This is a genomic window from Mycobacterium sp. E2497, from assembly GCF_001668695.1.
Taxonomy (GTDB): Bacteria; Actinomycetota; Actinomycetes; order Mycobacteriales; family Mycobacteriaceae; genus Mycobacterium.
Window position 1 is genome coordinate 1 of record NZ_LZKD01000256.1, and the last position, 43,720, is coordinate 43,720.

A 43,720-nucleotide genomic window follows, 5' to 3' on the forward strand; every position below is an offset into this window, starting at 1 on the left:
ATGTACCCGATCAGGTTGCCCGCGTCGTCGGTCCACATGTCGTCGACGACGGGTCGCAGTTCGCGGGCGCACACCGCGCGGACGTCGGCTTCCTGGCCGCACGGCCCGTAGGCCCACAGCAGTTCCTGCAACAGGCCGTCGGTGGCGGTGTGCTCGCGCGTCGGCATGCGGTCCTTTCGGATTCGTGACTCGGTCCGAAGGGATCAGTACCCGCGTCAAGTGGCGGGCAATCGCGCTTACGCGTACGCGAGTTCCAGGCGTTCGAGGCGCCGCACCAGGAGACTGGGGAGCCACTTTCCGACGTCGGCGGCCGTGATGTTCGACGTCCGCGCGAGCAGCTCGCCCAGGACGATGTTCGCCTCCAGTCGCGCCAGCGCCGCTCCGACGCAGAAGTGGATGCCCTTGCCGAAGCTGATGTGTCCCTTCCCCGCGGGCCGATCGAGTCGAAACTCTTCCGGATCGTCGAAGTGCGCGGGATCCCTGTTCGCCGCTCCCCACAACAGAAGCAGGCGCGAACCCGACGGTAATGCGGCGCCGCATAGTTCGGTGTCGTTGACGACGTGCCGGTAGTGGCCCCGGAAAGGCGGTTCGTAGCGCAGCACCTCTTCCAGGAACGCCCCGAGCAAATCCGGCCGATCGCGCACCTGCCGCTGGACGTCCGGCCGCGTCGCCAAAACCCAAGCGGCAGAACCGATCAAGGAGGCGGTCGATTCACCCCCTGCACTGAACAAGGTGATCATGATCGCGAGCGCGGCCAAGTCGTCCAGTTCGCCGGAGGCGCACGCGACGGCGAGGTCTCCCAGCAGATTGTCCTGTGGGTGGCTTGCCGCGTTCCGGAACTGTTCGGTGACGTAGCCACTGAGCTCCATCACGGCCACCCCGGCGGCATCCAGCTGATCTCGGGTGACCAGCCCTTCGACCACCTGGGTGGCGGAGTAACCCCATTGGATGATCGTGTCGGTGTCGGCGTCGGGGACACCGATGATCCTCCCGACGATCATCATGGGTAGCCGATTGGCCATCGCGCTCATCCATTCGATGCGTCCGCCTCGCGCGTGGCGATCCCACAGGCGGGCAGCGGTGTCGGCGATGAATGGCTCGAAGGCGCGGATGCGCTTCGCCGCCAGCTGTGGGAGCAACATCTTTCGATGCGCCGAATGGACCGGTTCGTCAGCGGTCGCCAACGCTTGAGTGGGACCGCCGAGTTCTCCCATGGGGAAGGCGTCGACGCCGCCGCCGGGCTGATACATCATCGTCGCCGTCAGGTTGGACGAGAAGTCGGCACAACGTGCGACAACCTCGTTCACGGCTTCCCAACTGCTCACCGCGTAGAAGCCGGATTCGCCGATGCGATGGACGTGTCCGGCCCGGTGCATTTGTTCGTAGAGCAACTGCGGATCTTGGATGAACCGCTCGTCGAACAGCGCGAGCCCGAGGCCGCCGGCATTCGAATCCATTGCTCAACGCTGAGTTCCCACGACATCTGCCGTCAATGGACATGCCGAAAGTTGCAATCCGCAGGGCCATCCTGGCGCGTCCGCCGTCTCACCTGCGTTGAGCCAGCTGCGCCGATGCTGGAACATATGGCTGAGCTCGTCTCAGATGTGAGAACGCATGGACCCGACTACTCAGGGGAGGGAAACGCCCATGGCCGGCCATGACTGGGTCCTCGGTGGCGATCGTCGGGCCGCCGCGGCGGATCGTATCTACGCTGCCGCGACCGATCTCGTGCTACGCGAGGGGCTGGATGCGTTCGACATCGACTCCCTGGCGGCGCGGGTGCACTGCTCAAGAGCCACCATCTATCGCTACGCGGGCGGCAAGGCCCAGATCCGAGACGCGGTGCTGATCCGCCTGTCGGCCGGGATCATCGAGACGGTCCGGCGTGCCGTGGATGGGCTGAGCGGCCCCGACCGCGTCATCACCGCCGTCACCGTCGCGCTCGAACAGATCAGGACGGACCCGCTGCGGCGGCTGATGCTCAGTCCGGGCAGTTCCCCGGATCTTGGCGAGTTGCATTCGTCCCCGGTGCTCAGTCACCTCGCCGCCGAGCTCACGGGAATCGCCGACGACCCGGAGGCGGCGCAGTGGATCGTGCGCGTGGTGTTGTCCCTGGCTTACTGGCCGCTCGCGAACAGTCGCGTCGAACGAAGAGTCTTGGAGCGGTTCCTGGCTCCGGGCTTCACACGTGAGTGAACGGGCGGTGCCATTCGCTGACAGCCGTCATTGACGATCGTCAGCGAATGGCGGTACCGTCCGTCCATGGAGTCGTCGCACGCCCCAGCGGCGGCCGAGGCATCGGCCGTTGGCGCACGGGAGGCGCGCCGGCTGGAAACCCGGGCGCGCCTGTTCGACGCCGCGTTGACCGAATTCGCGCGGAGGGGGCTGGCCGCCGCCGACGTGAGCGCGATCGCCGCCGCGGCCGGCGTGGTGCGCGGAACGTTCTACTTCCACTTCCCCACCAAGGAGCACGTTCTCGCCGAGTTGGAGCGCAACGAGGAAACCCGGATCATCAGCGAACTCGGCGACGCCAAGGGTGATCTCGCATCGGTATTGTCGAAGCTCGTCGCTCACGTGCTGGCCGCCGAAAGTCGTTTGGGTGCAGCGGTTTTCCGCGACATGCTCGGTCTGCACTTCTCGTCGTCGCGTCCGGTCGAGGACGAGCTGGCGCAACACCCGCTCGCGGGATTTCTGGTGGGCGTGATCGCCCGGGCGCAATCCGCGGGGCAGGCCCGCACGGAGATTGACGCCACGGAACTCGCGGTGTTCTTCCTCACCGGGCTGTTCGCCCTGCTGGCCACCGGAACACCCGACCCGGCGCAGTTAAGCCGTTACGTGACAACGATTGTCAAGGGAATGGAGAAGCGATGAACGGTACGGGCATCGAGGGCTACCGGGAATTCTTGGCCCGACGTGACGGCGAGGCCGACCTGCTCAACAGACGGCTGGCCAATCGCGAGCAGTTCTTCGCTCAACTCGAGGCCAATCCGGTCCGGTCGGCCCACCCTGTCGATCAACAGACATTCCATCGCAACCTGCGCCGCCGTCGCCCGGAGGCCGGGCTGGACAGGAAAATGCTGTTCCTCTTGGCGACGGCCAAGCTGAATCAGGCGGAACGGTTCGGCGTCGGGCTTGGCGAAACCTATGGGCGCAACAGCGATCAGAACCTGCCGCCCGAAAACGTCTACCTCGAGCTCGAGGAGCATTACCACACCCGCCTACTCGCGTATGTGCTCGACATCTTCGATCTGACGTTCCAAGTGGTTCCCCCGCCTTTCGTGATGCGACAGTTCGTCAAAACCGGGGTCTTCATGCCCGCACGGTTGGGCTTCCTGTTCGTCGGGGCCGCAGAGATGGCGGGCTGCATCATGTTCGACGAATTGCGCCGCGCCGGCAGGGAACTGTTCGCCGACGAACCGGACGTCGCCGAGCGAATCGAACTGCTCTACAGCGACATCCTGACCGACGAGATCGGTCACGTGGGGTACTGCGCATCGCGTTGCACCGCTGCGGAACGGGCGATCATGCGCCGCATCTATCCGCTCATTGGGCGCCTGTTCGCCGGCCAAACGGCCGAAATCAGCTTGCTGATCGATCCGAAGGCGTTGCACGCCCGGCTCGACCGGCCTTTCAACGTCGAAGAACTCACGGCCGACCTGGACAACGAAACGTATCTGGTCACTCACCCATGACGGGCAACCGCGCCGTGATCCCGCTCCGTCGGGAGCCAGGAAACGAAGGATCCGCCGAAAAGTGAATGGTTCCCGCTCGCCGACTATGGCCGGGGACCGCCCGCGGGGCAGACTCGACGTCGGAGGGGCTGAACCGAGTCCTATAGGAACGAGCCCGAGGCCAGGCCGTGCCGCTCAAGAAGAGGGCGGTAGCGCGAGGCATCACCCTTTCAGCCCCTCCCAAATCGGTCGATCCGGTCTGGGTGCGCAGCCGAGCAGTGGTACAGCGCGCCGCCCCACTATTTAGGTCAGCCGTTCCCGTCCGGGTCGCCGATCGCCCGGCCGAAATCACTGATCCTCGTCAGGCCGTAGCGCGCCGCGGTCGCGGCGGTCACGACGACGCCGTTCTTGTTCTCGGCCGGCGCCGGCTGCAGAGCCACAAGGCCCGTTCCCTGCAACGCCCGGTCGAGCGCCGCGTGGGCTTGGTGCGGATCCGGGATCGGGCTCCCGCTGTCGTCCAGGTACGCGAGGAGGCTGCCCACGTACTCGGGGATGAGGCCGACTGTGCCGTCGCGGAGCAACGGAAAGTAGGTGTCGCGGTTGCCGATCTCGAGGCGCCGCTCGACCGGAAAGCCTGCGTCCGCCAGCGCGTGGGCGTAAAGCTCGGCCACGGTCACGCTCTCGGCGAAGTTGGCCGACCCGATGACGATCGCCGGTCGGTCCCTCCGCGGTGCGCGTGGCGGCAGGCCGTACCGCCTCTCGGTCAGGAATTCGGCCGCCGCCGCCGCCGGAGATGCCCCGCCCAGGACGCGGCCATTGAGGTCGGCGAGGCGCTCGGTCGTGAGTTCCGCGCTCACGGCATCGATGGTCGCGGCGAGGCCGTCGCCGTGCGCGACGCGCACCTCGTCGCGCAGGATCGGCGTCACGCTCTCGGCGGGCTGAGCGTGCAGGTCGTCCTCGAGCAGAACGAAGTCGCCGACGAGCAGGCGCGGATCGGTCGTGAAGAGCACGCCGACCTGAATCTCCCCCGTTGTGAGCGCGTCGACAGTGCGCGGCCCGCCGGCATCGGTGACACGAAATTCCTTGAAGGTAAGCCCGTACCGCGCGCGCAGCAGCGGCAGACAGAGCAGTTCGGTGGGGCACTCGGGACCGGAGCCGAACACCAACGTCTTGGCCAGGATCACGCCCGGCTCCGCGGTTCACGGGTCAAGCTTGTCGCTTTCGAAGACCAGGAAGCTCGCCCCCTGCGGGTCGCGCAGCAGGCTGAAGACACCCTTCGGCTGTTCGGTCGGCCCCGCGAGAACCGCACCGCCGGCGGCGATGGCGGCTGCGCCGGTCTCCGCGACGTCGGTCACGACGAAGTAGGGCAGCCAGCGCGAAGGTGCGCCGGCGTCCGCCGCCGTCAGACCGCGCAGCCCGCCGTTGTCCCGCGGTCCGACACGAATCACCCAGTAGGGCACCGGCATGCCGGCGAGGAACTCGATGCGCCAGTCGAACAGCCCCGAGTAGAAGGCGATCGCCGCATCGACATCCGGGGTGGCCAGCTCATTCCACGTCAGGTACCCGGGCTCGTTCACGCGGGTCGCGCCGAAGTACCGACCGGGCTCACAGAGGTGGATGACGGGCCCGTGCGGATCGCGCACGACCACCAACCTCCCTCGGTCTCCGAAATCCAGTGGCCCGGCGAGGATGCTGCCGCCCAACGCACGGGCACGGGCGGCCGCCGCGTCGACCTCGGCGACCGAGACGTGCGAGTTCCAGCGCGTCTCACCGCCGGCGGGGTCGCCCGCAGGCAGGGCATAGAGCCCGGCGACCTCCTCGCGTTCTCGGCAAAAGACCGTGTACGCGCGCCCGTCCGCCATGCGCCGCTCGTCCGGGGTCCAGCCGAAGAGCGTTCCATAGAACGCTGCGGCCGCCGCCGGCTCAGTCGTGGCAAGGTCGACCCAGCTGAACGTCCCCTCCGCGTACCCGGTGCGCGCTCCCATGAGGGGCAGCCTATCCAAGCGCTAACGGCGCTGCAGGCCCATCTGGCTGGAGACGCCAACCGATAGATTGCGCCGCTCATGCGCGTTCGACGATCGATCGCGATGCCGCCGCAGATCCAACTTCGTTGGCGCACTGAGTCGTCCCGGAATGGTCCCGTATTAATCGGAACCTTTGCGGTGACGCCCATCCGGCGGGCGGTACCACCCGCGACGACGCTCAGCTCAGCGCGGCCAGCGCAGAGTCGTAGTCAGGCTCCTGCTCGATTTCCGGGACCAACTCCGTGTACGCGACGTAGCCGTCGGCGTCAATCACCACGATGGCCCTTGCAAGGAGCCCGGCCATCGCGCCGTTGGTCATCGTGACGCCGTAGTCTTCGCCGAAGCTGTCACGGAACGCCGAAGCCGTCTTGACGTGCTCGATGCCCTCTGCACTGCAGAATCGTTGAAACGTGAAAGGCAGGTCTTTCGACACACAGAGCACGCACACACCGCTCGCGGCGGCGCGCTCGTTGAAGTGCCGTACGGTCGCCGCACAAACCGGCATGTCGACCGACGGAAAAATGTTCAGCACCAACGGTTTGCCGCGGAACTGCTCGATGCCGACCTCCCATAGGTCGTGGCCGGTCAAATTAAAGGTGGGGGCTTTAGATCCGAGGGCAGGCAGTTCGCCGATAGTGTTGATGGGATTTCCACTCAAGGTTATCTGTGCCATGGGCACAGTGTGCCAATTGCCGATCAGGCCCGCTCGAGTTACGTCGCGATCCCAGAGTTGACGGAGTCCTCGGTGACCAGTTGCACGTCGCAGGCGGGCTGATCCCGGCCTCCAGACACAACGTGCGGTAGCGAGAGCATCAGGTCAGCGCCCTCTAGGACGGTCGACATGAACGCGGCGCGAGGGCCAGCCGGCAGGGCGCATCTGGGCAATAATCATCCGCATGAGTGACGGACTCAAACGCCGCTGGCAACGTGCAACTCAGCTCACTTATCTCAGCACTTTCGAACGCAGACTCAACCGATCGCTCTGGGGTCTGGCATGGGTTGCGTTGATCTACTCCGTTGCCGAGCATGTTTGGCTGGCCGACAATCCCGAAGCCTTCCCAGGTGCTGAGCGGCTCGGCGACCTTCTTTTCCACCTCGCACTCGAATACGTGACGGCATTCATTTTCTACCTGCTGATAGTCCGGCTGCCGTTGCGGCGAGATCGCCAAAACATCTACAGGAACCTAGAACCGTTGCTATCTCGCGTCGTCGGCGAGGCGACCGCCCTCATGGGCACGTTGCACCAAGCGGCCGGGTTCGATAGCCAACGAGAGAATACGTTGGCGCACGTCCAAGAGACCTGTAGCAAGATTGGGCCCGAAACGCCTACGAAGATGCTGATCGCGTCGGCCGCCCCAGCCGCTCACGCGCCCATGCTTGACGCGATTCACTATCATATGGAGCGCGCCCGCCGTGTGAATTCCGAAATTCTCGACCTTTCAGCGTTCGTCGCGTCAGATGTCATCAGCATTGTGAACGACATCGAAAACCGGGGCTATTTCAGCGCATTCGAGTTCGTCTATCCGTTGTTCAAGGCCAACCAGCTCAGTAAGTCCGACCTGTCGTTTCTCTCTCGGCACATCTTCGACTACCTATTGCTTGCGGACCGACTGGACACCTACTGCCGCGACTTCCTTCCGGCGCCGGCACCGCGACCCGAGTACCTCATTTCGGGGACAGTGCGCGACAGCGACGAAGTTCCGCTAAGCCGCTTCTCGACCCCCGAACGAAGAGGGGAAGGGAACGGGGCCCCAATGAGGCCCGCTGAAAAGCCCCGAGCCCCCCGGCCGGTTAATACCTGAACAGCGCCCCAACCGCGATCACCGCCGACTTCGTGTAGCGGCCGGGCCTACTGACACACACCCCGCTGCCCACCACCTCAGAGGCATCCCGCCCGCTGAGTTCGAGGCCATCTTCGACGCCCCGAAAGGGAGCGCCCAAACACCGAGCGGAATTCGATAGCCGGAGCATCACATGTGGTGGAGCTAAGGGGATTCGAACCCCTGACCTACTCGATGCGAACGAGTCGCGCTACCAACTGCGCCATAGCCCCTGATCGCTAGCAGGCTACCAGCCGCAGCCCCAACCGCCGAAATGCGAGCACTACTCGCCGACGGCTCGCGGCAAGTCCCTGGGCCAGCCGTAGTTGCGCATCGGCATCGCGTAGTCCAGGTGCTCGAAGATCGGGTCCTCGTCGTCGATCTCGAGAACCACCGCGCCGGGGCGCCGCAGCCGCGACGGCACCACGTCGTAGTCGCGGTCGTAGGCGTTCTCCACGCCCATTCGCGCCCGGGCCATCCGCTGCATCCGGCGGCGACGGATCTTCTCCTCGATGCGGGTCTGCCGGCGCAGGTACGCCAGGTAGACCAGCGTGACGGCGGTGGCGGTGCCGCAGGCCCACCAGGCGGTGGGCGAAATCTTGAACGCGGCCGTGGCCGTGCCGACCAGCACCACCGCCATCACCATCAGCACGCGCTTGCGGAACTTGTACTTCCGGGCGCTGACCGCGGCGGCGGCCTTGGCGTCGAACCGGCGGCGCCGCGAGGCGCTCCGCGGCACCGGCGCCGGCATCTCCTCCTCGTCGGCCTCGGCTTCGGCTTCCGGCTCGAGTCCGGAGGAGTCGTCGACGTATTCGTATCCCTCGTCGTCGTCTTCGCCGCCGCCGCGGGCGACCACGTCGGTGTCGGAGTCCTCGTCGTCCTCGTCGGCCTCGGCTTCTTCTTCGACGACCGCTTCGACGCCCGCCGGCAGTGCCTGCGAATCCTCGACGACATCGACGTCGAGGTAGTCGGGCTCGGTGCGCTCGGGCGTCGCGATCTTCATGACGACGGGGCGCGCGGCCCGCAGCTCCTCGGTGTCGTGCTCTTCGTCGTCGTCATCCCCGGCGAGGTCGCGCTCGTCGTCAAGCTCGCCCTCGGCCGCCTCCTCCGGCGGCTTCCAGTTCGGGTCGGAGCGGTGACCGGCGGCCGGACCGCTCCGCTTGATCAGGCGGGAGTTCGCGCCACCGTTGAGGACGCGGGTCGCCAGCGCGACATCGCTGGTGCGGCGCACGGCATCGCGTTTGCTGACCAGCATGGGCACCAAGACGAACAGCCAGAGCACTACGAGCGAGATCCACAACAGTGACTGCGGAATGCTTGGCATGACGACCTGCTCTCTTCGGTTCCGATCCCCGCGAAGCCCACCGGTGGCCAGCGCGGCCGGGTCTTAGTGACCAGGACAATTACACACCTGTAATTTGGCTCTCACAAGCACCACAAGTCACTCGTGTCGCGGTAGCCACACGCGGGCCGAGGCGTTCGGGCGTTCAGGCCCAGCTGGCCTGCCCGGCGCGGACCAGGGCCGAGGCCACCGATCCGGACACCTCTTCGGCCGTGATGGCCATCAGCAGGTGGTCGCGCCAGGCCTTGTCCACCTCGAGGTAGCGCTGCAGCAGCCCCTCCTGCCGGAACCCGACCTTCCCCAGGACCGCACGGCTGGCGGCGTTCTCGGGCCGCACCGTCGCCTCCACGCGATGCAGCATCACCGGGCCGAAGCAGTGGTCCAGGCCCAGCGCCAACGCCGCCGTGGCCACCCCACCGCCGGTCGCCGACCGCGGCACCCAGTAGCCGATCCACGCCGACCGCAACGCCCCGTGCGTGACATTGCCGATGGTCAGCTGTCCGCAGAACTGCCCGTCGAGCTCGATCACGTACGGCAACATGCGGCCCGCGCGGGCCTCCGCGCGCAGACCGGAACACAGCGGCGGCCAGGCCGAGACCGTGTGCCGGCTCGTCCAGTCGCCCTCCGCGCTGGGCTCCCACGGCTCGAGGTGCGCGCGGTCGGCCAACCGGATGCGGCTCCACTGGGTGCCGTCGCGCATCCGCACCGCCCGTAACCGCACCACTCCCGCCGGAACCCGTAACGGACCCACGTCCAGCGGCCAACCCGGATGGCGGGCGTTGGTGCGCAACCGGTTCACCAGCGTGCGGAGCGGTTGCACTTAACCGCGCTGAGCCAGGAAGGCGACGTCGACGATCTCGCCGGTGCGGATTTGTTCGGCGCCGCTGGGCACCACGACGAGGCAGTTCGCCTCGGCGAGGGTGGCCAGCAGGTGAGAGGACGCCCCGGGGGGACCGCCAAGCGCCTGCACCAGGTACTCCCCGGTCTCCTGATCGCGCATCAGCTGGCCGCGCAGGTAGCCCTTGCGACCGGCGACCGACGCGATCGGGGACAGCGTGCGGGCCTGCACGATTCGGCGCATCGGCTGACGTTTGCCCAGCGAGAGGCGGATGAGCGGCCGCACCATCACCTCGAAGACCACCAGGGCGCTCACCGGGTTCGCGGGCAGCAGGAACGTGGGGACGCCGTCGCGGCCCAGCTGACCGAATCCCTGGACGGACCCGGGATGCATCGCGACGCGGACGACTTCCATCTCCCCCAGCTCGGAAAGCACCGAGCGCACCGGCTCGGCCGCGGCGCCCCCGACACCGCCGGCGATCACCACCACCTCGGAACGGTTGACCTGGCCCTCGACGACCTCGCGGAATTCGGCGGGATCGTTGCTGACGATGCCGATGCGGTTGACCTCCGCGCCGGCATCCCGGGCCGCCGCCGCCAACGCATAAGAGTTGACGTCGTACACCTGGCCGTTGCCCGGGGTGCGCGAGATGTCGACCAGCTCGCCTCCGACGGTCATCACCGTCACCCGGGGCCGCGGATGTACCAGCACGCGCTCGCGGCCGACCGCGGCCAGCAGGCCGACCTGGGCCGCGCCGATCACCGTGCCGGCGCGCACCGCGACGTCGCCGGGCTGCACGTCGTCCCCGGTGCGGCGCACGTACGCGCCCGACGGCGCGCCCCGCAGGATCCGCACCCGCGTGCTTCCGCCATCGGTCCAGCGCAACGGGATGACGGCGTCGGCCAGCGTGGGCAGCGGGGCGCCGGTGTGCACCCTGGCGGCCTGGCGGGGTTGCAGGCGGCTGGGCGTGCGCGCACCGGCCTCGACGGTTCCCATCACGGGCAGGACCAGGCCCTCGCGGCGGTCTTCGTCGAGCTCCGCGTCGCCGGGCGGCTCACCCAGGGCGTCGACGCCCACTTCGCCGACGCCCAGCACGTCGACGCTGCGCACCGCGTAACCGTCGATCGCGGCCTGATCGAAACCGGGCATCGCGCGCTCGGTGACGACTTCCTCGGCACACATCAATCCCTGCGCCTCGGCGATGGCCACCCGGATGGGCCGCGGAGCCACCGCGGCGGCCGTTATCCGGGCCTGCTGCTCCTCCACAGAACGCACAGCGCGCCTCTCTGCCCTACTGCCCTGACGGGCCGCTAACGACCTGACGGGCACCGTCGCGAGCCGGGCGTTGTAGACCGGCTACTTCTCGGCCAGGCCTAACCGCGCCACCAACCATCGCCGCAAATCGGGGCCGTAGTCGTCACGATCCAATGCAAAGTCAACCGCAGCCTTGAGGTAGCCGCCGGGATTTCCCAAGTCGTGTCGAGATCCGTGATGCACGACGACATGCACGGGGTGGCCCTCGGAAATGAGCAACGCGATCGCGTCGGTGAGCTGGACTTCGCCGCCCACGCCGCGGTCGACGCGGCGCAACGCGTCGAAGATGGCGCGGTCGAGCACGTAGCGGCCTGCCGCGGCCAACATCGAGGGGGCGTCCTCGCGCTTGGGCTTCTCGACCATGCCCTTGACCTTCAGCACGTCAGGGTTGTCGCCCCCGGGCACCGGATCGACGTCGAAAACGCCGTAGGCGCTGATCTCCTCGGGCGTCACCTCGATGGCGCACAACACCGTGCCGCCGTACTGCGCGCGCACCTTCGACATCGTTTCCAGGACGCCGGTGGGCAGCACCAGGTCGTCGGGCAGCAGGACCATCACGGCGTCCTCGTCGGGCGCCAGGGCGGGCTCCACGCAGCTGATGGCGTGTCCCAGTCCGAGCGGCTCGGCCTGGACGACGGACTCGACCTTGATCAGCTGCGGGGCGCGGCGCACCTTGTCGAGCATCGCTTTCTTGCCGCGCGCCTCCAGCGTCCCCTCGAGGACCAGGTCCTCGACGAAATGCGCGACGACGCCGTCCTTGCCCTCGGAGGTGATGATCACCAGGCGGTCGGCGCCCGCCTCGGCCGCCTCGGCCGCGACCAGCTCGATGCCGGGGGTGTCGACGACCGGCAGCAACTCCTTGGGCACCGTTTTCGTCGCGGGCAGGAAGCGGGTACCAAGACCGGCGGCGGGCACGATCGCCGTGTGTGGGACCACCACTTTTGGGCTGGACATTGTTCACACGATAACCCGACCGCGGTTCGCCGAGTCGATGTGGCGCGGGCGAAGAGTCGGCTGCCATGGTTGACATATGGCGACCCCCAGCAAGGCCGCGTTGCGTTCGCAGCTGCAGGCGGCCCGGCGCCGCGTTGCCGACGACGTGCGGGCCCGCGAGGCGCGCATGCTGTGCGAGCACCTGGAAGGCGCGGAAAACGTCGTGAGCAGCGGCAACACGGTGTGCGCCTATGTGCCGGTGGGCGCCGAGCCCGGCTCGCTCGAAATGCTCGACGTGTTGCTGCGGCGCGCCGGACGGGTCCTGTTGCCGGTGGCGCGGACCACGGCCGACGACGCGCCGCAGCCGTTGCGCTGGGGCGAATACCGGCGCGGCGCACTGACCTCCGCGCGGTGGGGACTGCTGGAGCCGCCGGAGCCGTGGCTCGCGGCATCGGCGATCGCGGAGGCGAGCCTGATCCTGGTGCCGTCGTTGGCCGTCGACCGCCGGGGGGTGCGGTTGGGCCGGGGCCGCGGCTTCTACGACCGCTCGCTGGGCTATCGGGACCCGCGGGCGCGGCTGATCGCGGTGGTGCGCGACGCGGAGTTGGTGGACCGGTTACCCGCCGAGCGGCACGACGTACCGATGACCGATGCACTCACGCCGCGGGCCGGGTTCACCGCCCTCGATCCGCGGTGACCCATCGGGAATGAGTGACGTCACGTGGCGGTTCTAGCACTTGAGACGCTAGAGTGCTAACAAGCTTTGCAATCATCCGGAGGTATTCGTGCCGACTTACAGCTATCAGTGCACCGAGTGCGACGATCGCTTCGACATCGTGCAGGCCTTCACCGACGATGCGCTGACGACGTGTGAGCGCTGCTCCGGCCGGCTGCGCAAGCGCTTCAACTCCGTCGGGGTGGTGTTCAAGGGCAGCGGCTTCTACCGCACCGACAGCCGGGAGTCCGGCAAGAAGTCCACGACGTCGACCAACGGATCCTCATCGACCGACTCCGGATCGAGCTCGGGTTCGAGCGAGAAGTCCACCTCCAGCGAGAAGTCGACCAGCAGCGCCACGGCGCCCGCCGCCGCGTCGAGCTGACGGGGTTATCCACAACCGCGCCTCCCGCGGCATTCGCCGCTGACCTCGCTGCGCCTACCGTTGCGGCGTGGGCGAATCGTCGCTGAATCCGGCCTTGTTGAGCCGCCTTTCGGTGTGGTTGCGTCCCGATTGGAGCCGGACCGTGCTGGCGCGGCGCGTCGCCGCGGGCGGCCTGGTCGTGCTGGCCGGCATAACCGCGCTGAGTTCCGACCCCGACGGTGACTACGCCGAGGTGGTGGTCGCCGATCACGACCTGGGGCCCGGCACCGCGTTGACCCTTGCCGACGTCCGGCTCGAAAAACGTTTGACGGCAACCGTTCCCGACGGGGCACGAACCGATGTGGGCGCCGTCGTCGGTTCCACGCTGGCCGGCCCCGCCCGGCGCGGCGAGGTCCTCACCGACGTGCGGGTGCTGGGCAGCCGACTGGCCGAGGCCGCGATCGCGTCGAAGGCCGGGCCCGGCGCCCGCATCGTCCCGCTGCGTCTCGCCGACAGCGCCCTGATCGACCTCGTTCGCGTCGGCGACATCGTCGACGTGCTGGCCGCGCCGTCGACGGGGTCGTCGGAGTCGCCCCAGGCCGCGCCCAAGGTGGTGGCCACCGACGCCGTCGTGGTGCTCGTGTCCGCCAAGCCGAAAGCCCAGGCAGGAGACGGGGACCGCGTAGTGTTGGTGGCGCTGCCGGCTCGCGTGGCGAACACGGTGGCGGGCTCGGCGCTGGGTCAGGCGGTGACCCTCACCCTGCACTGAGTGCCCCGCCGCCGTTGGTCGCGCAACCGACAGCAAACTCTGTCCAATCCCAGGAAGGACATCTGGAATGTTCAAAGGGTTCAAGGAGTTTCTGTCGCGGGGCAACATCGTCGACCTCGCCGTCGCGGTCGTCATCGGTACCGCCTTCACCGCGCTGGTCACCAAGTTCACCGATAGCATCATCACGCCGCTGATCAACCGGATCGGCGTCAAACAGCAGTCCAACGTCGGCATTTTGAAGATCGGCATCGGCGGCGGCCAGACCATCGACCTGAACATCCTGCTGTCGGCCGCGATCAACTTCGTGCTGATCGCCGCGGTCGTCTACTTCTTCGTCGTGCTGCCCTACAACACGCTGCGCAAGCGCGGTGAGGTGGAGCAGGCGGACGACGCCCAGGTCGTTCTGCTCACCGAGATCCGCGACCTACTCGCGCAGACCAACGGCGACCTGTCGGGCAAGCACGGCGGAGCGGGCACGACGCCCCCTCCAGACCACGGACCCCGCGCCGACGCCGAGTCGCGGTAGCGGACGGAGCCTTTCGGGCGGTCAGATCTCCAGGCTGGACAGCTGCCCGATGATCTGGGCGGCCAGCGGGTTCAGCGTCGCCATCCCGTCGCGCACCGCATACCGGGAGCCGGCCAGGTTCACCACCAGCGTGCTGCCGGACACCCCGGCCAGACCGCGTGACAATCCGGCGTCGATGATGCCCGCGGACAGCCCCGATGCCCGAATCGCCTCGGCGATGCCCAGGATTTCGCGATCCAGGATCTCCCGGGTGGCTTCCGGGGTGACGTCACGCGGCGTGACGCCCGTGCCACCGACGGAGACCACCAGGTCGACGCCACCGATCACCGCGGTGTTGAGCGCGTTGCGGATCTCCACCTCGTCCGCCGCGACCGCGACCACGCCGTCGACCACGAAACCCGCCTCGGTCAGCAGCTCGGTGACCAGCGGACCGCTGTGGTCCTCGTCCCCGTGGGCGGTGCGATCGTCGACGACCACGACCAGGGCCCGTCCGACCACCAGCTCCGCGCCCGTCTCCATGGGTGCCACCGTATAACCGAGCTCCGACAGTCCCGCCGCCGAGGGTTCTTCGACTCGCATTACTGATCCGCCTTCCCCAGAGTCACCGGCACGGTACGGCTGCCACCACCAGCGGGATCCTGGAAGGTCAGCGAAATCTTGTCGCCGGGCGCCTTGGACCGCACGGCGGCCACCAAGGCGTCGGCGCTGTTGATCGGGCGGTCGTCGACCTTGGTGACGATCACGTTCTTGGGGACCCCGGCGGTCGCGGCCGCGCCGTTGGGCACGACGTCGACGACCTTGGCGCCCGGGGAGCCCTTGTCGTTCGTCACCTGCACGCCCAGCGAGGCGTGGGACGCCTTGCCGGTGCTGATGAGCTCGTCGGCGATGCGCTTGGCCTGATCGACCGGGATCGCGAACCCGAGCCCGATCGAACCGCTCTGCGCGTCGGGCGAGTCCGCGCCCAGGGTGGCGATCGCCGAGTTCACGCCCACCAGCTGGCCGTTCATGTTGACCAGCGCGCCGCCGGAGTTGCCGGGGTTGATCGCGGCGTCGGTCTGGATCGCGTCGAGCACGGTGTTCTGGTTGCCCGACTCACCGGTGGTGGACACCGGCCGATTCAGCGCGCTGACGATCCCGGTCGTCACCGTGCCAGACAAGCCCAGCGGCGACCCGATGGCCACCACCGGCTGGCCGACGCGCAGATCCGACGAGGAACCCAGGGAAATCGGGGTCAGGCCGTTGACTCCCTGCACTCGGATCACCGCGATGTCGCTGGTCGGATCCGCGCCGACGACGGTGAACGGCGCGGTGCGGCCGTCGGAGAAGGTCACCGTCGTCTTGGGAGCCGGACCACCAGGTCCGCCACCGGGACCCCCGGGAGGGGCGGCGGGGGGAGCGCCGGGAACGCCGGGCGCCTTCGGCGGCCCCGCGGCCGCCGCGACCACGTGGTTGTTGGTGAGGATGAGCCCGTCCGCGGACAGGACGATGCCGGAGCCCTCTTCGGACTGGCGGCCCAGATCGGTCTCCAGCATGACGACGCTGGGGACCACCTTGGAGGCGACCTGTTCCACGCTGCCGGGCGGCATGTTCGCCGCGGGAACGCTGGGGGCACCGATGACGGTGCGCCCGTTGCCGTTGGACGGGTGCGTGCCCAGCTCGACGGCCGTGGCCGCGGCTCCGCCGACGCCGGCGGAGACCACCGCGATGGCCAAGGCGCCGACCGCCAACAGCCCTGCGCGGGGCCGCTTTTGGGGGCCGGGCGGCATCGGCGGCATCATGCCGGGGATCGGGCCGGTGCCGGCGGCCCCGGGCATGGGGCCTACCCCGGTCCCCCCTGGTATCCGGCCGGGGCCCGTGCCGTTGAACGGGTCGTAGGGCTGCCGAAACTGGCTCGTCTGGGATTGCTGCCGCCAGTCGAATGGCTGGCTATACGGTGGCTGATGCCCCTGGCCGTAAGCAGAGGTCCCCGGATGGGTCGGAGTGGGCGCAGGCTGATTCGGCACGGGACGGTATCCCGGCTGCTGCGGCGGTGGCGAATACCTCGGGTCATTCGTCATGTCGCTGGGTCGCACTTCCTCTATCTCGGTATTCGGCTCGTCGGCTCGACGAGCTTCTCAAACAGTAGCTGCAGACCTACCTTGCCCGCGCGGACTGAGAGTCCACTGAGATAACGTTCGCCGGTTCCCGAGAGTTCGACTGGTCGGTGGCCACCGGGACGGTGGCATCCGATCCTTCTTCGGGGTTCTCGGCGGCGGGCGCCGGATACGGGGAGAGCGGCATCGGCCGTCCGGGCAGCAGGACGTAGAACGAGGTCCCCGGCGGCTGTCCGCCGGGCACGGTGTCCTCGACGCGAAGCAGCCCACCGTGATTCAGCACGACCTTCTTGACGATCGCCAGCCCAAGGCCGGAGCCCGGCATGGCGCGTGCCGTCGTCGAACGGTAGAACCGCTCGAACACTAGGCGGCGTTCGTGCGGCGGGATGCCGGGGCCTTGATCGGACACCACCAGCTCCGCGTGCGACGGGTCGAGCTGGCGCATGGTGACGCCGACGCGCCCGCCCGGCGGGCTCCACTTGGCCGCGTTGTCCAACAGGTTCAGCACCGCCCGTGACAACCCGGCGGCGTCGCCGTACACCTGCCAGGGGGTCACGCTCACGTCGAAGTGAATGTCGTTGCGGCGCCGCCGGACCCGCTCCAGGCTGCGATCGATCACCTCGGACATGTCGACCGGCTCGTGCACCACCTGTCCGGCATCGTCGCGGGTGAGGTCCACCAGATCGCCCACCAGCGTGGACAATTCCTCGATCTGCGCCAGCACGTCGGCGCGCAGCTCGACCATCTCCTGCTCGGGCAGCCGCGGCGCGCCCGGTTCCATCGAAGCCATCAGCAGCTCGACGTTGGTGCGCAGCGACGTCAGCGGGGTGCGCAATTCGTGTCCGGCGTCGGTGACCAGCCGCGCCTGCCGCTCGCGGGATTCGGCCAGCGCACGCAGCATCAAGTTAAACGCCTCGGTGAGCCTGGCCAATTCGTCGCTGCCGAACACCGGGATGGGCCGCAGGTCGTCGGTGCGCGCCACCCGTTCGGCCGCCTCGGTCAGGCGGGCCACCGGTCGCAGACCCGCCCTGGTGACCATGCCGCCCGCCACCGCGGCGACGGCGACGCCGATGCCGCCGACGATCAGCAGCACCAGACGCAGCTTGGTCATCACCGCCTCGGTCGGTTTGAGGCTCTTGGAGATCAGCAGCGAACAGCCGTTGGGCAGGTGGATGGCCAGCACCCGCTGATCGAGCGCGGTGCGCCGGGACATGAACAGGTCACCGCGGATCACCGCCTTTTCCGGCGCGCCGACCGGCAGCGTCTGACCCGGCTGCTGCGCGGTGTAGATCGAGTGGCCCGGGTTCACCAGCATCGCGTTGACGTCCGAATAGGCGGTTCCCTCGATGGCCTTCCCGGGGTCGGCGGCCAGTGAACCGCTGGCGATCAGCAGCTGCGCCCGGCTCTGCAACTGGTTGTCGATATCGCTATACAGCGCAGCCGAAATCACCGCATACACGGCGAACGCCATGAGCACGACCACCATCGCCACCATCGACATCGCCAGCAGCATGACGCGCCACCGCAACGACAGCGAGCTGGTGGCGCGAAGCGGAACGCGTTGGGGCCGTTGGTATCGGATCATCGTCGAATGCGGCTCGTCACGGCGGCGTCTCGCGCAGCACGTAGCCCACGCCGCGGACCGTGTGGATCAGTCGGGGCTCACCGTCGGCTTCGGTCTTGCGGCGCAGGTAGCCGACGTAGACCTCCAGCGCGTTGCCGGAGGTCGGGAAGTCGAATCCCCACACCTCTTCCAGGATCCTGCTGCGGGTGAGCACGCGGCGAGGATTGGCGATCAACATCTCCAGCAGGGCGAATTCGGTGCGCGTCAGGCTGATCTGGCGCTGCCCGCGGGTGACTTCGCGGGTCACCGGGTCCAGCGTCAGGTCGGAGAACGTCATGGCCACCGAGTCGGCGTCCTCGTCAGGCTTGGTGCGGCGCAGCAGCGCCCGCATCCGGGCCAGCAGCTCCTCCAGCGCGAACGGCTTCGGCAGGTAGTCGTCCGCGCCGGCGTCCAGCCCGGCGACCCGCTCGGAGACCGAGTCACGCGCGGTGAGCACCAGGATCGGCAGGTCGTCTCCGGTGCTGCGGAGCTGACGGCACACCTCGAGGCCGTCCAGCCGCGGCATCATCACGTCGAGGACGAGCGCGTCGGGCCGGTCGCTGGCGATCATCTCCAGCGCCTCCAGCCCGTCATGGGCCAACTCCACCGAGTAGCCATTGAAGGAAAGCGACCGCCGCAGCGACTCACGCACTGCGCGATCGTCGTCGACGACCAGTATCCGCACGGGGCTAGTGTCGTCCCGACGCCTGAGAGCGGCCTGAGAGGCGCGCCGGGTGTTTGCCGAGATTAACTAACGCCGGTCCAGGTCGATCAGGCCGAGCCGGGCGGCCTTGAGCAGCCGGCGGGGGACCTTGTGCTTCTGGCCCGCGACCGTCACACCGACGAGCTCGGTCTTGGTGGCCTTCCACTGCGCGCGACGGCTACGGGTGTTCGCGCGCGACATCCTGCGCTTGGGTACGGCCATGGTCGGGCCTAACTCCTCGTGTCGGGGGCGTGTCGCGGGGGGTGGCCCGGGGGGCCGAACGTGCGACGATTGCTACCAGGATAGTCGGTGGCCTGCTGCGCACCAAAACGACGGCCGCCGGCGCCCGGATTGCCGTGACGGCTGCGATCCGGCGCCGTCATACGACCGTGGTGGCGATCTCGGCGCCGGAGGCGATCGGACGTCCTTGACGGGGCACCGGCGCGACCCGCTAACCTACCGGTTGGTTGGTTGGTTTGCGCTCACCGGTGAATCGCAGATGGGAGGACCGCATGGCCTCTGACGCTGGTCACGACCCTGTCCGGATCGCGAACTGCTCCGGGTTCTACGGCGACCGGCTGTCGGCGATGCGGGAGATGCTCACCGGCGGGGAGGTGGACTACCTCACCGGCGACTACCTGGCCGAACTGACCATGCTGATCCTGGGCCGCGACCGGATGAAGCATCCCGAGCGCGGCTATGCCAGGACCTTCCTGACCCAGCTCGAGGATTGCCTGGGCGAGGCATGCGACCGCGGCGTCCGCATCGTCGCCAACGCCGGTGGCCTCAACCCGGCCGGGCTGGCCGACGCAATCCGCGCCCTGGCCGAACGGCTCGGCATCCCGGCCCGCGTCGCCCACGTCGAGGGGGACGACCTGCTGGCGCGCGCCGCCGACCTCGGCCTGGGCACCCCCCTGACCGCCAACGCCTACCTGGGCGCGTGGGGCATCGCCGACTGCCTGGGCGACGGCGCCGACGTGGTCGTCACCGGCCGGGTCACCGACGCCTCGGTGATCGTCGGCGCCGCGGCGGCCCACTTCGGCTGGGGACGCACCGACTACGACGCTCTCGCCGGTGCCGTGGTCGCCGGCCACGTCATCGAGTGCGGCGTGCAGGCCACCGGCGGCAACTACTCCTTCTTCACTGAAATCGCCGACCTGACCCACGCCGGCTTTCCGCTGGCCGAGGTGCACGCGGACGGCTCGTCGGTGATCACCAAGCACCCCGGCACCGGCGGCCTGGTCAGCGTCGACACCGTCACCGCGCAGCTGCTCTACGAGATCACCGGCGCCCGCTACGCCAACCCCGACGTCACCGCCCGGATGGACACCGTCGAGCTGTCCGTCGAGGGCCCCGACCGGGTGCGCATCAGCGGCGTGCGGGGCGAGCCGCCGCCGCCCACCTACAAGGTGTCGCTCAACGGCATCGGCGGATTTCGCAATTCCATGACGTTCGTGTTGACCGGGCTGGACATCGAGGCCAAGGCAGACTTGGTGCGCCGGCAGCTCGAGGCCGCGCTGACCGTCAAGCCCGCGGAGCTGCAGTGGTCGCTGGCGCGCACCGACCACACCGACGCCGACACCGAGGAAGCCGCCAGCGCGCTGCTGCACTGCGTGGTCCGCGATCCCGATCCTTCAAGCGTCGGGCGTCAATTCTCTTCGGCCGCCGTCGAATTGGCGCTCGCCAGTTATCCCGGCTTCCACGTGACCGCCCCGCCGGGCGACGGCCAGGTCTACGGCGTGTTCACCGCCGGCTACGTCGACGCCACCCAGGTGCCGCACCTCGCGGTGCACGCCGACGGCTCCCGCGTCGAGATCCCTTGCGCCACCGAGACTCTGGAGTTGGCGCCCGCCGATCCCCCGGCGTTGCCCGAGCCGCTTCCGGACGGCCCGACCCGGCGCGTTCCGCTGGGCCGCATCGCCGGCGCGCGCAGCGGCGACAAGGGCGGCTCGGCGAACGTCGGGGTCTGGGTCCGCACCGACGAGCAGTGGCGCTGGCTGGCCAACACGCTGACCGTCGAGCTGCTCACCGAACTGCTGCCCGAGGCTGCGGAGTTCGACGTGACCCGCCACGTGCTGCCCAACCTGCGCGCGGTCAACTTCGTCGTCGACGGCATCCTGGGCCAGGGCGTCGCCTACCAGGCGCGGTTCGATCCGCAGGCCAAGGGGTTGGGCGAATGGCTGCGCGGCCGGCACGTCGACATCCCCGAAAGGCTGTTATGAATCTCTGGACGACCCCCGAGCGCGAAGCGTTGCGAAAGACCGTGCGCTCCTTCACCGAACGCGAGATCCTGCCGCACGCCGACGAGTGGGAGGGCAGCGGCGAGCTGCCGCGCGACCTGCACCGCCGGGCCGGGGACGCCGGCCTGCTGGGCGCGGGCTTTCCCGAGGCGGTCGGCGGGGGCGGCGGCGACGGCGCGGACGCGGTGATCATCTGCGAAGAGGTGCATCAGGCCGGCGCACCGGGTGGGGTTTTCGCGTCGCTGTTCACCTGCGGCATCGCGGTGCCGCACATGATCGCCTCCGGCGATCAGCGGCTGATCGAAGAGTTCGTCCGCCCGACGCTGGCCGGCGACAAGATCGGCGCGCTGGCCATCACCGAACCCGGCGGCGGCTCGGACGTGGGACACCTACGGACCTCGGCGGTGCTAGACGGCGACCACTATGTGGTCAACGGCGCCAAGACCTACATCACCTCCGGGGTGCGCGCCGACTACGTCGTCACCGCGGTGCGCACCGGCGGTCCCGGCGCGGCGGGCGTCTCGCTGCTGGTGGTCGAGAAGGGCACGCCGGGTTTCGAGGTGAGCCGCAAGCTGGCCAAGATGGGATGGCGGTCCTCGGACACCGCCGAGCTGTCCTTCGTCGACGCACGTGTGCCGGCGGCCAACCTGGTCGGCGCCGAGAACAGCGGCTTCCTGCAGATCGCGCAGGCGTTCGTCTCGGAACGCATCGGCCTTGCCGCGCAGGCCTATTCGAGCGCCCAGCGGTGCCTGGACCTGACGGTGCAGTGGTGCCGCGACCGCGAGACCTTCGGGCGGCCGCTGATCTCACGGCAGTCGGTGCAGAACACGCTGGCCGAGATGGCCCGGCGCATCGACGTCGCGCGGGTCTACTCCCGCCATGTGGTCGAACGCCAACTGGCCGGTGAGGCCAACCTGATCGCCGAGGTGTGTTTCGCCAAGAACACCGCCGTGGAGGCCGGCGAATGGGTGGCCAATCAGGCCGTGCAGCTGTTCGGCGGCATGGGCTACATGGCCGAATCCGAAGTCGAACGCCAATACCGGGACATGCGGATCCTGGGCATCGGCGGTGGGACCACCGAAATCCTGACCTCGCTGGCCGCCAAGACGCTGGGATTCCAATCGTGAGCACACTGAAGTCCACGCTCGACCCGAACTCCCCCGCCTACGCCGACGCGGCGTCGACGGCGACCACCCGGCTAGAGGAAATCGACGCCGAGCTCGCCAAAGCGCTTGCCGGCGGCGGGCCCAAGTACGTCGAACGCCACCACGGGCGCGGCAAGCTGACCGCCCGGGAACGCATCGAGCTGCTCCTCGACCCCGACTCCCCGTTCCTCGAGCTCAGCCCGCTGGCGGCCTACGGCAGCGCGTTCACCGTCGGCGCCAGCACCGTCGCCGGCATCGGAGTCGTGTCGGGCGTGGAGTGCCTGATCGTCGCCAACGATCCGACGGTCAAGGGTGGCACCAGCAACCCGTGGACCCTGAAAAAGATCCTGCGGGCCAATCAGATCGCGTTCGAAAACCGACTGCCCGTCATCTCGCTGGTGGAATCCGGCGGGGCGGACCTGCCCACCCAGAAAGAGATTTTCATCCCCGGCGGCCGGATGTTCCGCGACCTGACCCGCCTGTCGGCGGCCGGCATCCCCACCGTCGCGCTGGTGTTCGGCAACTCCACCGCCGGCGGCGCCTACATTCCCGGCATGTCTGACCACGTGGTGATGATCAAGGAACGCTCCAAGGTGTTCCTGGCCGGTCCCCCGCTGGTCAAGATGGCCACCGGCGAGGAATCCGACGACGAATCGCTCGGCGGCGCCGAAATGCATTCCCGAGTCTCCGGTTTGGGCGACTACTTCGCCGTCGACGAGCTCGACGCCATCCGCATCGGGCGCCGCATCGTCGCCCGGCTGAACTGGCGCAAACAGGGTCCCGCGCCGGGCCCGGTCGTCGATCCGTTGTTCGACGCCGAAGAGCTGATCGGCATCGTGCCCGCGGACCTGCGCATCCCGTTCGACCCGCGCGAGGTGATCGCCCGCATCGTCGACGGCTCCGAATTCGACGAATTCAAGGCCATGTACGGCTCGTCGCTGGTGACCGGGTGGGCCCGCCTACACGGCTATCCCCTGGGCATCCTGGCCAACGCGCGCGGCGTGCTGTTCAGCGAGGAGTCGCAGAAGGCCACCCAGTTCATCCAGCTGGCCAACCGCTCGAACACGCCACTGTTGTTCCTGCACAACACCACCGGATACATGGTGGGCAAGGACTACGAGGAGGGCGGGATGATCAAGCACGGCTCGATGATGATCAACGCCGTCTCCAACTCGACCGTTCCCCACATCTCGCTGTTGATCGGCGCCTCCTACGGCGCCGGCCACTACGGCATGTGCGGGCGCGCCTATGACCCGAGGTTCCTGTTCGCCTGGCCCAGCGCCAAATCCGCGGTGATGGGCGGCGCCCAGCTGGCGGGCGTGTTGTCGATCGTGGCCCGCGCCGCCGCCGAGGCCCGCGGCCAGCAGGTGGACGAGGAGGCCGACGCCGCGATGCGCGCGGCCGTCGAGGGCCAGATCGAGGCCGAGTCACTGCCGCTGGTGTTGTCCGGAATGCTCTACGACGACGGGGTGATCGACCCACGCGACACCCGCACCGTACTGGGAATGTGTTTGTCCGCCATCGCCAATGGCCCGATCAAGGGGACGTCGAACTTCGGCGTCTTCCGGATGTGAGCCCCATGGTTACTCGAGTGCTGGTCGCCAACCGCGGCGAGATCGCCCGACGGGTGTTCGCCACCTGCCGGCGGCTGGGTCTGGGGACCGTCGCCGTCTACACCGACCCGGACGCCGCCGCGCCGCATGTGGCCGAGGCGGACGCGCGGGTGCGGCTGCCGAAGGCCAACGACTACCTGAACGCCGAGGCGATCATCGCCGCCGCCCGCGCCGCAGGGGCCGACGCGGTACATCCCGGGTATGGGTTCCTCTCGGAGAACGCCGATTTCGCGGCCACCGTGCAGGGCGCGGGCCTGACCTGGATCGGGCCGCCGGTGGACGCGGTGCGCGCGATGGGCTCCAAGATCGAGTCCAAGAAGCTGATGGCCGCCGCCGGGGTTCCGGTGCTCGACGAACTCGACCCCGACGCCGTCACCGAGGCACAGCTGCCCGTGCTGGTCAAGGCCTCCGCCGGCGGCGGCGGCCGCGGCATGCGAGTGGTGCGCGAATTGTCCGCTCTCGCACGCGAAGTGGAGGCCGCGCGCCGGGAGGCGCAGTCCGCGTTCGGCGACCCGACCGTGTTCTGCGAGCGCTACCTGCCCACCGGACACCACATCGAGGTGCAGGTGATGGCCGACACCTACGGCACGGTCTGGGCGGTCGGCGAACGGGAATGCTCCATCCAGCGCCGGCACCAGAAGATCATCGAAGAGGCCCCCTCCCCCTTGGTCGAGCGCATACCGGGCATGCGGGCCAGGCTGTTCGACGCGGCGCAGCTGGCTGCCGGCGCGATCGGCTACACCGGCGCCGGGACGGTGGAGTTCCTCGCCGATGACGACGGCGAGTTCTACTTCCTGGAGATGAATACCCGCCTGCAGGTCGAGCACCCCGTGACCGAGGAAACCACCGGGCTCGACCTGGTGGAACTGCAGCTCTCCGTCGCCGCAGGCGACCGGCTCGACGCCGAACCGCCGGCCGCGCAAGGGCATTCGATCGAGGCCCGGCTTTATGCGGAGGATCCCGCCCAGGGCTGGCAGCCGCAGGCCGGCCGGGTGGACAACTTCGAGGTGCCGGCGGTCCGATCGCGATTCGGCACGCTGGGTCACCGGACGGGCATCCGCCTCGACTCGGGCATCGGCGCCGGGTCGACGGTATCGATTCACTACGACCCAATGCTGGCCAAGGTCATCTCGTACGCGCCGACCCGCAGGCAGGCGGCGCTGGTGCTCGCCGACGCGCTGGCCCGCACCCGGCTGCACGGCCTGCGCACCAACCGTGAGCTGCTGGTCAACGTGCTGCGCCACCCCGCGTTCCTCGACGGCGACACCGACACCGCGTTTTTCGACACGCATCACCTGACGAAACTGTCGGCCCCGCTGGCCGACGGCGCCACCGTCCGGCTGTCCGCGATCGCCGCCGCGCTCGCCGACGCCGCGCACAACCGCGCGACCGCGCCGGTCCTCGGATCGCTGCCCAGCGGCTGGCGCAACCTGGCGTCCGGCTATCAGGTGAAAACCTACCGCGACGCCGACGGCGGGGAGCATCGGGTCGAATACCGTTTCACCAGAACGGGATTGCTCCTGGCCGACCCTAACGTTGCTGAGCCGGTCCGGCTGGTCTCGGCGACGGCGGACGAGGTCGTGCTCGCCGACGGATCCGGGGTGGCGTGCGGCTTCGCCGTCGCGCGCTACAGCGACAACGTCTACGTCGACTCGGCGCGCGGGCCGGTCCACCTGGTGGCGCTGCCACGTTTCCCCGAGCCCGGTTCGGCCGTCGAGCAGGGCTCGCTGGTCGCGCCGATGCCCGGCAACGTGATCCGCCTCGGCGCCGAGATCGGCGACAACGTCACCGCCGGGCAGCCACTGATCTGGCTGGAGGCGATGAAGATGGAGCACACCATCACCGCGCCGTCCGACGGCGTGCTCGCCGAGCTCAACGTCGAAATCGGTCAGCAGGTCGAAGTGGGCGCCGTCCTGGCAAGAGTGGAAGCGCCCCAACCAGAAGGAGATTCGTAATGACCGACACCAGCTTCATCGAGAGCGAGGAACGGCAGGCCCTGCGCAAGTCGGTGGCCGCGTGGGCCGCCAACTACGGCAGCGAGTACTACCTGAAGAAGGCCCGCGCGCACGAGCACACCGACGAATTATGGGCGGAGGCGGGCAAACTCGGCTTCCTGGGAGTCAACCTGCCCGAGGAGTACGGCGGCGGCGGTGCCGGCATGTATGAGCTGTCGCTGGTGATGGAGGAGATGGCCGCCGCGGGCAGCGCGCTGCTGCTGATGGTGGTATCCCCGGCGATCAACGGCACCATCATCAGCAAGTTCGGCACCGAAGAACAGAAGAGGCGCTGGATCCCCGGCATCGCCGACGGCACCCTGACGATGGCCTTCGCCATCACCGAGCCCGACGCAGGCTCCAACTCCCACAAGATCACCACCACCGCCCGCCGCGACGGCAGCGACTGGATCCTCAAGGGCCAGAAGGTCTACATCTCGGGCATCGACCAGGCGCAGGCCGTGCTGGTGGTGGGTCGCACGGAAGAGGCCAAGACCGGCAAGCTGCGGCCGGCGCTGTTCGTGGTGCCCACCGACGCCCCCGGATTCACCTACACGCCAATCGAAATGGAGCTGATCAGTCCCGAGCGGCAGTTCCAGGTCTTCCTCGACGACGTCCGGCTGCCGGCCGACGCGCTGGTCGGTTCCGAGGACGCCGCGATCGCGCAGCTCTTCGCCGGCCTGAACCCCGAGCGGATCATGGGCGCCGCCAGCTCGGTCGGGATGGGACGGTTCGCCCTCGAGAAGGCCGCCGACTACGTCAAGACCCGCCAGGTGTGGGGCACGCCGATCGGCGCGCACCAGGGGCTGTCGCACCCGTTGGCCCAGTGCCACATCGAGGTGCAACTGGCCAAGCTGATGATGCAGAAGGCCGCCACGCTCTACGACAGCGGCGACGACGCGGGCGCGGCCGAGGCCGCCAACATGGCCAAATACGCTGCGGCCGAGGCGGCTACCCGCTCGGTCGATCAGGCCGTGCAGTCGATGGGCGGCAACGGGCTGACCAAGGAGTACGGCGTCGCCGCCATGCTCGCCTCGGCCAGGCTCGGGCGGATCGCCCCAGTCAGCCGGGAGATGGTGCTCAATTTCGTGGCGCAGACATCGCTGGGTCTGCCTCGGAGCTACTGAAGCCGTACTGATGGAAACGCTGGTCGAATACGCCGGTCCCACCGAGACCGGGGGCCCGTTCGCGCGGCTGACGCTCAACTCGCCCCACAACCGCAACGCGCTTTCGACCGCGCTCGTCGAGCAGTTGCATCAGGGGCTGCGCGACGCGCAGGCGGACGCGGCGGTGCGGGCGGTCGTACTCGGGCATACGGGCAACACCTTCTGCGCCGGGGCGGACCTGAGTGAGGCCGGCGCGGGTGACCCCTTCGACATGGCCGTCGCGCGGGCCCGCGAGATGACCGCGGTCATGAGGGCCATCGTCTCCTCGCCGCTGCCGGTCATCGCCGCCATCGACGGGCATGTCCGCGCGGGCGGGTTCGGGCTCGTCGGTGCCTGCGACATCGCCGTCGCCGGGCCGCGCAGCACCTTCGCCCTGACCGAGGCCCGAATCGGCGTCGCCCCGGCGATCATCTCGCTGACGCTGCTGCCGAAGCTGTCGCCACGCGCCGCGGCGCGCTACTACCTGACGGGCGAGACGTTCGACGCCGCCACGGCGGCGGACATCGGACTGATCACGATGGCCGCCGAGGACGTCGACGCCGCGGTGGGCGGACTGCTCGCCGACGTGGGCCGCGGTTCGCCGCAGGGGCTGGCGGCCTCCAAGGCGCTGACCACGGCGGCGGTGCTGGAAGGGTTCGACCGCGACGCCGGACGGCTCGCCGAAGAGTCGGCCCGGCTCTTCGTATCCGACGAAGCCCGCGAGGGCATGCTGGCGTTTCTGCAGAAGCGCGCCCCGAGCTGGACGAGTTAGCCAGGTGTCAAACAAACCCCGCCGCCCGAACCGGCCGGCGCGGGTCAAGGTTGCAGTTTGACCAATCCTCTTGCGGCAATAGCCGGACGTCGTAGGCTCGTGGGTGATGAGCAACTCCGCGCAACGCGATGCGAACGACACGCGCGACGAATCGTCGCGCGCGGCCGACACTGATCGCATCCAGCTCGCGCAGTTGCTGGCGTACGCGGCCGAGCAGGGCCGGCTGCAGATGAAGGACTACGAAGACCGTCTGACCAGGGCGTATGCCGCGACCACGTACGCGGAACTGGACCAGCTGCGGGCCGATCTGCCGGGCGCACCCATCAGCCCGCGCCGCGGCGGCAAGCCCAACCCCGCACCGTCAACGTTGCTGCTGGCTCTGTTGAGCGGCTTCGAGCGGCGGGGCCGGTGGAACGTGCCCAAGAAGCTGACCACCTTCGCCTTGTGGGGCAACGGCGTGGTGGATCTGCGCTACGCCGACTTCACCTCGACCGAAGTCGACATCCATGCCATGTCGATCATGGGTGCGACGAAAATTTTGCTGCCGCCCGAAGTCAACGTCGAGATCCACGGCCGCGGCGTCATGGGCAACTTCGACCGCAGCGTCCTCGGGCAGGGCACCCCCGGCGCACCGAAGGTGAACATCCATGGCTTCTCGCTGTGGGGCGCCGTCGGCATCGTTCGCAAGGCCCGCCGGCCCCGCGGCTAGCGTCAGCCGGGCACGAAATCGAACTTGTCGGGGTTGGGCCCGTTCCGACCCGCTTCACCCTTGTCCAGGGCTGAGATCGCGTCCATGTCGGAGTGATCCAATTCGAAATCGAAGATCTCGAAGTTCTCCTTAACCCGTTCCGGGGTCACCGACTTGGGGAAGACAATGTCGCCGCGCTGAATGTGCCAGCGCAACACCACCTGCGCCGCCGTCCTGCCCCGCGCCTCGGCGACGCGGTTGATCACCGGATCGTCGAGCACCTTGCCCTGCGCGATCGGTGCCCACGCCTCGGTGACGATGCCGTGTTCGCGTCCGTACGCCCGGACCTGCTCGTTACCGAAGTAGGGATGAACCTCGATCTGATTGACCGACGGGACGGTGTCGGTTTCGTTTGCGAGCCGAACCAGGTGCGGGACTTGGAAATTCGAGACGCCGATGCTGCGGGCGCGCCCGTCGCGGGCGAACTCTTCGAACACTTTCCAGGTCGAGACGAAGTCGCCGTCATAGAGCGTGGGCAGCGGCCAGTGGATGAGGAACAGGTCCACGTAGTCGGACCCGAGGGCCTTGAGCGTTCCGTCGAAGGCGCGGCGCGCGTCGTCGGGTTTGTGGAACCCGTTGTTCAGCTTGCTGGTGATGAACACGTCGGCGCGATCGAGACCCGCGTCCCGGATGCCTTGACCGACTTCGGATTCGTTGCCATACATCTCGGCGGTGTCGATGTGCCGGTAGCCGATCTCGAGCGCTGTCTTGACCGCCGCCGCGGTCTGGTCGGGCTTGATCTGGAACACGCCGAAACCAAGCTGCGGAATGCCGGCACCATTGTTGAGTTCGATCGTTGGAACCTTGCTCATGCATCTCCTCCTTCGTGAAGTCCTATACCCGGTCGGCCACGGTCCTATCGGCGGCGGCAACGAGCATCCCGGTACCAGGGCGCACCCGGTACCCCAGCCTGGCCGAGGCCGGACGTGCGTGTCTTCGCCGCTGGCGTCCATTGACGCTGCGGGCCACCGCCAGTGAGCGCATGCCGGCTAGCCGCAACCCGCGCGGGCTAGCGGCGGCGCGACCGCAGGTAGTCGCCCACCACGGCCGCGCCCAGGCCGTCGAGGTCGGGCACCACGACGCGTCCCTCGACGCGCCGGGCGACCTGGTCGATGAACCGGGCCAGGCCGGGGTCGCTGCCCAGCCGGAAGATGGTGATCTGCGCGCCCAGGCGGGCCATGTCGTCGAAGCCGCGCACGGTATGGGCGATGGTCCGCGGGTGCGGCGGGTAATCGAAAAACACGGTGGTGCCGTCACCGTCGAAGTCCTCCAGGTGGGCGGTGGGCTCACCGTCGGTCACCACCAGGACGACGGGCTGCGCGTTGGGGTGCCGCCGGAGGTGCCGGCCGGCCAAGGCCAGCGCGTGATGAAGGTTGGTGCCCTGCTCGTAGACGCCCTCCAGGCCGGTGAGCTCGGCGGCGGTCACCGTCCGGGCGTACCGGCCGAACGCGATGATCTGCAAGGCGTCGGAACGAAATCGCGTGCACACCAGGTGATTGAGCGCCAGCGCGGTCTGCTTCATCGGCAGCCAGCGATTCTCCATCACCATGGAGAACGACGTGTCCACCAGCAGGGCGACCGCGGCCTGGGTGCGCGTCTCGGTCTCGGAGACCTCGACGTCGTCCACGGCGATCTTCAGCGATCCGGTACCGCCGTCCAGGGTGGCCGTTCCCGCCTGCCGCAGCACCGCGTTGGTCAGCGTTCGGGAGATGTTCCACGGCTCGGTGTCACCGAACTGCCACGGCCGGGTGGCGCCGGTGAGTTCGCCGGCCGCTCCCGCGCGCCGATGGTCGCGCTCGCCGCGCCGACCGGAAAGCTGTTGCGCCACATCGCGTAACGCCGTCTCGCCCAGCCTGCGCATGGCCTTCGGGGAGAGCCGCCACTGGCCGTCGGAACCCCGGTCCAGGAATCCCTGATTGACCAGCGCCCGTTCCAATTCGGCGAGCGTGCGCGCGTCGACGGCGGCCTGGTCACCGAGCTGGCGGGCCAGCGCGTCGAGATCGACGTCGTCCATGGTGGCGCCCGGGTAGCTTTGCGAGAGTTGTTCGGCCAGCTGCTCGAGCTCGGCGACGTCGGCCAGCGCCTGCGTGCCCTCGCCCATGCCGAACGGGTTGTCGCCGGAGAACTGCTCGGACCCGGTCCAGTCCTCCCCCGGCCGGGCGGCCTGCAGATGCGCGTCGAGCCGGTTCAGCGCCTGCATCAGCGCGGGCGACCCGAATGCCTGCTGCGCCAACGCATCCAGCTCCGCCCGCTGGTCGGGGCTCAGGCTGTTGCGGAAGCGTTGCGCGGCCGCGGCGCGCTTGGCCAGCGAGTCCAGCAGCTCGTCGACGTTGCGCGGGTTCTCCGGGAAGAACTCGCCGTGCTTACTCATGAAATCCTGGAAGTCCTGCTGGGTGTCCTCACCGCGGGAGTGCTTGTCCAGCAGATCGTTGAGGTCGTTCAGCATGTCGTTGACGCGCTGGCGGTCCTCGTCGGTGGCGCCCTGCAGGGCCTCCTTCATTCCGGCGAAGCGCTGGTCGAGCATCTCGCGGCCGAGGAGATCCTTGATCTGGTCGTACTTCTCACGCGCCTCGTTGCTGCGCCAGTTGTAGTCGGAGAGCTCCTGAACGGCCTTGGCCGGCGATGCCGGCAGGGCGTCCAGCTGGAGTTCGCCGAAGCGGGCGTCGTCGTCGAGCGCGCGGGCCAGTTCTTTGCGTTCGGCCAGCACCGCCTCGTCGAGCAGCTTCTTGATATCCTGCAGGGTGCCGTCCAAGTTGTTGCGGCGCAACAATTCCCGTCGGCGCCGGTTCGCCTCGGCCGCCAGCCGGTCGGCGCCGGGCATGTTCTTGGTGCCGCGGCGCAGCAGCTCGGACAGCGCGCGGCGCGGTGAGGTGCCGGCCATGACGTCCTGCCCGATCTGCTCGAGGGCCTCGCGCAGGTCCACCGGAGGGGCCAGCGGGTCCGGCCCGCCGGTGTACGCCGAGTACCGTAGGCGGTGCCCCTTAAAGGGTTCAGCCATAGACGGTTTGGCCCTCCCCGGACACCTTGTCGATCCGCTTGGCCAGATACAGGGCTTCCAGCGCGAGCTCCAGCGCGGCGGCGCGCTCGCCCTCGGACTGGGCGTTGACCTTGGCCGCGATCTTGTCCACCACGGGCAGGGCCGGAACCGCGGCCAGCACGTCCTTGGCCGACACCCGCTCGCCCGTGGTGACCGCCGAACCGCCCTCGACCGCGGACACCAGCGACCCCACGTCGATGCCGCCGAGCACCCGCGACGCGGTGTCGGCCGTGGCCCGGCGCAGCAGGTGCTCCAGCACGGCTTGCTCGCGGCCCTCCTCACCGGACTCGAATTCCAGCTTGCCGCGCAGGACGTCGATCACCGTGCCGAGGTCGACCACCCGGGCCACCGGGTCGGTCTCCCCGAGCACCGCGCCGCGGTGCCGGGCGGCGGCCGCCACCGTTTCGGCCGCGGCGATCGCGAACCGCGCCGACACCCCGGAGCGCTGGTCGACCGAACTGGACTCCCGCAGATACCGGGCGAACCGGGCGATCACCTGCATCAGGTAGTCGGGCACCAGCGCGGACAGGTGCGCCTCCTGCACGATCACGCCCACCTCCGCGTCGAGCTCCAGCGGGTAGTGGGTGCGGATCTCCGCGCCGAACCGGTCTTTGAGCGGGGTGATGATGCGACCGCGGTTCGTGTAGTCCTCGGGGTTGGCGCTCGCCACCACCAACACGTCCAGCGGCAGGCGCAGCGTGTACCCCCGCACCTGGATGTCGCGCTCCTCCATCACGTTGAGCATCGACACCTGGATGCGCTCGGCGAGGTCGGGAAGCTCGTTGACCGCGACGATGCCGCGGTGCGCGCGCGGGATCAGGCCGTACGCGATGGTCTCGGGGTCTCCCAGGCTGCGGCCTTCGGCGACCTTGATCGGGTCGATGTCGCCGACCAGGTCCGCGACGCTGGTGTCCGGCGTGGCCAGCTTCTCGGTGTAGCGCTCGCTGCGGTGCTTCCACTCCACCGGCAGGTCGTCGCCCAGGGTGGCGGCCTTGCGGATGGACTCCGGTGTGATCGGTGAGTAGGGGTGTTCGCCCAATTCCGCCCCGGCGATCACCGGCGTCCACTCGTCGAGCAGCCCGACCAGCGCCCGCAGGAGCCGCGTCTTGCCCTGGCCCCGCTCGCCGAGCAGGACGAAGTCGTGTCCGGCGATGAGCGCCCGCTCGAGCTGGGGCAGGACGGTGTCGTCGAAACCCAGGATCCCGGGCCAAACCTCGTCGCCCTCCGCCAGCGCGGTCAGCAGATTTTCCCGGATTTCCTGTTTGACTCCCCGCTCACGGTGGCCGGCGGCACGCAGCTCGCCGACGGTTCGGGGCAGATTGCTGGGTGATGGCACCACTCCACGCTACGCGTTGGCCAATCGCCGCACGCGCCGAACGTTCAGTGCGCGAAGTGACGGGCCCCGGTCAGATACAGCGTGATGCCGGCGTTGGCCGCCGCCGCGGTCACCTCGTCGTCGCGCACCGACCCGCCGGGGTGCACGATCGCCTTCACGCCGGCGGCCGTCAGCGTCTCGAGCCCGTCAGGGAACGGGAAGAACGCGTCGGATGCGGCCACTGCGCCGCCGACAGCTCTGACCCGATCGCCGCCGCGCGCATTCCCTCTTTCAACGGCCAGCCGGGCGGCGTCCACCCGGTTCACCTGTCCCATGCCGACGCCGATGGTGGCCCCGCCGCCGGCGATCACGATGGCGTTCGACTTCACCGCGCGGCACGCCCGCCACGCGAAGACCAGGTCGGTCAGCGTCGCCGGATCGGCCGGGGACCCCGTAGCCAAGGTCCAGTTCGCCGGGTTGTCGCCGTGCGCGTCGAGCTCGTCGCGCTGCTGCACCAGCAGCCCACCGCTGATCGGCCGCAGCTCGGTGCCGCCGGTCAGCGGCTCGGAGGCCAGCAGCACCCGGATGTTCTTCTTGCGCGTCAGCGCCTCCAAAGCCTCCGGCGCGTAGGCGGGCGCGATGATGACCTCGGTGAAGATGGTGCTCACGTACTCGGCCATCTCGAGGCTGACCTCGGTATTGGCCGCGATGACGCCGCCGAAGGCGCTCAGCGGATCGCATTCGTGGGCCTTGCGGTGCGCGTCGGCCACCGATTCGGACGAGATGGCGATCCCGCACGGGTTGGCGTGCTTGATGATCGCGACGCAGGTCTCTTCGTGGTCGAAGGCGGCCCGCCATGCCGCGTCGGCGTCGGTGAAGTTGTTGTACGACATCTCTTTTCCGTGCAGCTGCTCGGCTTGCGCCAGTCCTGGCCATGCGGCCGGGTCGCTGTAGAGCGCCGCCTGCTGGTGCGGGTTCTCGCCGTAGCGCAGCATCGCCGTGCGGGTCCAGCTGCGCCCCAGCCACTTGGGGAACGCGGTCGGTGGGTGCTCCGGCGCCAGCGTCGACTCCATCCAGCCCGCGACGGCGATGTCGTATTCCGCGGTGTGCTGAAACGCCAGCGCGGCCAGCTTCTTGCGCTCGGCGAGGGTGAAGCCGCCGTGCCGCACCGCGGCGAGCACGCCGTCGTAGCCGCGCGGGTCGGTGATCACCGCCACGCTTGGATGGTTCTTCGCGGCCGCGCGGACCATCGACGGCCCGCCGATGTCGATCTGCTCGACGCACTCGTCGAGGCTGGCGCCCGAGTCCACGGTCTCGCTGAACGGGTAGAGGTTGACGACGACGAGTTCGAAGGCGGCGATCCCGAGTTCCTCGAGCGCCGCGGCGTGCTCGGCCTTGCGAAGGTCCGCGAGCAGCCCGGCGTGCACCCGCGGGTGCAGCGTCTTGACCCGGCCGTCGAGCACCTCGGGGAAGCCGGTCAGCTCCTCCACCCGGGTGACCGGAATCGCTTTGTCGGCAATGGTCTTCGCCGTCGACCCGGTCGACACGATCTCGACGCCCGCGTCCGCCAGCCCTTGGGCGAGTTCGACCAGGCCGGTCTTGTCGTAGACGCTGATCAACGCGCGGCGGATCGGCCTTTTCGCCGTTTCCGGCCAGTCGTCGGTGCTCATCGGTTGCTCGCCTTTCGTCCGATCGTCGCTGTTCTCCCGACCAGGGTCAGGCCGCCGGTCGCGATCCCGGCCACCACGTCCACCAGGAGCTTCCGCTCGGTGACCTTGATGCGTTCGTGCAGGGTCTCGACGCTGTCGCCGTCGAGCACCGGCACGGCCTGCTGGGCCAGGATCGGCCCGGTGTCCGTCCCGGCGTCCACCAGGTGCACCGTACAGCCTGTGACCTTGACGCCGTAGGCCAACGCGTCGGCGACCCCGTGCGCCCCGGGGAAGGCCGGCAGCAAGGCCGGATGCGTGTTGACGATCCGCCCGTAGAATCGGGAAAGGAATTGCGGCCCAAGTATTTTCATGAACCCCGCCGACACCACCAGGTCGGGCGAGTTGGCCGCGGTGGTCTCGGTGATAGCCGCGTCCCAGGCGGCGCGGTCGGGGTGGTCGCCGAGGCGGGCGGTGAAGGTCGGCAGCGCGGCCCCCGCGGCGATCTCGAGGGCCGGGCAGTCGCGATCGGCGCCCACCGCCACCACCCGGGCCGGGTACTCGCCGGCCGCGGCGTCGAGCAGGGAGCTCAGCAGCGACCCTGTGCCCGATGCCAGCACCACCACCCGCGCCGGCGCGCTCGGGGGCACATGGAGCGGTTCGGGCACAGGGAGAAAGCCTAGTGGGAGCTACTCGCCGTGGTCGCGGTCGGTCGCGGTCGGCTCCCCGTCGCCGGGGGGCGGCGCGACCTCGTCGCCGGTGATCGCCGCGTCGTCGTCGCTGACGGGCGCGTCGTCAGCGGCGACCTCGTCGGGATCGGCGAGATCCGCCGGGGCCTCTTCGATCGTTTCGCCGTCCGGCTCGTCGAAGATCTCCGCAAAGTCCGCGGGCGCGGCCGCGGCGGGCGCGGGCTTGGGCTTGGGCCGCCGGGGCCGCGCCCGGACGCCGCCGGTCATGAACAGCGTGATCCCGCCCACGACCGAGAACCAGAAGAACACCCCGACCAGCAGGGCGCCCTGGTCGACGCCGACATCGCCGAAGTTTCCCAGCCGGCCGCTGCCGCCGTAGGCGAGCAAGGACATCGCCAACGCCCCCGCGGCCGAGGCGATCAGCAGCTTGGCCATCGCCGGGATCAGCGGCAGCGCGCGCCGAGCGCATTGTTGCCCGACCGCCACCCCGGACGACGCCCCGATGATCAGCAGCGCGACCCATACCGGCCCGAGCGGCGGCCGGGGGGCGGCGGCCAGGATCGGCAGCGCCGGGATGTCGCCGCCGAACACGGTGAACGAACTGAACGTCGCGAATCCGAGGTGGGCGCTGGACCCGACGGCCATCGCCGAGGTGCCGACGATGACGTTGGGTGCGTACAAGATCGACAGCACCGTGAGGCTGAACTGCCCGAAGATCGAATCGGTGATCCCGTAGAGGTCTTGCATGGTCGCCCAATGCACCACCAGCGAGGCCGCCGTGACCATGCCGGACAGCCCGAGCAACGCCAGCACACCCGCGGACGCGGCGCGCAGGGCGTCGCCCAGCCACGGCGGCAGCGACGACGCCGCCAGCGCCCGTCGTCCCACCCGGGACCACACGCCGATCGCGGCGCCGACGGCATGCACGACCAGAACGCTGGCGAACGCGCGCAGGGCGCTGGGCGTCTGCAGCTCGGTGATCACCGACGACGCGTCGTGGATGACGGCCAAGGCGATCGCCGCGATCAGCAGGGGGCCGCCCAGCGCGGACGCGACGACCCAGCGGACCACCAGCCACGAGGAATACGGGGAGATGGCCCGCGCCGTGCTGCGCGCCGTGGCCCAGATCATCAGCAGCACCGGCAGTAGCGGCATGACGCCCAATTCGCGGCCGCCGATGGAAATCGGCACCTGGTGCACGCCGAGCCACATGCTGGCGATCGCGCCCAGCGCCCCGGTCATGTCGCTGTTGGCGATCAACAACTGCAGCAACGTGACCGCGGCGATGATGACCAGGGCCACCACCGCCGGTCCGAACGCAACTCGGACTAGGTCACGCGCCTGGCGGGCGCCCGCTGGCCGGCCGTTTTCCACCCGTGTCACTCTTGGCGCACGTCCCCGACTAGGCGCGCAGGCGCGCCGTTAGGACGGCGCTGGGCCAGACTGCGACGAAGGCGACTGCTGCTCCTGGCCGTAGGGCTGCTGGCCCCCGGCCTGGTTGGAGTAGTTGGACGACGAGCCCTCGGAGCCGGCACCGGCCGCAGGGGGCGGGCTGAAGCTCGGGAAGCCGGTGGGCGGCGTGGACGGACCTTGCTGCGCGGCCTGCTGAGGCCCGGACTGCGGCGCGGGCTGGGCGCCGAAACCGCCGGTCGGAACCGCGGTTTGGGTCGGGCCCTGGCCGGCCCCGTATCCGCCGTACTGCGACCCGTACCCGGGGTGCTGCGGCGATTGCTGCTGGCCGTAGTAGGGCTGCTGGCCGTACTGCCCGTATTGGCCGTACTGACCGTACTGGGCGTACGGGTCGTATTTCGGCCGCGGCGTCGGCGCCGTGATGACACCCGCTTCCAAGAGAACGACGACGACGGCGGCGATCGCCTGGAGCACGGCGCAGGCCACCAGAGGCCACATCGCCCAGCCGACCGAGACGCCGGCGGGCAGGTTGATGGTCTCGGTGATGGCGAGCAAGCCACCCAGGACCGCGATGACCGCGACGATTCCCGCGTAGCTCTTGGCCTTGGGCACCAGGCTCAGGCCCGCGAGCAGCGCCGCCAGCACCGCGACGATGACGGCCGTGCCCGCGTCACCGGCGCGGCCGCCGACGCCCGGGCCGAGGTCGGCGCCAATCGTGAAGGTCGGCCCGAAGTTCAGCAGGTACACCGCGAGTCCGAGGACGATCACCGCGATGTTCAGGTAGAGCGGGAGCTTGCTGGCGCCGTCGTCGTCCTTGGTGAACGACGGTGTGCTGCCTGCGTAGGAGCCGCCAGGCGGCGCGGTCGGGTATCCGGGGCTGCCGGGCGAGTAGGTCATGGCTCCTCCTGTTGCTTCCAGTGCCTTTGAAGTGCCTTTGCGGGCGCCACAGTTGCGTCGCGACCCTGTGCTTGCGGGCGCGCCGTTTCGTAACCGCCGTGCCCGGCGCTTGCGTTGCGACGCGATCGATCAACCACGCTAGCGCACTTCGCGATGCCGGTGCCGTGGCGACCGGCACGGACACCGGACCGCCGCCGATCCGTGCCGCCGCGACGGGAGCTTGCCCAGCGGAGGTAGAACACGTTCTAATTCACCCCATGGATTACGGGCTTGTGCTTTTTACCAGCGACCGCGGCATCTCTCCGGCGTCGGCCGCGAAACTTGCCGACGAACACGGCTTCACGACCTTTTACGTGCCGGAACACACCCACATCCCGATCAAGCGCGAGGCGGCGCACCCGACGACCGGCGACGCGTCGCTGCCCGACGACCGCTATATGCGGACGCTAGACCCATGGGTAAGCCTGGGGGCGGCCTGCGCCGTCACGTCGCGGGTCCGGCTGTCCACCGCGGTGGCGCTGCCCGTCGAGCACGACCCGATCACGCTGGCGAAAAGCATTGCGACCCTCGACCATCTGTCCGGCGGGCGCGTCAGCCTCGGCGTCGGATTCGGCTGGAACACCGATGAGCTCGCCGACCACGGCGTGCCGCCCGCCCGCCGCCGCACCATGCTGCGCGAATACATCGAAGCCATGCGCGAGCTGTGGACCGAGGAGGAAGCCGCCTACGACGGCGAGTTCGTCAAGTTCGGGCCCAGCTGGGCGTGGCCCAAACCCGTTCAGCCGCACATTCCGGTGCTGGTCGGCGCAGCCGGAAACGAGAAGAACTTCAAGTGGATCGCCCGCAGCGCCGACGGCTGGATCACCACGCCCCGCGACTTCGACATCGACGAGCCGGTGAAGTTGCTGCAGGACACCTGGGCGGCCGCCGGCCGCGACGGTGCCCCGCAGATCGTCGCCCTGGACTTCAAGCCGGTGCCCGAGAAGCTCGCCAAGTGGGCCGAGCTCGGCGTGACCGAGGTGCTGTTCGGCCTGCCGGATAAGTCCGACGACGAGGTCGCCGCTTATGTGGAGCGGCTGGCCGGCAAGCTGGCGGCTCTCGTCTGACAGCCCTTCGTATCCGCCAGACATAAACCACGGCGACCGGCACCGGCGTGTCGTTCACGTGGTTTATGTGTCGCGGAACTTTGTATGAACCAGCGGTTGCGATAGCCGAAAGATGGCACGTCCCAGACATTTTCACTGAGTAGGCAGCGCGGCAACGCGCCTATAGGACTTTAGACCCTATATACGTAATTACACGATTTCAGAACATAGCTATGTGGTTTGAGGCGCTGTCGAGATCAGTTCGACGATTACGAATCTGAATAGGGAAAAAGGCTATGGACTTCGCATCGCTGCCGCCAGAGGTCAATTCCGGTCTGATGTATGCCGGCCCCGGAGCCGGTCCAATGCTGGAAGCCGCGGCGGGCTGGGACGCCCTGGCCGCCGAGTTGGAGTCCACAGCCAGCGACTACTCGTCGGTGGTCGCGGGGTTGACCGGGCAAGCGTGGTCGGGTCCGTCGTCAATGCTGATGACGGCCGCGGCCACACCCTATGTGGAGTGGCTATCTCTTACCGCCGCTCAGGCCGGGCAGACCGCCGCCCAGGCCTACACGGCGGCGGCGGCCTACGAAGCGGCGTTTGCGATGACCGTGCCCCCGCCGGTGATTGCGGCCAACCGAGCGCAGTTGATGGCCTTGATCGCAACCAATTTCCTCGGCCAGAACACCCCGGCGATCGCGGCCACCGAGGCCCAGTACATGGAGATGTGGACCCAAGACGCCGCCGCGATGTACGGCTACGCCGCTGCTTCGGCGCCCGCGAGCACCCTGACGCCGCTTAACGAGCCTCCGCACACCACCAACCCTGCCGGGCAGGCTGACCAGGCCCGCGCGGTGGCCCAGTCCGCCGGCAACGCCACCGGCGCCCGCACGCAATCGGTGGTGCAGATGGCCTCCACCAACGCCTCCCAGCAGCTGAGCTCGAGCCTCGCGTCCGGCGGCGACCCCACCCTCGGCCCCGGCAGCTACAACCCCGGTACCTACGCGTCCGGCACCGTCACGGTCGGCCCGAGCGGCCACCTGACCGTCGGCCCCAGCGGCTTGATCACTACCGCCGACGGCACCAGCCACGTCATCATCAATGGCAACGCCACCATCAACGGCGCCGTGAACGTCGCCTCCGGCGGCACCCTCACCCTGCAGCAGGGCGAAAGCCTCACGGTGGCCAACTCCACCAGCAGCATCACGGTCGGCGCCGGCGGCACCCTCAACTTCACCGGCCCCGGCGGCAGCGCCATCGTCGGCGGTAGTAGCGGCCCCCCCACGACCGGCACCATCAACGTCGGCGCCGGCGCCGCCGCCACCGTCAATGTCGGCGGCGGCGGCCGCCTCGTCGTGCAGCAGGGCAGCACTCTCACCTTCGCCGGCACAGGCAACACCGTCACCGTGGGCACCGGCGGCGCCCTCACCGTTAACGGCCCCGGCACACTCGGCGGCGTCGTCACCGTCAATTCCGGCACCGTCAGCGTCACCACCCACGCCACCGTCTCCGTCGGCTCGGGCAGCACCCTCGCCGTCAACGGCGGCCATCTCACGTTCTCTGGCACATTCAGCGCCAGCAACAGCCTCACCATCGGCTCCGGCGGCACCGTCACAATCAACTCCGGCACCATCTCCGTCGGCTCCGGCGGCACCATCTCCACCGGAACCGGCGGCACCATCACCGTCGGCTCCAACGGCGCCCTCGGCGTCAGCTCCAACAGCTCCCTCGGCGTCGGCGCCAACGGCATCCTCATCGTCGACCCGGCCAGCTCGGTGACCATCGGCCACGGCTCCGGCGGAACCATCACCTACGGCCCCGGCAGCTCGGCCATCGTCGGGTCGTTCACCATCACCCCCACCGGCGCCGGCGTTGCCCCCGGCCAGACCGTCGTCGTCGGCCTGACGCCGGTTCCGTCGGCTACGACGCCCGGTGTCATTCCTACTGGGCTGGCGGGTTCACCGGGGCTGGCGGGAACCTCGGGAATTCAACCTCAGCTCAATGCGGAGGGGCTCGCGGAATGGGCTCGTAGCCTGTCCGGGATTGACCTGGCGGCTGCCCCCGAATGACGGGGGACACCCCCGAAGCGTTGGGGCGTGTCAACCCTCGGCCCTGGCTGGACGCCTTGACCGATGGTCGGGTGGTGTGTGCCGACGTGGGCAAGGCGGGGCTGCTCGGGTCACTGTCGGTCCCGCCGACCTGGGCGATGACCGCTCCGACAGTTGAGCCGGTTCCGGCTTCGCCGTCGACAACCAGCCTTGATGCCACAGGCGGGCAACGTGGAGCCACCTTCCGGCAGGGTTTGATGGCGACGATGAATCAAAGCGGCCCAAGGACTCACGAGGCCGAAACAGACGACAGCGCCAACGATGAGACCCAAGCCGAAGGAAGCTAGGCGATCCCTCGTCTCCGCGCCTCAGGCCAGCGCGGCCCGGTTGTCCTTCTCCGTCGACCGCACCACGATCGAAGCCCCTAGCGGCTCGCCGTTGCTGAGCAGCCCGACCAGATCGGGGTCCTCGCTCAGTGCCAGGAAGCGGCTGCCGTCGCCGTCGAGACGGCCGACGATGAGGCCGGTGTGTACCGGCCAGTCGTAACGGACGGTGTAGGTCTCGATGGTTGCCGGACCGTCGGCCTTGACGCTCACCGGCATCTTGGGACGGGCGGCGACCTCGGCACGCAGCGCGGCGCTGTTGTCGGGCTTCCAGTTCACCGGGGTGGTCGAGTACACCCCGACCGAGTACTTGCTCATGATCCCGCCGTTGGCGGCGACCAGGCCGAATTGGCCTGGCCGGTCGCGCATTTCGCTGACCGTTTCGGCGATGCCGTGCAGTGAGTAGTTGTTGCCCGGCCCGCCGAAGTACGGCAGGCCCCCGGTGAGCGTCAGCCCGCGCGGGTCGTCGGTGGCCAGGCCCGTCCCGTCGCAGAAGTTGAACACCGGCACCGGGAAGCAGCTGTAGAGGTCGAAGGTCGAGATGTCGTCGATGCCGACGGCGGCGCCGGCGAGTGCTTCCCGGACCGCCAGCACCGAAGCCGAGTTGTGCGTCAGGTCGAGGCGGTCGAGCAGCGGCTGATCCACCATGTCGGCGTGGCCGTGCAAGAACACCCAGCGCTCCTCGGGCACGCCGAGCCTGCGGGCCGCGGCCACCGACATCAGCAGCGCGGCCGCACCTTGATTGACCTGGTCACGGGCCACCAGCAGCCTCGGGTACGGATCACAGATCATCCGGTTGGACGCGGTGACGGTGATGAGCTCGTCGACGGTGCGCTCCACCGGGGAGGATGCGAACGGGTTCTTCGCCGCCACCTTGGTGAACGGAGCGAACAACTCGCCCATCTGGCGCCGGTAGTCCGAGACGCTCAAGCCCAGTCGGGCACGGCGCGCGTTCTCCAGCAGCCCGTACTGGGCCGGCGCACCGACCAAGCCATGCGCGACGGTGTAGTCGTCGAACAGGCCCTCGTAGCCGAAGCCCCGGTCTTCGAGGGAGCCCTCGACCGTGTCGGAATGGTCCGGCTTCTCCTTGTCGGCGAAATAGCGGATGCTGGAAGTGTTCTCGGAGCCGAAGATCATCACGACCTCGGCCGCACCCGAGGCGATGACGCCGGCGAACTCAGTGACCAGATGCTGCGGGCCCTGACCGCCGATGGGTTCGAGAAGCGCGCGGGCTGGTGCAGCACCGATGCGCTGGGCCACCGAACGCGGGTAGTTGTTGGACTTGCCCATCGGCGCGGGTGTGCGCCCGGAGAGTTCGAACTGCCGGATCGCGGCGACGGTGTCGATGGACGCGGCGACGGTGGTGGCGTCGGCCCCACAGTCATGCAGTGCGGCCCGCGCCGCCGCGGTGGCCAGTTCCACCGAGGACATCCCGCGGTAGCCGGAGTCCTCGATGCGCTCGGTGAACTGCCCCACACCGACGATGACCGGCGTGTTCGGGTCGAGATTCATAGAACCACTATCTACCTGGGACAGGGCCCCGGCCAAATCCGGGGCCCTCGCAGCCTCGACGGTGGCGACCCGCCTCGCCCGGCGACGCCGCGCTGCCGATCGCCACAGCCCCTACAGGCTTTGCAGGATCTCCCGGGCCAGGGCGGCGGTCTCCGACGGGGTCTTGCCCACCTTGACGCCGGCCGCCTCCAGGGCTTCCTTCTTGGCGGCCGCGGTGCCCGACGAACCGGACACGATGGCGCCGGCGTGGCCCATCGTCTTGCCTTCCGGCGCAGTGAATCCCGCGACATAGCCGACGACCGGCTTGCTCACGTTGGCCTTGATGTAGTCGGCCGCACGCTCCTCGGCATCGCCGCCGATCTCGCCGATCATCACGATGACCTTGGTGTCGGGGTCCTTCTCGAAGGCCTCGATGGCGTCGATGTGGGTGGTGCCGATCACCGGGTCACCGCCGATGCCGATCGACGTGGAGAACCCGAAATCGCGCAGCTCGTACATCATCTGGTAGGTCAGCGTCCCGGACTTGGACACCAGGCCGACGGGTCCGGGGCCGCTGATGTTGGCGGGCGTGATGCCGGCCAACGCCTCACCCGGGGTGATGATGCCGGGGCAGTTCGGCCCGATGATGCGCGTCTTGTGGCCCTTGTCCAGGTTGTACGCCCACGCATATGCGGTGTCCTGCACCGGGACTCCCTCGGTGATGACCACCAGCAGCGGGATCTCGGCGTCGATGGCCTCGATCATGGCGTCCTTGGCGAACTTCGGCGGCACGAAGCCGACCGACACGTTGGCGCCGGTCTCCTTCATCGCCTCCGCGACGCTGCCGAATACCGGCAGCTCGACGTCCTTGCCGACTGGGTCGACGTGCGAGACGGTGGTGCCCGCCTTGCGGGCGTTCACCCCGCCCACCACCTGCGTGCCGGCCTTCAGCATCAGCGCGGTGTGCTTGGTGCCCTCGCCGCCGGTGATGCCCTGGACGATGACCTTCGAGTCCTTGTTCAGGAAGATCGACATTCGTTGGCTCCCTTACTTGTTCGCCAGCTCGGCGGCTTTGTCGGCACCGGCGTCCATGGTCTCGGCCTGGATCACCAGCGGGTGGTTGGCTTGGGCCAGGATGCGGCGTCCTTCGTCGACGTTGTTGCCGTCGAGCCGCACCACGAGCGGCTTGTTGGCCTCGTCACCGAGCATGTTCAGGGCGGTCACGATTCCGTTGGCAACGGCGTCGCACGAGGTGATACCCCCGAACACGTTCACGAACACGCCAAGAACATTCTCGGCCTCGACATCAAGGGCCACATCGTCAAGAAGCTGCTGGTCGCCGAGGCCCGA

At 68.8% G+C, this 43,720-nt stretch carries 39 protein-coding genes, 1 tRNA gene and 3 pseudogenes; 18 read left to right on the plus strand and 25 right to left on the minus strand.

The genetic code is table 11. From position 1 onward, the window contains the following. A pseudogene (locus tag A5713_RS28510) lies at positions 1–167 on the minus strand (peptidase M42); the annotation flags it as partial. Between the two features lie 69 nt (positions 168–236). Continuing rightward, a complete protein-coding gene (locus A5713_RS24230) occupies positions 237–1,457 on the minus strand; it encodes a cytochrome P450 (RefSeq protein ID WP_068098740.1) in 1,221 nt (406 codons plus the stop codon). 190 nt (positions 1,458–1,647) lie between these two features. Here A5713_RS24230 and A5713_RS24235 point away from each other — a divergent pair, with 190 nt between their 5' ends. From A5713_RS24235 to A5713_RS24245, 3 genes are all read left to right on the plus strand, one after another. Continuing rightward, positions 1,648–2,196 (plus strand): TetR/AcrR family transcriptional regulator, encoded by a 549-nt coding sequence (locus A5713_RS24235; protein WP_067921377.1) that lies wholly within the window; start codon positions 1,648–1,650, stop codon positions 2,194–2,196. Between the two features lie 66 nt (positions 2,197–2,262). Beyond that, a complete protein-coding gene (locus tag A5713_RS24240; RefSeq protein ID WP_068098747.1) occupies positions 2,263–2,871 on the plus strand; it encodes a TetR/AcrR family transcriptional regulator in 609 nt (202 codons plus the stop codon). Continuing rightward, the gene (locus tag A5713_RS24245; protein ID WP_068098749.1) at positions 2,868–3,692 is read left to right on the plus strand and encodes a hypothetical protein; all 825 of its coding nucleotides are present in this window, start codon (positions 2,868–2,870) and stop codon (positions 3,690–3,692) included. Before A5713_RS24240 ends, A5713_RS24245 begins: the two co-directional genes overlap by 4 nt. A 287-nt stretch (positions 3,693–3,979) precedes the next feature. Here A5713_RS24245 and A5713_RS24250 read toward each other — a convergent pair whose 3' ends face one another. From A5713_RS24250 to tpx, 3 genes are all read right to left on the minus strand, one after another. Next, on the minus strand, positions 3,980–4,855 hold the full coding sequence (locus A5713_RS24250; protein ID WP_068098751.1) for a glycine betaine ABC transporter substrate-binding protein: 876 nt from the start codon (positions 4,853–4,855) through the stop codon (positions 3,980–3,982). Between the two features lie 15 nt (positions 4,856–4,870). After that, complete coding sequence (locus A5713_RS24255) at positions 4,871–5,656, minus strand: VOC family protein (protein WP_068098754.1); 786 nt, start codon at positions 5,654–5,656, stop codon at positions 4,871–4,873. Between the two features lie 217 nt (positions 5,657–5,873). Further along, on the minus strand, positions 5,874–6,368 hold the full coding sequence (tpx, locus tag A5713_RS24260; RefSeq protein WP_067921387.1) for a thiol peroxidase: 495 nt from the start codon (positions 6,366–6,368) through the stop codon (positions 5,874–5,876). A 223-nt stretch (positions 6,369–6,591) separates the two neighbouring features. Here tpx and A5713_RS24265 point away from each other — a divergent pair, with 223 nt between their 5' ends. Continuing rightward, positions 6,592–7,497: a hypothetical protein gene (locus A5713_RS24265; protein ID WP_156752012.1), complete on the plus strand. Its 906-nt coding sequence runs from the start codon at positions 6,592–6,594 to the stop codon at positions 7,495–7,497. Between the two features lie 175 nt (positions 7,498–7,672). Here A5713_RS24265 and A5713_RS24270 read toward each other — a convergent pair. From A5713_RS24270 to A5713_RS24290, 5 genes are all read right to left on the minus strand, one after another. Then, positions 7,673–7,748, minus strand: a tRNA-Ala gene (locus A5713_RS24270). 50 nt (positions 7,749–7,798) lie between these two features. Continuing rightward, on the minus strand, positions 7,799–8,839 hold the full coding sequence (gene glpR / locus A5713_RS24275; RefSeq protein WP_068098757.1) for a gephyrin-like molybdotransferase receptor GlpR: 1,041 nt from the start codon (positions 8,837–8,839) through the stop codon (positions 7,799–7,801). A 163-nt stretch (positions 8,840–9,002) separates the two neighbouring features. Continuing rightward, positions 9,003–9,656, minus strand: a complete 654-nt coding sequence (locus A5713_RS24280; protein ID WP_197516470.1) for a GNAT family N-acetyltransferase — start codon at positions 9,654–9,656, stop codon at positions 9,003–9,005. 21 nt (positions 9,657–9,677) lie between these two features. Then, positions 9,678–10,970 (minus strand): gephyrin-like molybdotransferase Glp, encoded by a 1,293-nt coding sequence (gene glp, locus A5713_RS24285; RefSeq protein WP_068098759.1) that lies wholly within the window; start codon positions 10,968–10,970, stop codon positions 9,678–9,680. A gap of 81 nt (positions 10,971–11,051) precedes the next feature. Further along, the gene (locus tag A5713_RS24290; protein ID WP_067921394.1) at positions 11,052–11,963 is read right to left on the minus strand and encodes a UTP--glucose-1-phosphate uridylyltransferase; all 912 of its coding nucleotides are present in this window, start codon (positions 11,961–11,963) and stop codon (positions 11,052–11,054) included. A gap of 76 nt (positions 11,964–12,039) precedes the next feature. On the opposite strand from A5713_RS24290, the gene A5713_RS24295 reads away from it, so the two are divergent. The 4 genes from A5713_RS24295 (at position 12,040) to mscL (ending at position 14,316) form a co-directional block, all read left to right on the plus strand. Beyond that, positions 12,040–12,639 carry a 5-formyltetrahydrofolate cyclo-ligase gene (locus A5713_RS24295; RefSeq protein ID WP_067921396.1) on the plus strand — a complete coding sequence of 200 codons (600 nt, stop codon included), beginning with the start codon at positions 12,040–12,042 and terminating at the stop codon, positions 12,637–12,639. An 88-nt stretch (positions 12,640–12,727) separates the two neighbouring features. Next, on the plus strand, positions 12,728–13,042 hold the full coding sequence (locus A5713_RS24300) for an FmdB family zinc ribbon protein (RefSeq protein WP_067921397.1): 315 nt from the start codon (positions 12,728–12,730) through the stop codon (positions 13,040–13,042). Positions 13,043–13,109: 67 nt separating this feature from the next. Continuing rightward, a complete protein-coding gene (locus A5713_RS24305; RefSeq protein WP_068098760.1) occupies positions 13,110–13,790 on the plus strand; it encodes an SAF domain-containing protein in 681 nt (226 codons plus the stop codon). A 67-nt stretch (positions 13,791–13,857) separates the two neighbouring features. After that, positions 13,858–14,316 carry a large-conductance mechanosensitive channel protein MscL gene (gene mscL / locus A5713_RS24310; protein WP_067921402.1) on the plus strand — a complete coding sequence of 153 codons (459 nt, stop codon included), beginning with the start codon at positions 13,858–13,860 and terminating at the stop codon, positions 14,314–14,316. Positions 14,317–14,337: 21 nt separating this feature from the next. On the opposite strand, the gene A5713_RS24315 is transcribed toward mscL, so the two are convergent. The 5 genes from A5713_RS24315 to rpmF form a co-directional block, all read right to left on the minus strand. Further along, a complete protein-coding gene (locus A5713_RS24315; protein ID WP_067921405.1) occupies positions 14,338–14,895 on the minus strand; it encodes a molybdenum cofactor biosynthesis protein B in 558 nt (185 codons plus the stop codon). Continuing rightward, positions 14,895–16,373, minus strand: a complete 1,479-nt coding sequence (locus A5713_RS24320; protein ID WP_067921407.1) for a S1C family serine protease — start codon at positions 16,371–16,373, stop codon at positions 14,895–14,897. The genes A5713_RS24315 and A5713_RS24320 overlap by 1 nt, the downstream gene beginning before the upstream one ends. Positions 16,374–16,449: 76 nt before the next feature. Continuing rightward, complete coding sequence (locus A5713_RS24325) at positions 16,450–17,994, minus strand: HAMP domain-containing sensor histidine kinase (RefSeq protein ID WP_068098762.1); 1,545 nt, start codon at positions 17,992–17,994, stop codon at positions 16,450–16,452. A gap of 16 nt (positions 17,995–18,010) precedes the next feature. After that, a complete protein-coding gene (gene mprA / locus A5713_RS24330; RefSeq protein ID WP_067921411.1) occupies positions 18,011–18,697 on the minus strand; it encodes a two-component system response regulator MprA in 687 nt (228 codons plus the stop codon). Between the two features lie 66 nt (positions 18,698–18,763). Next, positions 18,764–18,937, minus strand: coding sequence for a 50S ribosomal protein L32 (gene rpmF, locus A5713_RS24335; RefSeq protein WP_007168835.1), 174 nt, complete (start codon positions 18,935–18,937; stop codon positions 18,764–18,766). 290 nt (positions 18,938–19,227) lie between these two features. Here rpmF and A5713_RS24340 point away from each other — a divergent pair, with 290 nt between their 5' ends. From A5713_RS24340 to A5713_RS24370, 7 genes are all read left to right on the plus strand, one after another. Then, the gene (locus A5713_RS24340) at positions 19,228–20,937 is read left to right on the plus strand and encodes an acyclic terpene utilization AtuA family protein (RefSeq protein WP_068098764.1); all 1,710 of its coding nucleotides are present in this window, start codon (positions 19,228–19,230) and stop codon (positions 20,935–20,937) included. Next, positions 20,934–22,082 (plus strand): acyl-CoA dehydrogenase family protein, encoded by a 1,149-nt coding sequence (locus A5713_RS24345; RefSeq protein WP_068098766.1) that lies wholly within the window; start codon positions 20,934–20,936, stop codon positions 22,080–22,082. Before A5713_RS24340 ends, A5713_RS24345 begins: the two co-directional genes overlap by 4 nt. Beyond that, on the plus strand, positions 22,079–23,674 hold the full coding sequence (locus A5713_RS24350; RefSeq protein WP_068098767.1) for an acyl-CoA carboxylase subunit beta: 1,596 nt from the start codon (positions 22,079–22,081) through the stop codon (positions 23,672–23,674). The genes A5713_RS24345 and A5713_RS24350 overlap by 4 nt, the downstream gene beginning before the upstream one ends. Positions 23,675–23,679: 5 nt before the next feature. After that, complete coding sequence (locus A5713_RS24355; protein ID WP_068098772.1) at positions 23,680–25,668, plus strand: biotin carboxylase N-terminal domain-containing protein; 1,989 nt, start codon at positions 23,680–23,682, stop codon at positions 25,666–25,668. Next, complete coding sequence (locus tag A5713_RS24360; protein WP_068098774.1) at positions 25,668–26,834, plus strand: acyl-CoA dehydrogenase family protein; 1,167 nt, start codon at positions 25,668–25,670, stop codon at positions 26,832–26,834. The genes A5713_RS24355 and A5713_RS24360 overlap by 1 nt, the downstream gene beginning before the upstream one ends. Before the next feature lie 10 nt (positions 26,835–26,844). After that, positions 26,845–27,624: an enoyl-CoA hydratase family protein gene (locus tag A5713_RS24365; protein WP_067921425.1), complete on the plus strand. Its 780-nt coding sequence runs from the start codon at positions 26,845–26,847 to the stop codon at positions 27,622–27,624. Positions 27,625–27,730: 106 nt separating this feature from the next. Continuing rightward, positions 27,731–28,333 (plus strand): DUF1707 domain-containing protein, encoded by a 603-nt coding sequence (locus A5713_RS24370; RefSeq protein WP_067921427.1) that lies wholly within the window; start codon positions 27,731–27,733, stop codon positions 28,331–28,333. 2 nt (positions 28,334–28,335) lie between these two features. Here A5713_RS24370 and A5713_RS24375 read toward each other — a convergent pair whose 3' ends face one another. The 7 genes from A5713_RS24375 to A5713_RS24405 form a co-directional block, all read right to left on the minus strand. Continuing rightward, positions 28,336–29,184: an aldo/keto reductase gene (locus A5713_RS24375; protein ID WP_068098776.1), complete on the minus strand. Its 849-nt coding sequence runs from the start codon at positions 29,182–29,184 to the stop codon at positions 28,336–28,338. Positions 29,185–29,381: 197 nt separating this feature from the next. After that, positions 29,382–31,370, minus strand: coding sequence for a VWA domain-containing protein (locus A5713_RS24380; RefSeq protein WP_068098778.1), 1,989 nt, complete (start codon positions 31,368–31,370; stop codon positions 29,382–29,384). Further along, positions 31,363–32,748 (minus strand): ATP-binding protein, encoded by a 1,386-nt coding sequence (locus A5713_RS24385; RefSeq protein ID WP_068098781.1) that lies wholly within the window; start codon positions 32,746–32,748, stop codon positions 31,363–31,365. The genes A5713_RS24380 and A5713_RS24385 overlap by 8 nt, the downstream gene beginning before the upstream one ends. A gap of 41 nt (positions 32,749–32,789) precedes the next feature. After that, positions 32,790–34,394, minus strand: a complete 1,605-nt coding sequence (gene purH, locus A5713_RS24390) for a bifunctional phosphoribosylaminoimidazolecarboxamide formyltransferase/IMP cyclohydrolase (protein WP_068098782.1) — start codon at positions 34,392–34,394, stop codon at positions 32,790–32,792. Then, positions 34,391–35,038 carry a phosphoribosylglycinamide formyltransferase gene (gene purN / locus A5713_RS24395; RefSeq protein ID WP_068098783.1) on the minus strand — a complete coding sequence of 216 codons (648 nt, stop codon included), beginning with the start codon at positions 35,036–35,038 and terminating at the stop codon, positions 34,391–34,393. The genes purH and purN overlap by 4 nt, the downstream gene beginning before the upstream one ends. Positions 35,039–35,059: 21 nt before the next feature. Next, positions 35,060–36,433 carry a DUF6350 family protein gene (locus tag A5713_RS24400; RefSeq protein ID WP_068098785.1) on the minus strand — a complete coding sequence of 458 codons (1,374 nt, stop codon included), beginning with the start codon at positions 36,431–36,433 and terminating at the stop codon, positions 35,060–35,062. Positions 36,434–36,481: 48 nt separating this feature from the next. Next, positions 36,482–37,366, minus strand: a complete 885-nt coding sequence (locus A5713_RS24405; protein ID WP_067919646.1) for a DUF5336 domain-containing protein — start codon at positions 37,364–37,366, stop codon at positions 36,482–36,484. Between the two features lie 257 nt (positions 37,367–37,623). Between A5713_RS24405 and A5713_RS24410 the strand changes: the two genes are divergently transcribed. From A5713_RS24410 to A5713_RS29770, 3 genes and pseudogenes are all read left to right on the plus strand, one after another. Continuing rightward, positions 37,624–38,472 (plus strand): LLM class F420-dependent oxidoreductase, encoded by an 849-nt coding sequence (locus tag A5713_RS24410; protein ID WP_067919647.1) that lies wholly within the window; start codon positions 37,624–37,626, stop codon positions 38,470–38,472. Positions 38,473–38,747: 275 nt separating this feature from the next. Then, a pseudogene (locus A5713_RS29370) lies at positions 38,748–39,326 on the plus strand (PPE family protein); the annotation flags it as partial. A gap of 1,187 nt (positions 39,327–40,513) precedes the next feature. Continuing rightward, a complete protein-coding gene (locus A5713_RS29770; RefSeq protein ID WP_082973133.1) occupies positions 40,514–40,843 on the plus strand; it encodes a PE/PPE C-terminal domain-containing protein in 330 nt (109 codons plus the stop codon). A gap of 21 nt (positions 40,844–40,864) precedes the next feature. Here A5713_RS29770 and A5713_RS24420 read toward each other — a convergent pair whose 3' ends face one another. From A5713_RS24420 to A5713_RS24430, 3 genes and pseudogenes are all read right to left on the minus strand, one after another. Next, on the minus strand, positions 40,865–42,391 hold the full coding sequence (locus A5713_RS24420; RefSeq protein WP_068098787.1) for an acetyl-CoA acetyltransferase: 1,527 nt from the start codon (positions 42,389–42,391) through the stop codon (positions 40,865–40,867). Positions 42,392–42,502: 111 nt separating this feature from the next. Beyond that, a complete protein-coding gene (sucD, locus tag A5713_RS24425) occupies positions 42,503–43,405 on the minus strand; it encodes a succinate--CoA ligase subunit alpha (protein WP_067921437.1) in 903 nt (300 codons plus the stop codon). 12 nt (positions 43,406–43,417) lie between these two features. Beyond that, positions 43,418–43,720: pseudogene (locus A5713_RS24430) on the minus strand (hypothetical protein); the annotation flags it as partial.

Excerpts from the sequence above, each read along its gene's own strand:
- A5713_RS24295 (WP_067921396.1), top strand. The coding sequence starts at position 12,040 with ATGGCGACCCCCAGCAAGGCCGCGTTGCGTTCGCAGCTGCAGGCGGCC.
- A5713_RS24340 (WP_068098764.1), top strand. The coding sequence starts at position 19,228 with ATGGCCTCTGACGCTGGTCACGACCCTGTCCGGATCGCGAACTGCTCC.
- mscL (WP_067921402.1), top strand. The coding sequence starts at position 13,858 with ATGTTCAAAGGGTTCAAGGAGTTTCTGTCGCGGGGCAACATCGTCGAC.
- A5713_RS24420 (WP_068098787.1), bottom strand. The coding sequence starts at position 42,391 with ATGAATCTCGACCCGAACACGCCGGTCATCGTCGGTGTGGGGCAGTTC.
- A5713_RS24315 (WP_067921405.1), bottom strand. The coding sequence starts at position 14,895 with ATGCGAGTCGAAGAACCCTCGGCGGCGGGACTGTCGGAGCTCGGTTAT.
- A5713_RS24360 (WP_068098774.1), top strand. The coding sequence starts at position 25,668 with ATGACCGACACCAGCTTCATCGAGAGCGAGGAACGGCAGGCCCTGCGC.
- A5713_RS24265 (WP_156752012.1), top strand. The coding sequence starts at position 6,592 with ATGAGTGACGGACTCAAACGCCGCTGGCAACGTGCAACTCAGCTCACT.
- A5713_RS24370 (WP_067921427.1), top strand. The coding sequence starts at position 27,731 with ATGAGCAACTCCGCGCAACGCGATGCGAACGACACGCGCGACGAATCG.
- tpx (WP_067921387.1), bottom strand. The coding sequence starts at position 6,368 with ATGGCACAGATAACCTTGAGTGGAAATCCCATCAACACTATCGGCGAA.
- purH (WP_068098782.1), bottom strand. The coding sequence starts at position 34,394 with ATGAGCACCGACGACTGGCCGGAAACGGCGAAAAGGCCGATCCGCCGC.
- A5713_RS24355 (WP_068098772.1), top strand. The coding sequence starts at position 23,680 with ATGGTTACTCGAGTGCTGGTCGCCAACCGCGGCGAGATCGCCCGACGG.
- A5713_RS29770 (WP_082973133.1), top strand. The coding sequence starts at position 40,514 with ATGACGGGGGACACCCCCGAAGCGTTGGGGCGTGTCAACCCTCGGCCC.
- sucD (WP_067921437.1), bottom strand. The coding sequence starts at position 43,405 with ATGTCGATCTTCCTGAACAAGGACTCGAAGGTCATCGTCCAGGGCATC.
- A5713_RS24380 (WP_068098778.1), bottom strand. The coding sequence starts at position 31,370 with ATGGCTGAACCCTTTAAGGGGCACCGCCTACGGTACTCGGCGTACACC.
- A5713_RS24320 (WP_067921407.1), bottom strand. The coding sequence starts at position 16,373 with ATGACGAATGACCCGAGGTATTCGCCACCGCCGCAGCAGCCGGGATAC.
- A5713_RS24290 (WP_067921394.1), bottom strand. The coding sequence starts at position 11,963 with ATGTCCAGCCCAAAAGTGGTGGTCCCACACACGGCGATCGTGCCCGCC.
- A5713_RS24325 (WP_068098762.1), bottom strand. The coding sequence starts at position 17,994 with ATGATCCGATACCAACGGCCCCAACGCGTTCCGCTTCGCGCCACCAGC.
- rpmF (WP_007168835.1), bottom strand. The coding sequence starts at position 18,937 with ATGGCCGTACCCAAGCGCAGGATGTCGCGCGCGAACACCCGTAGCCGT.
- A5713_RS24375 (WP_068098776.1), bottom strand. The coding sequence starts at position 29,184 with ATGAGCAAGGTTCCAACGATCGAACTCAACAATGGTGCCGGCATTCCG.
- A5713_RS24240 (WP_068098747.1), top strand. The coding sequence starts at position 2,263 with ATGGAGTCGTCGCACGCCCCAGCGGCGGCCGAGGCATCGGCCGTTGGC.
- A5713_RS24230 (WP_068098740.1), bottom strand. The coding sequence starts at position 1,457 with ATGGATTCGAATGCCGGCGGCCTCGGGCTCGCGCTGTTCGACGAGCGG.
- A5713_RS24255 (WP_068098754.1), bottom strand. The coding sequence starts at position 5,656 with ATGGGAGCGCGCACCGGGTACGCGGAGGGGACGTTCAGCTGGGTCGAC.
- A5713_RS24365 (WP_067921425.1), top strand. The coding sequence starts at position 26,845 with ATGGAAACGCTGGTCGAATACGCCGGTCCCACCGAGACCGGGGGCCCG.
- glpR (WP_068098757.1), bottom strand. The coding sequence starts at position 8,839 with ATGCCAAGCATTCCGCAGTCACTGTTGTGGATCTCGCTCGTAGTGCTC.
- A5713_RS24245 (WP_068098749.1), top strand. The coding sequence starts at position 2,868 with ATGAACGGTACGGGCATCGAGGGCTACCGGGAATTCTTGGCCCGACGT.
- A5713_RS24345 (WP_068098766.1), top strand. The coding sequence starts at position 20,934 with ATGAATCTCTGGACGACCCCCGAGCGCGAAGCGTTGCGAAAGACCGTG.
- A5713_RS24405 (WP_067919646.1), bottom strand. The coding sequence starts at position 37,366 with ATGACCTACTCGCCCGGCAGCCCCGGATACCCGACCGCGCCGCCTGGC.
- A5713_RS24235 (WP_067921377.1), top strand. The coding sequence starts at position 1,648 with ATGGCCGGCCATGACTGGGTCCTCGGTGGCGATCGTCGGGCCGCCGCG.
- A5713_RS24410 (WP_067919647.1), top strand. The coding sequence starts at position 37,624 with ATGGATTACGGGCTTGTGCTTTTTACCAGCGACCGCGGCATCTCTCCG.